This is a genomic window from Chlamydiales bacterium, assembly GCA_041395025.1.
Taxonomy (GTDB): domain Bacteria; phylum Chlamydiota; class Chlamydiia; order Chlamydiales; family JAAKFR01; genus JAJACP01.
Genome location: JAWLBH010000001.1, coordinates 576,713 through 634,383, shown reverse-complemented (window position 1 = coordinate 634,383; position 57,671 = coordinate 576,713). Strand labels below are relative to the sequence as shown.

The 57,671-nt window shown below is 35.9% G+C and carries 47 protein-coding genes, 1 tRNA gene and 1 pseudogene (2 of these 49 running past the window's edge); 24 read left to right on the top strand and 25 right to left on the bottom strand.

Translation table 11 applies throughout. From position 1 onward, the window contains the following. The 4 genes from R3E91_02900 to R3E91_02885 form a co-directional block, all read right to left on the bottom strand. Positions 1-1,870, bottom strand: the 5' portion of a protein-coding gene (locus tag R3E91_02900; protein ID MEZ5315144.1) for an ABC transporter substrate-binding protein. The gene continues 167 nt to the left of window position 1, outside the view; the window shows 1,870 of its 2,037 coding nt (coding positions 1-1,870); its start codon is at positions 1,868-1,870; its stop codon lies beyond the left edge, outside the window. A gap of 56 nt (positions 1,871-1,926) precedes the next feature. Beyond that, on the bottom strand, positions 1,927-3,333 hold the full coding sequence (gene sthA, locus R3E91_02895; GenBank protein MEZ5315143.1) for a Si-specific NAD(P)(+) transhydrogenase: 1,407 nt from the start codon (positions 3,331-3,333) through the stop codon (positions 1,927-1,929). Positions 3,334-3,605: 272 nt separating this feature from the next. Beyond that, positions 3,606-3,857, bottom strand: a complete 252-nt coding sequence (locus R3E91_02890; GenBank protein MEZ5315142.1) for a hypothetical protein — start codon at positions 3,855-3,857, stop codon at positions 3,606-3,608. 78 nt (positions 3,858-3,935) lie between these two features. Beyond that, positions 3,936-4,673 (bottom strand): transporter substrate-binding domain-containing protein, encoded by a 738-nt coding sequence (locus R3E91_02885; GenBank protein ID MEZ5315141.1) that lies wholly within the window; start codon positions 4,671-4,673, stop codon positions 3,936-3,938. Positions 4,674-4,702: 29 nt separating this feature from the next. On the opposite strand from R3E91_02885, the gene hemH reads away from it, so the two are divergent. From hemH to R3E91_02855, 6 genes are all read left to right on the top strand, one after another. Continuing rightward, positions 4,703-5,695, top strand: coding sequence for a ferrochelatase (gene hemH / locus R3E91_02880; protein ID MEZ5315140.1), 993 nt, complete (start codon positions 4,703-4,705; stop codon positions 5,693-5,695). 150 nt (positions 5,696-5,845) lie between these two features. Continuing rightward, complete coding sequence (carA, locus tag R3E91_02875) at positions 5,846-6,901, top strand: glutamine-hydrolyzing carbamoyl-phosphate synthase small subunit (GenBank protein MEZ5315139.1); 1,056 nt, start codon at positions 5,846-5,848, stop codon at positions 6,899-6,901. Continuing rightward, positions 6,880-10,053 carry a carbamoyl-phosphate synthase (glutamine-hydrolyzing) large subunit gene (gene carB / locus R3E91_02870; GenBank protein ID MEZ5315138.1) on the top strand — a complete coding sequence of 1,058 codons (3,174 nt, stop codon included), beginning with the start codon at positions 6,880-6,882 and terminating at the stop codon, positions 10,051-10,053. Before carA ends, carB begins: the two co-directional genes overlap by 22 nt. After that, complete coding sequence (gene pyrB, locus R3E91_02865; protein ID MEZ5315137.1) at positions 10,050-10,949, top strand: aspartate carbamoyltransferase; 900 nt, start codon at positions 10,050-10,052, stop codon at positions 10,947-10,949. The genes carB and pyrB overlap by 4 nt, the downstream gene beginning before the upstream one ends. Beyond that, positions 10,950-11,396 carry an aspartate carbamoyltransferase regulatory subunit gene (pyrI, locus tag R3E91_02860; GenBank protein MEZ5315136.1) on the top strand — a complete coding sequence of 149 codons (447 nt, stop codon included), beginning with the start codon at positions 10,950-10,952 and terminating at the stop codon, positions 11,394-11,396. After that, positions 11,383-12,540, top strand: a complete 1,158-nt coding sequence (locus R3E91_02855) for a dihydroorotase family protein (GenBank protein MEZ5315135.1) — start codon at positions 11,383-11,385, stop codon at positions 12,538-12,540. Before pyrI ends, R3E91_02855 begins: the two co-directional genes overlap by 14 nt. Here R3E91_02855 and R3E91_02850 read toward each other — a convergent pair. Next, positions 12,530-12,808, bottom strand: a complete 279-nt coding sequence (locus tag R3E91_02850; protein ID MEZ5315134.1) for a hypothetical protein — start codon at positions 12,806-12,808, stop codon at positions 12,530-12,532. The genes R3E91_02855 and R3E91_02850 overlap by 11 nt on opposite strands. A 5-nt stretch (positions 12,809-12,813) precedes the next feature. On the opposite strand from R3E91_02850, the gene R3E91_02845 reads away from it, so the two are divergent. From R3E91_02845 to R3E91_02825, 5 genes are all read left to right on the top strand, one after another. After that, the gene (locus tag R3E91_02845; GenBank protein ID MEZ5315133.1) at positions 12,814-13,908 is read left to right on the top strand and encodes a hypothetical protein; all 1,095 of its coding nucleotides are present in this window, start codon (positions 12,814-12,816) and stop codon (positions 13,906-13,908) included. Further along, positions 13,902-14,483, top strand: a complete 582-nt coding sequence (locus R3E91_02840) for an orotate phosphoribosyltransferase (GenBank protein MEZ5315132.1) — start codon at positions 13,902-13,904, stop codon at positions 14,481-14,483. Before R3E91_02845 ends, R3E91_02840 begins: the two co-directional genes overlap by 7 nt. Beyond that, entirely contained in the window at positions 14,477-15,244 is a 768-nt protein-coding gene (gene pyrF / locus R3E91_02835) for an orotidine-5'-phosphate decarboxylase (protein ID MEZ5315131.1), read from the top strand. Before R3E91_02840 ends, pyrF begins: the two co-directional genes overlap by 7 nt. Before the next feature lie 167 nt (positions 15,245-15,411). Continuing rightward, positions 15,412-16,701, top strand: coding sequence for a sugar phosphate nucleotidyltransferase (locus R3E91_02830; GenBank protein MEZ5315130.1), 1,290 nt, complete (start codon positions 15,412-15,414; stop codon positions 16,699-16,701). A 13-nt stretch (positions 16,702-16,714) separates the two neighbouring features. After that, positions 16,715-17,455 (top strand): metallophosphoesterase, encoded by a 741-nt coding sequence (locus tag R3E91_02825; protein ID MEZ5315129.1) that lies wholly within the window; start codon positions 16,715-16,717, stop codon positions 17,453-17,455. Positions 17,456-17,737: 282 nt separating this feature from the next. Here the strand turns inward: R3E91_02825 and R3E91_02820 are convergent, their stop codons facing one another. Beyond that, complete coding sequence (locus tag R3E91_02820) at positions 17,738-18,736, bottom strand: hypothetical protein (protein MEZ5315128.1); 999 nt, start codon at positions 18,734-18,736, stop codon at positions 17,738-17,740. 414 nt (positions 18,737-19,150) lie between these two features. Here R3E91_02820 and R3E91_02815 point away from each other — a divergent pair, with 414 nt between their 5' ends. Beyond that, positions 19,151-20,641 (top strand): sodium-dependent transporter, encoded by a 1,491-nt coding sequence (locus R3E91_02815; GenBank protein MEZ5315127.1) that lies wholly within the window; start codon positions 19,151-19,153, stop codon positions 20,639-20,641. 48 nt (positions 20,642-20,689) lie between these two features. On the opposite strand, the gene rsmD is transcribed toward R3E91_02815, so the two are convergent. From rsmD to R3E91_02785, 6 genes are all read right to left on the bottom strand, one after another. Then, positions 20,690-21,232 (bottom strand): 16S rRNA (guanine(966)-N(2))-methyltransferase RsmD, encoded by a 543-nt coding sequence (gene rsmD, locus R3E91_02810; protein ID MEZ5315126.1) that lies wholly within the window; start codon positions 21,230-21,232, stop codon positions 20,690-20,692. A 4-nt stretch (positions 21,233-21,236) separates the two neighbouring features. Beyond that, positions 21,237-25,067, bottom strand: a complete 3,831-nt coding sequence (locus tag R3E91_02805) for a hypothetical protein (GenBank protein ID MEZ5315125.1) — start codon at positions 25,065-25,067, stop codon at positions 21,237-21,239. A gap of 191 nt (positions 25,068-25,258) precedes the next feature. Continuing rightward, positions 25,259-26,272, bottom strand: a complete 1,014-nt coding sequence (locus R3E91_02800; protein MEZ5315124.1) for a hypothetical protein — start codon at positions 26,270-26,272, stop codon at positions 25,259-25,261. A gap of 95 nt (positions 26,273-26,367) precedes the next feature. Continuing rightward, complete coding sequence (locus tag R3E91_02795) at positions 26,368-27,975, bottom strand: hypothetical protein (GenBank protein MEZ5315123.1); 1,608 nt, start codon at positions 27,973-27,975, stop codon at positions 26,368-26,370. Continuing rightward, entirely contained in the window at positions 27,972-28,481 is a 510-nt protein-coding gene (locus R3E91_02790) for a SycD/LcrH family type III secretion system chaperone (protein MEZ5315122.1), read from the bottom strand. The genes R3E91_02795 and R3E91_02790 overlap by 4 nt, the downstream gene beginning before the upstream one ends. 84 nt (positions 28,482-28,565) lie before the next feature. Further along, positions 28,566-30,395 carry a DUF1347 family protein gene (locus R3E91_02785; GenBank protein MEZ5315121.1) on the bottom strand — a complete coding sequence of 610 codons (1,830 nt, stop codon included), beginning with the start codon at positions 30,393-30,395 and terminating at the stop codon, positions 28,566-28,568. Between the two features lie 246 nt (positions 30,396-30,641). On the opposite strand from R3E91_02785, the gene R3E91_02780 reads away from it, so the two are divergent. Then, complete coding sequence (locus R3E91_02780) at positions 30,642-31,349, top strand: response regulator transcription factor (protein ID MEZ5315120.1); 708 nt, start codon at positions 30,642-30,644, stop codon at positions 31,347-31,349. A 30-nt stretch (positions 31,350-31,379) separates the two neighbouring features. Here R3E91_02780 and R3E91_02775 read toward each other — a convergent pair whose 3' ends face one another. Then, positions 31,380-32,984 carry an AAA family ATPase gene (locus tag R3E91_02775; GenBank protein ID MEZ5315119.1) on the bottom strand — a complete coding sequence of 535 codons (1,605 nt, stop codon included), beginning with the start codon at positions 32,982-32,984 and terminating at the stop codon, positions 31,380-31,382. Between the two features lie 167 nt (positions 32,985-33,151). On the opposite strand from R3E91_02775, the gene R3E91_02770 reads away from it, so the two are divergent. Continuing rightward, a complete protein-coding gene (locus R3E91_02770; protein ID MEZ5315118.1) occupies positions 33,152-35,071 on the top strand; it encodes a hypothetical protein in 1,920 nt (639 codons plus the stop codon). Positions 35,072-35,196: 125 nt separating this feature from the next. On the opposite strand, the gene R3E91_02765 is transcribed toward R3E91_02770, so the two are convergent. From R3E91_02765 to R3E91_02750, 4 genes are all read right to left on the bottom strand, one after another. Beyond that, positions 35,197-38,598: a PEP/pyruvate-binding domain-containing protein gene (locus R3E91_02765; protein ID MEZ5315117.1), complete on the bottom strand. Its 3,402-nt coding sequence runs from the start codon at positions 38,596-38,598 to the stop codon at positions 35,197-35,199. Positions 38,599-38,643: 45 nt separating this feature from the next. Then, positions 38,644-38,826, bottom strand: a complete 183-nt coding sequence (locus tag R3E91_02760; protein ID MEZ5315116.1) for a hypothetical protein — start codon at positions 38,824-38,826, stop codon at positions 38,644-38,646. 283 nt (positions 38,827-39,109) lie between these two features. Then, positions 39,110-39,193 (bottom strand) — tRNA-Leu (locus tag R3E91_02755). Positions 39,194-39,228: 35 nt separating this feature from the next. Next, positions 39,229-40,044 (bottom strand): hypothetical protein, encoded by an 816-nt coding sequence (locus R3E91_02750; GenBank protein MEZ5315115.1) that lies wholly within the window; start codon positions 40,042-40,044, stop codon positions 39,229-39,231. On the opposite strand from R3E91_02750, the gene R3E91_02745 reads away from it, so the two are divergent. Next, entirely contained in the window at positions 40,039-40,332 is a 294-nt protein-coding gene (locus R3E91_02745) for an HAD hydrolase-like protein (GenBank protein ID MEZ5315114.1), read from the top strand. The two genes, R3E91_02750 and R3E91_02745, sit on opposite strands and share 6 nt — an antisense overlap. Then, positions 40,332-40,718 carry an HAD family hydrolase gene (locus tag R3E91_02740; protein MEZ5315113.1) on the top strand — a complete coding sequence of 129 codons (387 nt, stop codon included), beginning with the start codon at positions 40,332-40,334 and terminating at the stop codon, positions 40,716-40,718. The genes R3E91_02745 and R3E91_02740 overlap by 1 nt, the downstream gene beginning before the upstream one ends. On the opposite strand, the gene truA is transcribed toward R3E91_02740, so the two are convergent. From truA to R3E91_02720, 4 genes are all read right to left on the bottom strand, one after another. After that, a complete protein-coding gene (gene truA, locus R3E91_02735; GenBank protein MEZ5315112.1) occupies positions 40,715-41,464 on the bottom strand; it encodes a tRNA pseudouridine(38-40) synthase TruA in 750 nt (249 codons plus the stop codon). The genes R3E91_02740 and truA overlap by 4 nt on opposite strands. A gap of 72 nt (positions 41,465-41,536) precedes the next feature. Next, the gene (gene ispD / locus R3E91_02730; protein ID MEZ5315111.1) at positions 41,537-42,169 is read right to left on the bottom strand and encodes a 2-C-methyl-D-erythritol 4-phosphate cytidylyltransferase; all 633 of its coding nucleotides are present in this window, start codon (positions 42,167-42,169) and stop codon (positions 41,537-41,539) included. Positions 42,170-42,174: 5 nt separating this feature from the next. After that, positions 42,175-43,125 (bottom strand): UDP-2,3-diacylglucosamine diphosphatase LpxG, encoded by a 951-nt coding sequence (lpxG, locus tag R3E91_02725; GenBank protein ID MEZ5315110.1) that lies wholly within the window; start codon positions 43,123-43,125, stop codon positions 42,175-42,177. A 62-nt stretch (positions 43,126-43,187) separates the two neighbouring features. Next, positions 43,188-43,448: an SWIB/MDM2 domain-containing protein gene (locus R3E91_02720; protein MEZ5315109.1), complete on the bottom strand. Its 261-nt coding sequence runs from the start codon at positions 43,446-43,448 to the stop codon at positions 43,188-43,190. A 150-nt stretch (positions 43,449-43,598) separates the two neighbouring features. Between R3E91_02720 and R3E91_02715 the strand changes: the two genes are divergently transcribed. From R3E91_02715 to R3E91_02690, 6 genes are all read left to right on the top strand, one after another. Next, entirely contained in the window at positions 43,599-45,683 is a 2,085-nt protein-coding gene (locus tag R3E91_02715) for a UTP--glucose-1-phosphate uridylyltransferase (protein MEZ5315108.1), read from the top strand. Positions 45,684-45,839: 156 nt separating this feature from the next. Next, a protein-coding gene (prfB, locus tag R3E91_02710; protein ID MEZ5315107.1) for a peptide chain release factor 2 occupies positions 45,840-46,938 on the top strand; the annotation gives its coding sequence in 2 pieces (ribosomal slippage) (positions 45,840-45,904 and positions 45,903-46,938; 1,101 coding nt in all). A gap of 3 nt (positions 46,939-46,941) precedes the next feature. Further along, positions 46,942-47,457: a GNAT family N-acetyltransferase gene (locus tag R3E91_02705; GenBank protein MEZ5315106.1), complete on the top strand. Its 516-nt coding sequence runs from the start codon at positions 46,942-46,944 to the stop codon at positions 47,455-47,457. A gap of 212 nt (positions 47,458-47,669) precedes the next feature. After that, positions 47,670-48,386: a YebC/PmpR family DNA-binding transcriptional regulator gene (locus tag R3E91_02700; protein MEZ5315105.1), complete on the top strand. Its 717-nt coding sequence runs from the start codon at positions 47,670-47,672 to the stop codon at positions 48,384-48,386. After that, positions 48,358-49,632, top strand: coding sequence for an anthranilate synthase component I family protein (locus R3E91_02695; GenBank protein ID MEZ5315104.1), 1,275 nt, complete (start codon positions 48,358-48,360; stop codon positions 49,630-49,632). Before R3E91_02700 ends, R3E91_02695 begins: the two co-directional genes overlap by 29 nt. After that, positions 49,613-50,416 carry an aminotransferase class IV gene (locus R3E91_02690; protein MEZ5315103.1) on the top strand — a complete coding sequence of 268 codons (804 nt, stop codon included), beginning with the start codon at positions 49,613-49,615 and terminating at the stop codon, positions 50,414-50,416. The genes R3E91_02695 and R3E91_02690 overlap by 20 nt, the downstream gene beginning before the upstream one ends. Before the next feature lie 25 nt (positions 50,417-50,441). Here the strand turns inward: R3E91_02690 and R3E91_02685 are convergent, their stop codons facing one another. Then, positions 50,442-51,422, bottom strand: coding sequence for a hypothetical protein (locus tag R3E91_02685; GenBank protein ID MEZ5315102.1), 981 nt, complete (start codon positions 51,420-51,422; stop codon positions 50,442-50,444). Between the two features lie 124 nt (positions 51,423-51,546). On the opposite strand from R3E91_02685, the gene R3E91_02680 reads away from it, so the two are divergent. Continuing rightward, the gene (locus R3E91_02680; GenBank protein MEZ5315101.1) at positions 51,547-51,681 is read left to right on the top strand and encodes a hypothetical protein; all 135 of its coding nucleotides are present in this window, start codon (positions 51,547-51,549) and stop codon (positions 51,679-51,681) included. Here the strand turns inward: R3E91_02680 and gltX are convergent, their stop codons facing one another. Both gltX and R3E91_02670 read right to left on the bottom strand, forming a co-directional pair. After that, on the bottom strand, positions 51,682-53,178 hold the full coding sequence (gene gltX / locus R3E91_02675) for a glutamate--tRNA ligase (GenBank protein MEZ5315100.1): 1,497 nt from the start codon (positions 53,176-53,178) through the stop codon (positions 51,682-51,684). A 104-nt stretch (positions 53,179-53,282) separates the two neighbouring features. Then, entirely contained in the window at positions 53,283-55,196 is a 1,914-nt protein-coding gene (locus R3E91_02670; protein MEZ5315099.1) for a S41 family peptidase, read from the bottom strand. Positions 55,197-55,710: 514 nt separating this feature from the next. On the opposite strand from R3E91_02670, the pseudogene R3E91_02665 reads away from it, so the two are divergent. Beyond that, positions 55,711-56,139 (top strand): annotated as a pseudogene (locus tag R3E91_02665) (helix-turn-helix domain-containing protein). A gap of 100 nt (positions 56,140-56,239) precedes the next feature. Here the strand turns inward: R3E91_02665 and recJ are convergent. Then, positions 56,240-57,671 carry the 3' portion of a single-stranded-DNA-specific exonuclease RecJ gene (gene recJ / locus R3E91_02660; protein MEZ5315098.1) on the bottom strand. Its footprint extends 311 nt past the window's final position, so 1,432 of the gene's 1,743 nt are visible here — the last part of the coding sequence; the start codon falls outside the window, past its right edge; it ends in the stop codon at positions 56,240-56,242.

Below are 57,671 nucleotides of genomic sequence, written 5' to 3'. Positions count from 1 at the left end.
GATGAAATTTATGATAAAGAAGAAGGCGTTTTTCTATATCATACTCATAATTTAGCGACTCAATGATTGCATCGATCTCAGGAGAAGCAAAACCAATCGCATTTGGGGAACCTTTCTTTTTTGCTCCTGTGGAGTGCCAAATCGGACTCGGATCTTCTGGGGGAAATCCAATTTTCCATCCCATAAAAATCGCATCAAAACTTTTATCATGGAATTGACGTGAAAGATCAGCAAGATCGAGTCCAGCCAATTGACATTCAACTCCAACTTCACGTAAAGCTGAGCTAATATACTCAGCAATAATTTTTGATGAGAGGTTTTTGACAAAATAGAAAAGTTTGAATTGAAAGAGGACTTTTTGACCATCAATGAATTTTTCACGCACTCCATCTCCATCACTATCAATCCAATCTTCAGCATCCAAAAGTGCACAAGCTTCATCTGGATTAAAAGGAGGAAGAGGAATGGTTTCATCATATGAAGGAGAGTATCGAAAAAAGGGGCCATTGATATGTATGGCCATATCATTTAAATTTTGTTCAATAATGCGTTTTCTATCAATTGCTAAGGTCATTGCTTTACGTAACTTAGGGTTAGAAAAAAAAGGTTTAATTGTATTCCATCCTAAATAGTAAAAACTCAGATCTACGTAATCGATAAATTTAATTTCATCTCCCTGTGCTTTTTGTTGTGCATATTCTTCGCTCCCTAAAAATCTTTCAAGCTCTGGTAATTGATTAGAAGCCAGGTGACATAAATCCACTTTTCCTGTTTTGAAATCTTGCCATATTGCATCTGTGCTCTCTTTAAAACGATAGTAAATGCCTTCTACAAGTACCTTGTAAGGATTGTAATAATCTGGATTGCGTTTTAGCTGAATACCTTCATCATTCATTCCATCGAAAAGATATGGCCCACAGCTTACAATCACATTTTTGGCCCAATGTTGAGAAAAATTTTGTGCCCAAATTGAATTTTTCTGATAGACATCCTTATCACTACTATCTTCTATAATCTTGATTCCATCTGCAAAATATTGATAGACAAAGCAAGGAAGAGGCTGTAAACCAGCCATCAGATTTAGAGAAGTGTATTTTACCTTCATTTCATGATTTGGTGTTTCGTAGGGTTTCCATCTTATCACAAATGTATACTCATCAATCACTTTGAATTCTTCGATATCAACAAAATAAGTTCTAAGTGCAACAGCCTTACCTTCAGATACGTAAGGATTCATGACTGCATCGTAAGCAAATTTGAAATCATAAGATGTCACAGGGTGTTTCTCAAAGAAATGAGGATCAAGTTTCAAAGAACTAGGGAAGTGAGCTGGGTTAAGAGGATGCCAGTAAACATCTTCTCTTAAAAATACCCAGTACTCTTGGGTATCAGGAAGGTCATTACGAGGACGAGCTTCAATACGAAGAGCCATATCTGAAGCTAGTGTTTCATATTTGCCGAATGTATGATCTCCTAATCGCACTGTGCAGAGAGAGTATAGTTGAAAAACATTCCAGAATGGATTAAAGGGATGGAGATTATCAGGTTGGCTAATCATTGCTTCCTTCACCACACCTTTGGGTTCAAAATCTTCCCCAATTAGATTAGGGAGTATTTTTGCAAAATAAGGATCTTCTTGGAGGATATTGGAAAAGGTAGCATTTGTCTGAAAGGAATTTTTTTTAACTTCTGATAGTTTTGAAGAGTCTATCTTTTGTCCTAAACGCGAGAGATCGAATTTGAGTTGTTTCATTTCTAAACGCATAGCTTTTATATCTTCTTCAATTAAAATAGAAGACCAGTAAAGAAGAGCGAATAGAATAAGAAGTCCAACTTCGAAAAGGCTTTTTATGAGCGTCGATTTTTTCATATTTGCTGACCACAATAATCACAAGGCGATCAAAAGATCAACTGCTTTGAATCAATTTACTTGATCTTGTATCCTGACACATTTCCCAGACCATCATAAGCAGCATATTTATACAAATCGTGCAACGTAGGATGGTTGTAAACCTTACCTATGATGTCAAGAATAGTCCTTTTCCCTTCAATCAACCCGACACCGTGATGAATTAATTCTGTGGCTAAAGGACCAATAATATGCACACCTTGAACCACAAGGTCATCACGAGAAAAGATAAGTTTTAATAATCCCTTTTCTATACCCATAATTTTCCCGCGTGGCATATCTTTATGGTAAGCCACTCCAGTCGCATAAGCGAAGCCTTTCTGTTTAGCCTCTTCTTCAGAAATTCCTGCAGTTGAAATTTCAGGGATTGTATAAATTCCATAAGGGAAGATGCGAGCAATTTCTTCGATGTCCTTGGTGTGAAAAATATGTGCTACAGCAATACGTCCTTGATCCATGCCTGCACTAGCAAGAGCAGGGAAACCAATGACATCTCCAACTGCATAGATATTCGGTACTACTGTTTGATAATTTTCATTGATAGGAATTGTTTCTCTTGAGGTGACCGTAATTCCGATTCTATCGAGATGAAGAGCTTTTGTATTTCCATTACGTCCTGCAGCAAATAGAAACATATCTGTACTTAAAACACCACCCGATTTAAAGATCAATTTTACCTTCTCTTCAGGTTTAGAAGGGGGTTCAATTTTTGCAATTGATTGGTTGAAAAGTAGATCAATATGATCATTTTGCATTGATTCAATAAAATTTCTGACAATTTGCTGATCAATGAAAGGAAGAATATTTTCATTTCTATTAATTAAAGAGACTTTTGTTCCAGAAGTTGAAAAAATTGTTGCATATTCACATCCAATCACTCCAGCACCCAAGACAGCAAGAGAGAGAGGATAATGTGTGATGTTAAGAATCATATCGGAATCATGAATCCTTACTCCATCAAAAGGAATGGTCTTGGGATGAAAAGGATAGGATCCAGTTGCAATAATAATATAAGAGGCTTTTAAAAGGATCGTCTCTTCTTCTTTTGTGATTTTAATTGTATTAGCATCAAGAAAAGAGGCCTCTCCATGATAAATATCCACTCCATGGCGTATTAGGTTATTACGCACTGCATTTGATTCTGTTTCAATAATCCAATTCTTCCTATACATGAAAGTCTTAATCGACATCGCTTCTTCAATATTTCGGTCAATTCCATATAATCCTTGATCATACTTACCAGATAGATAGAGCGAGGTTTCTTTTAAAGTTTTTGAAGGCAGGGTGCCCGTATTCACTCCAGCTCCGCCATATCGGATGGCTTTTTCGATAATTGCAACTTTATAATGGAAATAAGCGGCTTTTACAGCCGCTTTTTCTCCAGCAGGTCCCGTTCCAATCACAATGAGATCATATTTATCCATCGATACTCCAGTAATTTTATTTACTATTAAATCTACGGTTTTAATAGATCAGACTTTTTTTTGTAAAAAATATCCAAACATTTCTGATTTAACTTAATTAACAAAGGATTCAAACATTAAATTTAATAGATATGGAGAAAAAGGAACTGATTGAGATAAGTGAAAAAATAAATGGAAGATTTCTTTTGATCGATCAATGTTTAGGATTTGAAGAAATCTTCCAGTTTAATCAGAATTAACTATGAGAAAAAATTGATAAATATATTGAACCCTCAAGCTTGTTTTTTTTCATCATCTTCAGATTCCTGCAAAACAAGTCTATTTGAAGCGAGTCTCAATTCTATGTATTTATTAGTAGGATCTTCATCATCTTCTCCAAAACAGTATGGAATGGATCTTTCTTCTTCGTCATCATTTTGAGAAAAATGTTCAATCCTATCTTTAGTTTCATCAGAATTAGAGAGGGTGTTTGCAAAAATGCAAGCAGAGGAAAAAATTAAAAGAATCGCAAAATATTTTTTCATTGGTGCTCCTTAAATTAATATACGGTTTCCTTGAAAGACACGAGCTTTGAATATCGTAACAATTTCTTCAATCAAAATTTACTTTCCAGTTAGACGAAATCGTCTTTGTAATGTACAATAATTGCCATTTTTTTGAAGCTTTTTCAAACCATGATTAAAATTTTTTATTAAATTCGGGTGTTGGTTTTTCAATGTGATTAAACGCAATCCCTGATCTGACAGAGGCGGAGTAGAAATTCTGAGCGTTTGATCATAAATTGTCCCAAGAAAAGATTGTGCCTCAAGATGAGGGATCAGAGCCCCTGCTAACCTTCCCTCTTTAACTGCTTGGAGAGCATTTAGTATTGATTGATAGGTTTCAATTAAGATTGAGGGATAGTTTTGTAGAATTAAGACAGAATTATCATACGCATAAGCTCCTACGGTAGTATTTTCCAAATCAGCTAGAGAATGGATATCTCCATCGATTGGGGTAACAAGAACCGGACCAGTTAATAGGAAAGGATCAGAAAAGGTATAGATCTCTTTGCTGATTGCATTGGGGTCAAGAGAGGTTAAAACAGCAGTATAGTTTTTTTTCTCTAGGCCTTGCAAAAGTTGATCCCAGCTCACATCTATAATTTGAAAATTTGTCTTTTCAAGTAAATTTAACTCTTGAATAAGAGCATTTGTAAATCCATTAATGTGAATCGTTTTTCGATCAAAATTTAAAGGGACCCAATTAGTATCCCGACCAATCAAACAGAAGTGAACCTTTGGTGTAGAAGGAGTGCATCCAATGAAAAAAAAGAGTAAACAGATAAGAATTCTTTTCATAATTTCAATCATACACTAAAAATTGTTTCATGACAGCCTATCTGATTGTAAATTTTGGAGGACCACGTTCATTAGCCGAAATTGAACCATTCTTATCGGCTCTTTTGACTGATCGAGATGTGGTGCGAACCTATTTTCCCCGATTCATCAATAATTATCTCTTTAGAAAAATTGCCAAAAAACGCGCATTAAGGATCACAGCTGATTACAAATTGATTGGAGGAAAATCTCCTATCTATGAAGACACTGAATATATTGCAGATGCATTAAGTCAAAAATTAAAGGCTCCAGTACTTACTTTCCACCGCTATCTGCCTTCAACTCATGAAGATTCTTTAAAAGCTATTGAGACTCTTCAAACCAAAGAGATTCGTGTTTTCCCCATGTTCCCGCAATTTACCTACGCAACAACTGGGAGTATTGCTCGCCTTTTCCAAAGTAAATTGTCTGTAAAAACACTTAATAAACTTAAGTGGGTTAAGTCTTACCCTTCACATCCAGCATTTATTAGGGCAATCCAAAATTTAATTATTAGCTTTTTAGAAGCTCATGATCTTAATGAGGAAGAGGTCTTTTTTTTCTTTTCAGCTCATGGGCTTCCAAAAGAGTTTATAGATCAAGGAGATCTCTATGCTTATGAATGTAATCTTTCTTTTGAAAATTTAATTTCTAAATTTCAGAAAGGAGAAGGATTATTAGCATACCAATCAAAATTTGGTCCAGGTGAGTGGCTGCGTCCTTATACTCAAGATATTTGTGAGCAAATTGAGAAGTATCACAAAGGACGCCACCATATTTTATTTGTTCCTATTAGCTTCACATCAGATCATATTGAGACTCTTTTTGAGATTGAACAGCAGTATTTACCGATTATTCGAGAACAGGGTCTCTTAGCTTATCGGCTTCCAGCTTTAAATCGTCAGCCTGAATGGATCGAAGCGATTACTGACATTTTAGATCCATTCACTCCCAATTCGAATGCTATGTTGATTCGCAACCAATCAAATTCAAAAATAAGGTAATTTGATGACTATCTATCCTTAAAAGTACAAATCTCTTGACGAGAAGATAGTTCCTAGATAGCCTTATTGGTAATGAAACCGCATTGTTGAGCGAAAGAATTAGGCTTTAATCAAACCATCCTAAATAGGATGGTTTTTTTTTACTTATTTATGAAAAAACACTATTTGCTTTTGCAAAATGGAAAAATTTTTGTAGGGACAGCTCCAGATTGGCAAGAAGGAAAGATATTTCATGGAGAAGTCGTCTTTACGACTGGAATGTGTGGATACTATGAAAATTTGACCGATCCTTCTTTTACGGGACAAATTCTTGTCTTTACCTACCCACTGATTGGAAACTATGGAGTGGCTGATCGGAAATATTGGGAATCTCAAAAGATTCATGTCGCAGGCGTTATTGTTAGTGAAAGCTGTGTCAAATGGAATCATCATCAAGGTTTGAGATCTCTTCAAGATTGGCTTGAAAAAGAGAGTATTCCTCTACTTAGTGAAGTGGATACACGAGAATTAGCCAAAGTTTTGCGCGTAGAAGGAACCCTTTTAGGAGCCATGGCTGATCAACAAAAAACTGTGACTTTCAAAGATCCTAATTTAGAAAATATGGTCGCTAAAGTCTCTATTCCGAATAAAATTTTTTATGGAAAAGGGAAAAAGCGCGTTATTGCAGTAGATTGTGGAATGAAAGATAGTATGATCTTTTATCTTCAAAAATTCCCTATTGAAATTATCCGAGTTCCCTACAATTATGATTACTCAGAAGAGACATTTGATGGCATCTTTCTTTCTAACGGACCAGGTGATCCTGCTAAATGTGTTGAGACGATTGCGATTCTTAAAAAAGTGATGGAGAGAAAGACACCAATTTTTGGCGTTTGTTTAGGTTCTCAACTACTTGCACTCGCAGCAGGAGCGAAGACTTATAAGCTCCCATTTGGTCATCGGGGTCAAAATCAGCCTTGTATCAATCTTGAAACAAGAAAATGTTATGTTACCAGTCAAAATCATGGCTTTGCAATCAATGAAAACACATTGCCAAAAGATTGGAAAATCATTTTTCGAAATTTAAATGATGGATCAGTGGAAGGATTTGGTCACGCTTTTCTTCCTTTTTACACAGTTCAGTTCCATCCAGAAGCATCTCCTGGGCCAACTGACACTCGTTGGTTTTTTGATAGGTTTTATGCATGTCTAGTAAAAGAATTATAGTCCTGGGTTCAGGAGGTTTGCGTATTGGTCAAGCTGGGGAATTTGATTACTCAGGTTCTCAAGCGATCAAAGCTCTTAAAGAAGAGGGTCATTACATTATTCTGGTTAACCCTAATATTGCCACTGTACAGACTGACCAAGGCATGGCTAATCAGGTATATCTATTGCCTCTGAATACAACAACAGTTGAAAAGATTATTGAGAAGGAAAAGCCTAATGCCATCCTCCTTAGCTTTGGTGGGCAGACAGCTCTTAATTTAGGTTTGGCACTCGATGCAAGTGGATTTTTAGCGCAATTTGGAGTTGAGGTATTAGGAACACCAGTCAGTACGATTCGTCTTACAGAAGATAGAAAACTTTTCAAAGAATCTCTTGATAGTATTGGAGTTAAAACAGCAGCTAGTCATATTGCAACGACAATTGAGGAAGCAAAATTGGGCGCAGAAAAAATTGGATATCCTCTTATGCTACGCTCTGGTTTTTCTTTGGGTGGTTTAGGATCAGGAAAAGCCAGGAATGAAGCAGAGCTTGTCTCTCTTGCTTCTGAGGCGTTGAGTAAAGCGCCACAAATTTTAATTGAAGAATACCTGGTTGGATGGAAGGAAATTGAATATGAAGTGATGCGTGATAGGGATAGTAACACGATTACCGTCTGTAATATGGAAAACTTTGATCCCATGGGAATTCATACAGGAGAAAGCATTGTGATTGCCCCTTCTCAGACATTGAATAATCAAGAATATCACATGCTTCGTGAGATCGCGATTAAAACAGTGAGTCATTTAGGTGTTATTGGAGAGTGCAATATTCAGTATGCTGTTCACCCAAACCGTATAGATTATCGAGTGATTGAGGTGAATGCCCGTCTTTCTCGATCGAGTGCACTTGCTTCAAAAGCAACAGGGTATCCGCTTGCTTTTGTCGCTGCAAAATTAGCACTTGGTTATAGACTCTATGAAATTAAAAATTCTGTAACTAAGGAGACCTCAGCTTTTTTTGAACCAGCTCTTGATTATGTTGTAGTAAAGATGCCCCGATGGGATACAAATAAACTACGTGCTGAGAGAACGATTGGATCTGAGATGAAGAGTGTGGGTGAGGTCATGGCAATTGGGCGCTCATTTCCTGAGGCACTTCAAAAAGCCATTCGCATGCTAAATATTGGATGTTGTTCTCTTTTTGATTATCCATATTCCATCCCAGATCCAAAGCAAGAGATTGAAATTGCGACTGATCGCCGTCTTTATGCAATTGCTGAGATGATGCGTCAAGGGATGGATGCTGACGAAATTCATGCTCTTTCACACATTGATCAATGGTTTTTGTATCAACTCATGGATTTAGTTAAGATGGAAGAGGAGATTCGAAAAACCCCGATTGAAAAGATGATCAGGCGTGCAAAGCGTTTTGGATTTTCTGATCGAGCTATTGCCCTTTTGAAAGATGAAAAAGAAGAAACAATTCGCTTCAAACGGTTAAGTTTAGGTGTAAAGCCTGTGATTAAACAGATTGATACTTTGGCTGGAGAGTTTGATGCTAAAACCAATTACTTATACTTGACCTATCACGGGATCTCAAATGATGTTTTACCGTTGACTCCTTCTCCAATGATTGTACTTGGTTCAGGACCCTATGCGATCGGCTCTTCAGTTGAATTTGACTGGTGCGCAGTCAACACAATACGTACATTAAGGCACCATCACGTGCCAACAATTATGATTAACTCTAATCCAGAGACAGTATCTACTGATTATGATGAGTCAGATCGTCTCTATTTCGAAGAGCTAACCCTTGAGCGAATCTTAGATATTGCAGATTTTGAATCTCCAGAAGGAATCATCGTTTCTGTCGGAGGACAGATTGCAAATAATCTAGCTCTTGCAATTGATGCTGCAGGTTATCGTATTATGGGTTCTTCTTCTTCTTCGATTGATATGGCTGAGAATCGTCAGAAATTTTCTTCCTTACTCAATGAACTCTCCATCGATCAACCTCTTTGGACTGAAGTGAGTTCTATAGAAAAAGCACGTTGTTTTGCAATGGATGTGGGTTATCCAATTTTAGTTCGTCCTTCCTATGTCCTTTCAGGAGCGGCAATGAATGTCATTTACAATGAAGATGAACTTGAGAAATATCTTGAGGAAGCAACCATTGTCTCTCGTCAACATCCGGTTGTCTTATCGCAGTTTATCCTAAATGCAAAAGAGCTGGAAATAGATGGTGTTGCAATCAGAGGAGAAGTAATCATCGAAGCTGTTTCAGAGCATATTGAAAATGCTGGTGTTCATTCAGGAGATGCAACACTTGTACTTCCTCCTCAAAAACTCTATCTCGAAACAATTCGGCAAACAAAGTCAATTACTCGTCGCATTATTCAGATACTAAATATTACGGGACCATTTAACATTCAATTTATCGCAAAAGATAATGCAATTAAAGTCATTGAGTTGAATATTCGTGCTTCACGTTCTTTTCCTTTTGTCTCTAAGGTGACAGGATATAATTTTATCCAGATTGCGACTGAAGCTATACTTGATGTTTATCTACCTCGTTCTTATAACACTTTAGATCTCAATTATGTAGGAATTAAAACTCCCCAATTTTCTTATCATCGTCTTAAGGGAGCTAATCCAGTTGCTCATGTGGAAATGGCTTCAACAGGAGAGGTGGCTTGTTTAGGAGACAATCTGATTGAAGCGTTTTTTCGCTCATGGGAGGCAACCGAACAAATGGTTAAAGGCAAAGACATTCTTGTCAGCGTCAACAGAGAACAAAGAGCAAAATTCCTTAATGCACTAAAAAAATTAGATAGTCAAGGATGGAAGATTCATACGACACCTGGTACGCATGATTTTCTATCCAGAGAGGGGTTAGCCACACGATGTGTATTTAAGATCAGTGAGGGGTATCATCCCAATATTTTCGAAACAATTACTAAACATCAAGTGAACTTAATTATTAATATCCCACATCATCTGCCCTCTTCGAAAAATGTAACAGATGGGTTTCAAATTCGTCGTCTTGCTATTGACTATCATATTCCATTAATTACTAATCTTCAAATTGCATTAGTTTTTTTACAATCTTTGGTCGATTTAGAAAAATTACCTGAAGTAAAATCTTGGCATGAATTTTTAGGAGGGAGACTGTGAAAGATTTAATCTCCATCAAAGATTTATCTAGAGAAGAGATCGAAGTTATTTTGAAGGCATCTCTAAAGATAAAAACTCATCCTCCTGGGCGAATTTTAGAAAAATATGTGATGGCAAACTGTTTTTTTGAACCCTCAACACGCACTCGCTTATCTTTTGAGGTCGCCATGAAGCAATTAGGAGGAGAAGTGATCGGCTTTGCCGATCATCTATCAACTGCCATACAAAAAGGGGAGTCTCTTTATGATTCTATCAAAATTATCGCTCTTTACTCCGATATGATGGTGATTCGTCATCCTCTTGAGGGATCAGCACGCTTGGCGGCTGAGGTGACAGATAAACCAGTGATTAATGCGGGTGATGGAGCCAATGAACATCCTTCACAGACTCTGGTCGATCTTTTTTCCATTCAAGAATCTCATCAAACAATCGATGGGCTTTGTATTCTATGTATAGGGGATTTGCTCTATAGCAGAGTCGTCCATTCTCTTATTTATGGATTGAAGCATTTTGATGTACGTCTTTATTTCGTCTCTCCACCAAGTTTATCGATTCCTAAATCTCTCTCTGAAGTACTCAAACAAGCTGGGATTCCTTTTTCCTTTCATCATACGATCAAAGAGGTGATTGAAAAAGCAGATATTGTTTATATGACTCGCCTGCAAAAAGAACGGTTTCCTTCTTTAGAAAATTATCATTCTCTTAAAGATCACTGTATTCTAAATAAAGAGATTTTGAATCAAGCAAAAGAGGGACTAAAAATTCTTCATCCACTTCCACGTCTCAATGAAATCGCTCGAGAGGTTGATGAAACAAAATATGCTTACTATTTTCCACAAGCTCAGAATGGAGTCTATGTTAGGCAAGCCTTGTTATGTAAACTTTTAGGTAAATAAATGAAAGAATTTCTTTCAGTTGCTGCCATTGAATATGGCACTGTTATTGATCATATTCCAGCAAAAACAGGGTTGCGTATCGCCCATTTATTAAAACTTGCTAGTTATCGCCATCAAGTCACTTTGGGTCTCAATCTTCCAAGCAAAACAATGGGATATAAAGATTTGCTGAAAGTTGAAGGAAGAGAGGTAAGTGAAAGTGAAGCTAGTCAAATTGCTATATTTGCGCCTAAGGCAACGATAAACATTATCCAAAATTTTGAGTTAGTGAAGAAATTTTCTGTCACTCTCCCTGAAAAAATTGAAGGAATTTTGCACTGTTCTAATGAGCATTGTGTCACTAACCATCAGGAGATATTGACGCGTTTTAAAGTCTCGGTATCTTCTCATTTAATTTCTCTAAAATGTTATTACTGTGATAAGCATTTTGCCTATGACACCTTTTAAAGACCATTTTTCCAATCTGACAGCTATTCCAGCTTTGATTGATCCGCATGTCCATTTCCGTGTTCCTGGAGAGGAATACAAGGAAGACTGGATTACAGGAGCCATTGCAGCTATCCATGGGGGCATTACGACTGTTTGTGATATGCCTAATAATTCGCCTCCTTGTACGACTATCGCAGCTTTAAAAGAGAAAAAAAAATTGATTGACAGGCAGCTTCAAAGTATCGATATACCTTTATCATACGGACTCTATTTTGGAGCAGATAAGGAACATTTTCATGAGGTGAGTGAAGCAAGTCATCATTGTGTTGCATTAAAAATCTTTATGGGGTGCAGTACAGGAGGACTTGTAATCGATACTGATCAAGCCTTAAACGAGGCATTCCGTACTGCAGCAAGTGTAGGGATGCTAGTTGCAGTCCATGCTGAAGACGAATCCTTGTTAGCAAGAAAAAGGGAAGAGTTTAAAAATGCTACTCATCCAGCTACTCATTCTCAGATGCGTCCCAAGGAAGCAGCCATTCTTGCAACCTCAAAAGCGATTCAACTGGCCCGTAAGTATGGTGTTTCACTCTATATTTTGCATATGAGTACTAAAGAAGAAGTAGAACTCGTGCGCAAAGCTAAAGCTGAAGGTCTTCCTATTTACTGTGAAGCTACGACTCATCATCTTTTTTTAAGTGAAGAAGATTATTTCAATTTTGGGACATTTGTGCAGGTCAATCCTCCCTTACGCTCAAAAGCTGATCAGGAAGCTCTTTGGGAGGGAATTTTAGATGGCACGATCGATACTATTGGAACAGATCATGCTCCCCATACGATTGCAGATAAACAACGCCCTTTTCCAATGGCTCCTTCTGGAATCCCTGGTCTAGAAACCCTCCTTCCCTTAATGCTCGATGCGGTCTATCATGGTAGATTAACCTTAGAAAAGATGATTGAGTTGACTCACACAAACCCAAGAAAGATTTTTAATTTACCCGTTAAAGACGATGTAGTTCTTGTCGATTTGAATAGAGAAATCACTGTCACAGATGAGCTGATTAAATCGAAATGCGGTTGGACTCCTTATCGAGAGAGAACTTTGCGTGGATGGCCTAAGTATGTCATGATCTCTGGGAAGAGATATTCTGTTAACCGATAAATAGTTGAGGGAAGAGGAGAATAGGAATATGATCAAATCGATGGTCAGGATAATATTCTTGCAAATTTATAAGAAACAAGTCGCGACATTCACGGATCTGATGCAAAGTAAGAGGCTGTGAGTTAAGGTAAATGCCAAGGTATTCTTTTTCTTCATATAGATAGGAAGAAAATATAGGAGGAATATCTCCTAATTGGAATTTCAAGTTCAGCGTGAGACGGATTCCAATGAAAATCTTAGTTTGCATATTTGTATGTATAAGAGTCATGGATCATGAACACATTTCCTATATGGTGGCCAGAAAAGCCTCCTATTTATGACATTAAAAAAAGTTATCTTGAAAACTTTAAACAAGGTCCTTTCTTTAAGGGGAAAATACCAGAACGCATATTTCCTCCTGAAGAAAAATGGATAAATTTTCTTGGATTTTCAATTGCTTCTCCTCTTGGTGTTCCGGCTGGGCCTTTACTCAATTCCTCTTGGGTAATTTTTGCTGCGACTATGGGCTTTGATATTGTCACATACAAAACTATTCGAAGTCAGCCTCACCCTGCCCATCCTTTGCCAAATATGATTTATATTGATACACAAGGAGTTCTCACCTACAAGCGCTGTCATGATTCTATTTATCAGAGTCCTACTCCTCCTTTAACTATGCATTCATTAGCAACAACCAATTCGTTTGGCATTCCCTCACAAGACCGGGGTTTTTTAGTGGAGGATATTGCTTGTGCAAATGCGGGGCTTTGTTCAGGGCAGGTAATGATTGTTTCGGTGGTTGGAACCCCACGTGATCAAAGAGATTTTTTTGAAGATTTTGTAACAGCAGCCTCTATTGCTATTCGAGGAGGAGCAAAAATTATTGAAGCCGATTTGTCTTGTCCAAATGTGTTAACCTGTGAGGGAAGTCTGTTTATGAATCCTCAAGCTGTTTTAGATATTTCCCAACGAATTAAGCAAGTCATTCAATCAGTTCCCCTAGTCATTAAGGTAGGTTTAATTGAAGATAAAGAAGTCATTCGGAGTGTAATGTGTGCCGCTGCTCAAGGAGGAGCGAGTGCGATTTGTGGAATTAACACTGTGAGTATGCAAATTATTACAAAAGACCAGAGACCAGCACTTGGTCAGGGTCGTTTACGTGCTGGAGTTTGTGGAGATCCCATTCGTCCACTCGCTTTAGATTTTATTGAGAAAGCAGTGGCTGTCAATGAAGAAGAACAGCTAGGAATGACGATTATGGGAACGGGAGGTGTGACTCTTCCTGACCACTTTGATGAATTTTTTAATAGAGGAGCTGATGTTGCAATGAGTGCAGTCGGCATGATGTGGGATCCTTACTTAGCAATGAGGTACTTACACAAATGTTAATTCAACAACTTTATGAAATTGGTGCAATTAATTTTGGAGAGTTCACTTTAAAAAGTGGAATGCTATCTCCTATTTATGTTGATCTGCGTCTTATCATTTCTTATCCAACACTTCTTCAGGAAATTGCTGAAAAAATGTGGGAAAAAGTAGAACATAAGCTTTTTCAAAGAGTGTGCGGAGTTCCTTATACTGCATTGCCTATTGCAACAGCTCTCTCTTTACAACAAAATCTTCCCATGGTCATGCGTCGCAAAGAGGTAAAAAATTATGGAATGAAAAAAATCATTGAAGGTGCTTTTGAATATGGACAAAACTGCCTTGTCATTGAAGATCTGATCACGAGTGGCTTAAGCATATTTGAAACGATCGAACCTCTTGAGAAAGTCGGACTAAAAGTGACAGATATTATCGTTCTATTGGATCGTGAACAAGGGGGTAAGCAGTTCATTGAGGATAAAGGATATCATCTTCACTCTCTTTTTACGATGACCGATTTTCTACATGCATTAAAAAATCAGATGAGTCCAAAAGATCTAGAATTCATAGAAAGATTCATCAAAGAAAATCAATGTTAACGTATTCTCAACGTAGCCACTATTCATCCAATCCGATAGGTAGAAATTTACTTAAGTTAATGGACAAAAAACAGACTAATCTTGGCATTGCAGCTGATGTAACCAGACAAGCAGCACTCCTTGATATTGCTGAAAATCTCGGTTCTGAGATCTGTCTTTTAAAAACTCACATCGATATTATTGAGGATTTTACCCCAGAACTTCCTAAAAAACTCTCTTCTCTCGCTGAAAAACATCATTTTTTGATTTTTGAAGATAGAAAATTCGCAGATATTGGCAATACTGTGAAGCAGCAATATGGACAAGGAATCTATCGTATTTGTGAATGGGCTCATATCATAAATGCGCATCTTGTTCCAGGACCGGGGATTATTCAGGGACTAAAAGAGGTAGGTCTTAAAAAAGGTCGAGGATTACTTTTGTTAGCAGAAATGAGCTCAAAAGAAAATCTGGCAAAAGGGCTTTATACACAACACGCTATACAATGGGCAGAAGCACACACAGATTTCGTTATAGGATTTATCTGCACTCATCAATTAACCAATCATCCTGGTTTTATTCATATGACTCCTGGTGTCAAATTTTTAGATCAAGAAGATTCGCTTGGTCAGCAATATCACACTCCTCAAAAAGTTATTAAAGAGAGAAAGAGTGATCTCATCATTGTTGGACGTGGAATCTATGATGCCAAAAATCCTCGTTTAGAAGCAGAAAAATACCGCAAAGCGGGATGGAATGCTTATCAAGAACTTCTTTTTTAATTTCATATAATAGATAAAAAAATTACTTGACTATATTATAATTTATAACTATTAATAGTTATAGATGATGTTTTTAAACAAATAGACTAATGTTAGTAAATCCTTTTTCTAATATTAATTTCGATCCAATTCAATATAAATCACTCATTGCTCCTTCCCAGATTTCGATGGACCGTATTGCCGTGATTATCCTTGGTGGAGGTCAAGGGAAACGCCTTGATCCTCTTACAAAAACTAAATGTAAACCTGCGATATCTTTTGGAGGTAGATACTGCTTAATTGATGTCCCTATTGCAAATTCTCTTTCATCAGGTTTATCAAAAATTTTTGTAATTGGGCAGTATCTTTCTGATACCCTACAGAGACATCTTTTGCAAACGTATCTCTATCAAGATATCTCTAAGAATCAAATTCAACTACTTGTACCTAAAGAAAAAGATGGTAAATACGATGAATACAAAGGTACTGCTGATGCAGTACGCCAAAATCTGGATTATTTTGCTCAAATCTCAGCTGACTATTTCTTGATTTTATCGGGAGATCAAATTTACAACATTGATTTTCAAAAGATGGTGAATTTTGCTGTTGATGTGAAGGCAGATATGGTGATTGCCTCACAAGCTGTGAATAAAAAAGAGGCAAAAAGGATGGGAGTAATTAAAATTCATCAAAGAGGGACAGAGATTATTGATTTTTATGAAAAGCCAAAAGAGGAAAAGATTCTCAAAAAATATTACACCGATGCGCTTACACTTCATAAAATTGGTTATCCTGTTGAAAAAGGAAAGAATTATATTGGATCAATGGGAATTTATCTTTTTAAGCGTCAAGTACTTTTTGATCTTCTTATTCAAGATCCTCGTGAAGATTTCGGGGAACATCTGATCAAATCTCAACTTAAAAAAGGAGATAATCATGTTTTTTTTTATAAGGGTTATTGGGAAGATGTTGGAACAATAGAATCCTACTATCATGCGAACCTTGCTTTGACTAACCCATCAAATAGTCAACAACTTGGTTTAGATACTTATGATGTTAGCCATGAATTTATGACAAAACTCTATAATTTACCTGGAGCTCAGATTTTGAACTGTTCAATTAAAGAATCTCTCATCTGTGAAGGAAGTATTGTTGAAGGGAAGGCTGTTGTTCATAGTTTACTTGGAGTTGGAATAATATTAGGAAAAGGCAGTACTATTCGTGATTCAGTTGTCATTGGAAATGATTACAATGCTGATTTAGTCCATCATAATCCATTAAGGCAACCTACCATTGGGAAAAATTGCCAGATTGATCGAACAATTATCGATCAAAATGTGAAAATTGGAGATAATGTGACTCTTGTCAATCGAGATAGATATCAAAATTATGACTCTCCCGATGGACGAATTATCCTACGAGATGGAATTATGGTGATTCCACGAGGAACAGAAATACCCAATAATTACGTTTTTTAGTAGATTTACTTTGATGACAATTTGGGCAATTGCAGATCTGCATTTATCCTTCGGTGTTCCTAAAAAAACTATGGAAGTCTTTGGCGAAGATTGGGTGAATCATACAGAGAAGCTCAAATCGAATTGGGTAGATCTTGTAAAACCAGATGACCTTGTCCTTATTGCTGGAGATATTTCATGGGCGACTTCTTTAGCAGAAGCGAAAGTCGATCTTGATTGGATTGATGCTTTAAAAGGGACTAAAGTGATGATCAAGGGGAATCATGATTCTTGGTGGAGTTCTTTATCTAAAGTACAATCGATTTTACCTCCATCGATTCATCTTATTCAGAATAATGTCTTTGATTGGGCAGAATATTCGATTGGTGGTGCTCGTCTATGGGATACAGAGGAATATCGATTTGATTCTTATATCAATTTTCGTGAAAATCCAGTTCTTCTATCAAAAGAAAAAAAAATCAACCAAGAAAAAATCTTTGAGCGAGAACTTGTTCGTTTAGAGTTGAGTTTAAAAGCATTGAATCCGAGGGCATTGAAACGTTTAGTGATGACTCATTATCCTCCGATTAGCACTGAATTGCTTCCTTCTAGATCGACTGCGCTTCTTGAAAAATACCATGTAGATGTCTGTGTATTTGGTCATTTGCATAGTCTAAAAAGAGAGCTCCCTCTTTTTGGTTTATATAATGGAATCGAATATCATCTCACCTCTTCTGATTATTTATCTTACAAGCCACTTCTTATCAGTCAATAAACGCTGCTAGAAAGTAGTCAAATTATGCGATAATGGGTATTAGGCCCACAAGTGGTTCACCCAGAAATCAGAGGATTAAAAACGTAGAGGGGGATAACTAATCATAGACAATGCTATGCAAAAACCCATTCTAAACTTGTGAGATGCAAGATCAAGAAATGGATGAAATGAGCAAAACTTCTCTAAGGAGAAAAAGACGGTGTAGAATCGTTGCCTGGTTCTTTTCTTTTTAAGCAATTATGGATAAAAAGAAAAAACTATAAGACATTATAGCCAGTCAACCTATTCTCCTTCATTTTTTTCATTAAGGATTGCACTTACTTTAATTAAATCAGGATCTGCCTTTGTGAGAGATCGATTCAATGGATTTGACTTGCGACGATGAAAAATATCAGACAATACCCGCCTAACTTCTTTCGCATCAAGATGATCATAGTAAATATAACAAATCTCTAGCAGCTCACGAAAATCTTCTTCAATTTTTATTAAATCAAACATTTTCTTAGCTAAAGGATAGAAAAGAGGATGGTTTGCTGAGCCAGCAAGAAAATAAAGGATTTCTTCTACAAGAGGAATCTCTGTTTTTTCATCAACTTGAGTGATCAGTTTCTTGAGTAGATTATCAGCTAATTCGGGCTTATGAGTATAAGCAAGACGGGAATTTAAATAATCAAACCACATCTTTTTTTTGATGTAAGGATGAAAATTCTCAAAAAGATGAGAGGCATAGTCCAAATGGTTCTCTTCAATTTGAGATAGAATATAATCAAAAAGAAAACTTTCAATATCATTTGCACAATAGGTTTGAAATGTTTGAAGGACATCCACTGGATGAAATCCTTTGTCTACATTATCTTTAAGAATTTGAAGAAAGTATTCTATGGTATCCTTAATCTGACTTTCGTGCCCTAAATCATAATGAGTCATTTGATAATCGACTTCATCACAGAAAATAGATAGAGTCCGTTTCTCTGGAAAATAACGTCGCCATAATTCAAAGATTAAGAGAAAGATTTGATCCTGTTCAAGAGGTTCACGTTTTTTCGCAAGGGAATCAGCCATTTCTTCAGGGTTTTCGAATCTATCAGCATAAGTTAGAAAATTTGCTTCATTGAAGGAGATATCGAGTTCATTCAATCGATCAAATAAGGTATCTGTTGATTCCTGACGATAGTTTTTTATTTGCCATGATTGCAGGTCAGTAATTTTTAATTCTCCTGAATTGATTCTTGGCAAGTTAATTTGTAGTAAATTATAAAGCGCTTTGCGTTGTAAGAACATATTCGTGATCTTAGGGATTCTAACGATTTAATAAAAGGGAATTACTCGAGAAAAAAGCAGGTGAAAATTTATTCTAGAAAATAGGTTGACTCAGTGCTCTTTAAAAGGAAAGCTATTGTTCTTGATCTACTGTTTTCTCAATTAATTAAGTTTTTTGATATCAACATTTATCTCAATGGAAGGCTCGAATCCTTTTCATTATTCTATAGATAGACAAAAAAGATAGCAAATTTTGTAAATGAGATAGGATTGTCTAAAATTCCTTGCTATGATGAAAACCCCCTGAGTATTAAAGTAAGGAAAAATTTTAATCAAAACATGATAAAAGTATTCACATTAAAGATTTAATTATCATCTCTAAAAAATCTGAAAATTTGCTATAATCTCTTGTTTTTTGCTTTATAAGGTATACAAATGAATCGGGTTAAGCAACGCCAAACCTGGAATAAAGAAAAGGGCTATATCTGGTCGATGATCGGATCAGCTGTTGGTTTTGCAAATATTTTGAGTTTCAGCGCGCTTTGTTATAGAAATGGTGGAGGGGCTTTTCTAATTCCTTATGTTATTGCCCATCTAATTATTGGATTGCCTCTTTTGTTTCTTGAAGGAATTGTTGGTCAGCGTACCCAACTTCCTCTTGTTTCAGCTATGGGAAGTGTGGCTGGTATAAAAGGGAAAATGGTGGGGTGGTTATCGATACTTACGTGTGCTACGATTGGCGGTTTCTACATGGTATTAACCGGATTTTCAGTTGCTTATACCTATTTTTCTGCTACTCACTCTTTAGGACTCGACACAGAGGTTTTTTTTAAAGAAGTATTTCTATGTGATTCGGGGAGTATAGAGAAAATAGGAGGAATGGCCTTTCATGTATTGATTCCCACCTTGTTTGTTGCAGTGTTTACTTGGATGGTTTTAACACGTAATGTGCGTTCTGGGATTGAAAAGATATGCTCTTTATTTTTACCCATTTTAGCATTTTTAGTTACTGGATTAGCTTGTGCCGCGCTTTTTTTACCAGGTGCAGTACAAGGACTTAAATACTACTTGGTTCCTAATTTTTCTCGATTACTTGATTGGATTCTTTGGAGAGATGTATTTGGACAAGTATTTTTCAGTCTATCACTTGGTTTAGGTATTGTGACAGGTTATTCACGCCATAATCCTGAAAATTTTAGCATTCCACGTACAATGGTGAAAGTGATTATTGGAGATTTTCTGATTTCTTTTGTCTCGGGAGTCGCAATTTTTGCTTGTATTGGATTTATGAGTTTTAAAGAACAGCGCCCATTTTCCGATCTACTCTCTTCAGCATCAGCATTTGAAATTGGATTTGTGATTTTTCCAACGATTCTCCAACAATTTGGGAATATAATTTCTCGTATTATTGGCCCTCTCTTCTTTTTCTGTGTTTTTATTGCAGGAGTAACTGGTCTCTTTTCAATTATAGAAAGTATCGCAGGTAATGTTGAAATTGAGTTAAATAAAAATCGTAAGGTAGCTGTACGTATTGCGATGGGTTTTGTGACTATCCTATCAATTCCATTTTGTTTAGGTAATGGTCAACATATTATTGGAGCAATTGCCCCAATGGTACTTGGAAATGTCATGTTAGTGGGAGGAATTGCTGAAATTATTCTTTTTTTAATGATGTCTAGAGTGATTGGAAATGAACCCATTTGGTTTTCAGCTAAAGGACGCACTTATCGCTACTATTCTTTAAAGTTTATCGTACTGCCTTTATTAGCTATTAGTTTAATTGGATCTTTATATCAAGAATTGACAACTGATTTTGGAATTAACAGCTGGATTCGTTGGATTTGGCTTGCTCTGGCTCTAATCGGAGGAGGAATGGTTGCATTAAAAAAGAAACCCGAACTAGTAGATCATCCAACTATTTTTTGAGCTTGCGTAGATGAGTTTTTAAAGTTGGAGAGAATGATTTTCAAAAATTCACTTCTTTTGTTGAACATATTGAACTAGGAGTGTCGCTCCGACTTTATATGTTTTTTTCAGAATAAGAGTATTGAGATGAGGAGTCTTAAAGGCCGAATCTTCAATAAAGACCATTCCTCCATCAATTAGTAATTGATATTTATCAATCTGATGAAGGACTTCATCTCCCATCTCTTTTCCATAGGGAGGATCAGCATAGATTACATCAAAAGATGAAGGTAGGGTTGGAATAAGGTTGAATACATTGCCTCGAAGAATGGTCGTTTGATTCTCTTCATCAAGAAGCTGAACATTACGTTTAATCGCTATCAGGGCTAAAGCACTTTTCTCTACAAATGTGGTATGGATGGCACCACGACTCAGGGCCTCTAAACCCATTGCACCAGAGCCTGCAAATAGATCAAGAAATCGAGCACCTACGATCTCTTGTTGACAGATGTTAAATACTGTTTCTCTTAGTTTTGAAGAAGTAGGACGGATCAAAGAGGTTTGGGGAACAAATAGTTTTCTTTTTTTATGCTTCCCACCGATGATCTGCATGAAATTAATCTATCCATAGAGTAGAGATATTCATTGGATGCAAGATTTGTTTGGCTGCTTCTAAATGTTTAAGATTCCCATCCTGAAGATATCTAGCATAGTATTCATGAGTGAGAAGCTGTATCCATTTTTTCTCTAAAGGGAAAGCACTCATTTTAGCCTGTTCAAAGGAAATAGTTTTTTTGATCTCAAAATTTTCTTCAGAGGATTTTCCTTGTAAAAAGAGAATAAAATCACTCAGTCGATTAATAGAGCCATAAATTACAAATGGGGAATGGTGATACAAATTTGGCAGGTAACCTGTTTTAGGCTGGAGAAGAATTGAGATTTGTTTATCAGAGGTGACAGGTGTTGCGACCATATCCTGACCAATTGGACAGTCAATAGTGTGCAGGAGATGATTCAACATAGGAGAGATATCATTTTTGTTTGGGGAATAAACTAAATGTCCTTGATTAAATGAGCTGAGTAAATCGAGAAGGGGAAGATGATTTCTTTTCCCTGAAGCGATATTATAAATACAGACTTTCCCTTGATTATGAACCATCCATTTCCTGAGAATTTGTCTTTGCATTTCTCTTGAAAGATAAGTTTCACCATCAGAGAACAAAATGGCTGTATGAATTTGATCTTTTCGAAGATCTTGAGGGATAATTTTTTCTAGAGAGGCATAGAGTTCAGTTCTTCCAAAATAATTTCCATGTTTTTCCCTATCAAGAAAAAGTCTTGCTTCTGCGATATTTTTTTGATTCCAAGGAATAGGTTGTGGGGCAAATTTTGCAATGTGATTATCAAAGAAAGTAATATTAAACATATCACCTTCTCTAAGATGATTTAGTGCTTCAGAAACAGCTTTTTTATTTGAGTTGTAGTGGATACGATGAGTCGAATAAGATCGATCAATAAGGAAAGAAATATTTTGTTGAATATGGTGAAAAGTTGCTTCAGAGCGTGGATAGAAAATGACTTTAAAGACATACCCAGGACGATACCGTTTTGGAATATACTCTACTATAATCTCAAAATCATCAGAACAAGGTATTCTAAATGAGGGTTCTTTAATACCTAAATAGGTTAAAGGAATCATTTCAATTGGATCAATAGTCGGAATCTTAAAAAGACGAGGATACTGAATCGTTAGAATAGGTTGAAAAGGATAGAGTGGCCAATCAATTTCAAAATTCAATGTTTGAGTCATTGGGTCAGAGATGGGGATTGTTTCTAAGAAAGAGCAGTTTAAGGGAATAGGTTCAGGAGATAGTTGACATAATAAAGATTCAGATCGATTTTCTATCTCATAGGTTGTTTGTAGAAAATCTGCAATGGTTGAGTGATCCAATAGAGGGCTTAGCTGGGAATCCTCTTCTTCTTGTTTAGAAACAGAAAGCTTCATAAGATGTTTTTTATCTTTTTTATGATGGAGATCTCTTTCTATTTTCACCTGCAGCTTATCAATGTAGAGATCTAAATAACGCATATAACTTCGATAGATATCTTCTTGTCGAGGTGATAGTTGAAGGGTTTGATCACTATCTTTAGTAGACTGTCTAATTGCAAATTCTTCTTTAATCTCAAGCAGCGCATCTAAAAAACACTTCATCTGCGTTTTTTTAGGAGATAGAGCAGCAAGAAATTCAGCACGTTTCAAAGCAGCTTCAAGATGAATAGGTTCAGTAGCAGGTGCTTTATTACGAATTAAATATTGTAGTTTATTCAAACTTTTTTCAGGCTTATTTGGGAAATATACTTCAGCAAGTGATAAGGTCGCTTGATAAGCAGTTTTGGGATTGGGATCGTTTTCTAAATGACAAAAAATCTCTATGGCTTTCTCTTCTTTTCCTAATCCTAACAATATTTGTGCCATGACTAATTGAGCCTCTCCTTTCATTTTATCCCCTAAGAAGATGATTTTTTCAGCTAAAAGCCAAGCCTTTTGCCACTCTCCTTTTTTTTGATAAAACCGCGCTAACATGATCCCTTCTTCATCAAATTTTTTCCAATTTTCTTCAGTCTCTAAAATTGATTCTAGTAAATCAACAAAACGCAGATCTCCTATTAAAGCAAAATAATGGGCTAGCCAGAGCCGATTTTCTAGAGTCACAGGATAAATCTGAATGACAGCATTAAGATGTCTTGCTGCTTGTTCTATTAGGTATTTCTCAGGAGTTTCTTTTGCAAGCTCAAGATAGGTATTAAAAAGATGAAGATGTAGGTAGTCGTGATCGGGATGCTGCTCAAGAGCTTTTTCTCCAAAAAAAAGAATCTGCTGCTTTACACCTTCTTTAATATAACATTGGGTAAGAAGAAGGGGATCAGGATCATCTATCTCATTTAGAAGGGTTAAGGCTATGGGAATGTGATTGAGCTGAATATGAGCTTGTATCAACAACAATTTTTTTTGAGAGAGCTCTTTTTCATCAAAAATCTCAGCCACAAACGCTTGTTCAAGATATTGTATCAGTTGGGGATAGAAGCGATTTCCAGATTCTTGAATCTGGGATTGAGTGAATTGAATCGCTAAGCAGAGGAGCTCTTTTTTTCTTTTTGATTGAGGGTAATCACTAAGAAATTTTTTAATATTTTCATGCACAAGATCCCATTTTTTTTCTGCAGCTAAGAGATGGATTTTTTCTATTTTGGCTTTTTCTAAGAGGCTATCTATTGAGCATATTCGAATGAAATGTTCGAAAAGCTCCATAGCTTTCGTGATCTTGCCTGCTCTTTTGTAGGCTAATGCTTGTATATATTTTGTTTCGATTTCTTTCTCAGGATAGCAAGCATTGAGAAGAGCATAAATAGAATCACATAATTCAAGATCTGTCAATTCTGCGCCACTGATGAAAAGAGCTTTTAGAGCTAGTTGGTGATTCTCTTTGGATAAATTGTAATTGAGAGCTGCTTTTAAATCCGGGATTGCTTGGAAATAATTCCTCTGTTTGAAAGCTACCATTCCTAGATAAAAATGAAGATGAGGATGGTCTTTTTTTTCAATTTTTGAAAACCAGAGTTCTCGTTGCAATTGAACTTTGTCTAGCTCTCCTCTTTTTATGAGTATTTCTAGCCATTGGAGAGCTGCTTCCCCTGCGATAGAGGAGTTTGTAGATATGATACGTTCAAATACATCAGCTGCAAATTTTTCTTCATTATCCATTAAAAGAATTGCTGCCTGAAAAAGCCATTCTTCGTGATTCTGCTCTGATTCTGCAATATCTAAATAAAGATCAGCTGCCACTTTAGATTGACCTAGATGATGATAAATTTCAGCGATAGCAAGTTTTGCATAAGTTCCAAAAGTTTTGCTAGATGCTAATCGTGAATAAACAAGTAAAGCCTCTTGATAGAGCAATTTTGCTTCTTGCTCTCCCTCTTTAAAATCCATAAGATGTAATGCTTCATGAAAAGTCGCTTCAGCCAAATAGAACAACCCTTCTTCATCCATTTTTTGGAAGGAGATCGGAGTGGTTTTTTGATAAAGTTGAGCATAAAATTCAAGATGATAGAGAGCTTTCCATTCCTTTTTTAAAACTTGAAGATTTCGATCGGATTGATTAGAAATACAGTGATAATAATCCAGAGCGGCTTGATAAGCTTTTGTATTCATAGCTATATCCCCTAGTATCTCATATAGATAATCAGTAAATAAACCATTTGGATAGGTATTCATGTAGGTTTGAATTTGACTTTTGACAAAAGGATAGTCTTGATGGTGGCAAAAATAAGCAATTCTGCGGATAAGAAGCTCTTCAGCTTGAGGGTATATATTAGGAAGAGAATCAGCAAAAATTGTCTGTTGTAAAAGGAGGAAGAGAAGAGATATTTTTTTTACAGAGAACATTTTTTTTAACTGTAAGACTCTTTGAATATTCCTTATCTATTAAGAAATAAGCACAAGATGCCAATGACTTAAAAACTCTTCTCTTTTAAGAGAAAAAGTAGGTACAAGACGGGTTGGCAATTTGTAGATATAACTTTAAAAAGGTAACATTTTTAATAAAAGAATTGAATCAAAAATCGATCAAAAAGGAGTTAATCTTCGTAGGAACCGTAAAATTTGATTAAACTTTCGGCTTTTTTATAGTTAGTATGCTTAAGCATTTCATAAATATTCAAGCCATTAGCATTCATTCCTTGTTGAAAATAGAGCATACCGAGTTTAAAAAGGGTGTCCGTATCTTTAGGACGGAGTTTAAGGACAATTTCATATTCTTCGATTTCTTCTTTTGGCATCTGAAGATCGTGGTAAGAATAGGCTAATTGAATATGCACCCAAGGATCATTAGGTGCGTATTCATGAAGAATTTTAAATTCTTCAATCGCTCGTTGCGCAGTTGCACGAAATTTTGCTTGCATCTCTTCAGAATAGCGTTGAGGGGGGATCCATTTGTCTTCATCATAATCGTGAAACTTACGTGGGTCTGCATAGATACTCGAAAGCACGACATAGGCATTAGCAAGAGCAGCGTGTACCTCAAGATTCGTTGGTTCGCATTTCACAACTTTTAAATGCTCTTCGACTGAGGTAGAGAGGAGGAGTTCTTTCAAGCGATGAAGATCTTTCCAATAGCAAAAGCAACTAAATTTCTCAAGAGTGGGAAGAAGTGATTCCAAAAATGAGGGAGGTGAAAACAAAAGGTATTCTTTTTCATAAAGAGCAGCAGCAAATTTATGCGCAGACTTTGCAAGAGAAATATGATGTTCAGGAATACCTTCTTGATAACTCATCATCTCTTTACAGCGTTGCAGATATTCCTCGCATAAGTCTAAAAGTTGCTCAGGACGTTTTGCTTGGATATAAATCCTCAGGACAAAGTAAGAGAAAATTGTAAGAAAAAAAATCGCCAGCGTAAACCCAAGTAGAGTGGATTGGGAAAAAATGGCAAAAAATGAAAAAAATAATGTGATTTCAGTTAAAGCAAGAAAGAAAAAAAGCAAATTGAAGAAAAATGACATCCGCAATAGGCGAGTAAAACGTCGTAAAGTAGCCATCCATAGCGAAGCTTGAGAATGATATTGATGCTTATTGAGACTGATTTGAGCCATCATCATGCTGTTGTTTGATACATGTTTAAGAAAAAGGATTCAATAGATTATCGCTAGTTAAATGAAATCATGATTTGTTGAGCCGATCAAATGTCTTATAGCTGTTCTCTGAGATGGTTCCCAATAATCACAGCACCTTCATGCCCATCTTTTAGAAATGTTTCCACTATACTCTTATTGATTTCAGGATAGGCAGGTGTAATAGAATTTAAGATTCCTTTGCATAATCCTTCAATTTTATACCATTGAGATATTTTTCTTATGTTTAATTTTTCTAAAGCTTGGGTATGAATTTTAGATTCGATTTGATGAATTTTTTGCCAATAATCTCTGAATTCTTGAAATTTTTTTTTCGCTTCAAACTGGATTTTATCTAGCTTTTCTTTTTCTTTTCGAAGCATACCCTCTCTTTTTATATCATGATTTTTCACATTTTCAATGGTACGCTTTAAGTTGTTAATAGTACGACTATTATGTCCTTCGTAAATAAGACTTAAACCATACATGAACATTGGGATAATCGTCATGATCGTTAAAGAGCCAAAAAGATAAATACTAGACACACCATGCAACCAAAAAGAAGTTGCAACACCTGCAAGTAAACAGATAGCTAATCCAACAATGATTAAAGCAAAAGAACCGGGGTTTTCTTTAATGAATATTTTGATATTTTGTAAAAGTAAATGGAAACATTTGCCAATAGATTGTGCTTTTTTCACATTTTCTTCTGCTATTAACTCAAAATCCCCGGAATCACCACTTGAGATGGTTTCCGAATTAACAGTAAGCAATGGGATTTCTGGTAATTCTTCTGGTAATTCAGGAAAAGATAATTCTGTTGGACAATCTTGCAAAGATTTTGAGAGCTTTTTTAGGACTTTTTTTATGCTATTTTTTGTGTTGGGTGAATGGTCCGGTAGTAAATCCTCAAGTGTTTTTTGGTAATGTTTGATTTTATCAAGAGTCTTGTTGGCTTTCTGGTATTCTTGTCGTAGCTTTTCATGTGCTAGCCTTGTTTTTTGTCTGATGTTTAGAGAAGCAGTATGAGTATTCTCAATTTTTTTATTGAGATATTTGAATTTCTTAACAATTTTTTTCTTGTTCAAGTAGTAATTTTCAATAATTTTAGTTGTAAAATCTCCTCTTAGATCAATTTTTTTTTGGATAGAGTGAATTTGTTGCTCAAGGTTATCTTTAACTATTACTCGTCGACACATATTTATCAGATAAACACCATAGTAAAGTGTCATAAATGCCATTCCAATACCTAACTCGGGACTTGCCTTGAAAATATAAATTGTTTTATGGCCAAATGCAGCACTAATCGCTAGGTAAGTTGTAATGATAAATAGCAGGACTGCGATGGCGATTCCAGTCATTAGCCAGGGGTGCTTTTTGGTAAATTGTATTAAAGAGTTAAATTTTTCACCCATGCGCTGGATGAGGGACATTTGTTTTTTTGTGGGATTTTGGTGATTTAAAACTAGGGTTTCAGGAAGAGATAATTGATAATTGATTTGTCGATAGGGAGAATAAGGAGAGGGAGAAAAAGAACCATCCTCAAAATTAACAAAAGGTTGTTCAAAACGAGTATAGGCTTTTTTAATACTCTCTTTTTCTTCATGCGATAATGTCTCTTCTTTCGTTTGTGCCCAAATGATACTCTCGTTTAGTAAATTGATTTTAGTTAGACCTTCGCTCATATTTTACTCATTTTTTTAGTTAAATATTCGAGAATAACTTGAGCTTTTTTGAGTACTTCAAGATACTCAGATTTATCATTTGCTATTTCAATAGCAAATTTCAAATGTCTAATTGCCTGCTCATTAAGTTCAAGTGCATAGTAACATTGGGATAAATTTAAATGAGGAATTGGATTATTAGGTTCAATGGCTTCAGCTGCTGTATAACTTGTTAAAGCTTCTGCATACAATTGTTGATTTTGTTTTGCAATTCCTAATCCCATCCAATAGGTATACTGATAGGGATTCAATATCGTTAAATACGAAAATGCCGCTGCTGCCTCTTTATATTGAGCATGATGTAGAAGTTCATAAGCTTTTTTATACTGGACTTCCATCAGATCTGTATCATACCCAAGTAAGTTTTGCCAAGTCCCCCCCTTCCCAAAATATTCCACTAAATCGTCTTCATATTTTTTTATATTATTTGGATTAAATAATTCTTTAGTTTCAATTTTTTTATTCATAGTATAACCTAATGTATATTATAAATATTTTTTTATTAAAAATAAAGATAAATAAGAGAGTTAGAGATGAAATCCTTACTCAGACTATTCACTTGCATCAAATGGATCAATTTGACAGAGAGACTGTTCTTGAGACGCAAATACTTGACTAAGAATCAGAATCTTAAGTACATCATCATCTGGATGCTCTAATTTTGTCAATGCAGATAGGGCAACAGAGTATTCTCCAAGATAGAATGCGGATAAACCTATAAGTCTTTGAGCTAGTTGATTTTCTGGATCTAGCTTTAAGACCCACATGGCATGTGCTTTGCTTAAGCCATAATTATGAGCATGATAAAGATAATCCGCATCTGCAAGATGGTTAGCAAGTTTACTGGGATTGGTAAGTTCTTGTGTATTGAGTTGAAAATGATCCATTGCATCAAAAATAATTAAGAGTCTATCGATCGAATTACTTCCTTCTGCGAATTTATAAAGTTCAGATAAACAGGATCCAATTTTTTTTTCGATTTGTAATTTATCTACCGATAATTCAAGAGCAAGATCCATGAGTTGTTTACCCTTGTGCTCTTGATTTTCCTGTTGCCATAGTAATATAGCTTGAGTGATCAAGTGAGAGGCAAGTTCTTCTCTTTCTATTTCGCCCCTATCTAACCTTTTCCAAAACTCAAGATAGGTACGCGTATGCTCGAGATGTTTATTATCTTGTCTAATCGCATCTAAGATCGTTGTAACCGCAATGATTGCCATTTCTTTAGTTAAAGATCTTGATAGGGAAGAAAGATTTTCAACCATTGAAAAAACATCACCAAGATGGTCTCCTCTCTCTTTTAAAGTCAAGATGACTCCATTTAATAGGTTTTGTGTAAGGTGGCTATGAAATCCAGTCCCAGCAAATTTTTGATGGATCAACTTGCAGATGAGAACTTCATTCCCAAGTTCTTGAGAGAGAAGTTTTTTAGATAACGTTTCTGCAGTTGATGCAATATTTTTCTCACTTTTCCAATCAATCAGAGTATCAATAAAATTCAATCCCCATGTTTGTTTTTCTTGATCAAGATTTACTGCTACCAGCTCTTCAATTTCTTTCTCGACATCATTTGCAATCAGTTGTTTCTCTCTTTCACAAATTGTGGCTATTCCTGATTTCTGAAAATAAAATTGGGCAAGTGTGTAATAAGATTCTCTCTCATCCAAAGGAATCTTTCTTGCTTCTTTTAAATAACTAAAACCCAAAAAGAGGGTGGCTAATGAAGCTAAATCCTGATTTTTGATCTCGGCATGCTCTTGCTCTAAAATTTCTCTCCCAGAGAGTACATATCCCTCTTCAATCAGGCAGTGAGCAGTATGGAGACGTCTCCAATGAGGAGGAAATAATTTTTCGATCATTGTTCCCATCCAACTTTTCTCTTCATTTTGTGAGATGGTTTCAAAAGAATTCCAGTGATCCAAAGCATCTCTATAATGCTTTTGTAAATAATGGCTCAGTCCTAGAAAAAAGAAGAGATGTGAATGGTGGGGAATAAGATGATAAGCAGAATCGACTAAGGAATAAATTTCTTGGTCACGTTGTTCAAAAAAGGCATTGGTAGCAGAGGCAAGAAGAATTTCAACAGAGATCTCCTTTTTCCATTTTTTAGATGGATGTTTTAGAAGGGATTTAAGATAAAGGTCACTTTCTAAGTAACGTCCGCGTGCTTGCTCTAGATAGCCTTTATAGAGATTGAGAGGATAGGTTGTTTGTTGATTAGAAAGCTTACGTAGAATTTTTTCTGCACTAGCAAATTGATTTTCGTTGAGTTTAACAAGAGCTAGTTTTGCTTGGGACTTTGGATTTGGCTTAAAAATATAATAAGAACCAGTTGCACATCCAACAAATAAAACTAGGATGATGATTAAGCGTTTTTTCAATTTTTCCTCTTTTTTGATGAAAAATAGTATAAATTAAGAGAGTTTACTGCAAAGTTATTATGTTTAAGATTACATTAAGGTTCTTGTTTTTTGTCATGCAAACAAAAAATATTATCATTAATGTGAAATTTTTGTTAAAATCTAGTTAATATCGTTTTAATCTCTGAAAGATTTTGTTCTTTAAACAAATGAAACGATAGGTCGATGTATTCTCAATTTTGAAAAAATCTATGGGATTTTTGTAGGATGACTCAAAAGAAAAATATTTTACTTATCGAAGATGAGGAAGACATTGCGGCTCTTATCAAATTACAGGCTGATATTTCTGGGTATAAATTACATGTGGAGACTGATGGAATTAATGGATACAGAGCCATTGAAAGAGAAAAACCAGATCTTGTGATTTTAGACATCATGCTTCCGGGTCAAAATGGTCTTGATATTTGCCGTAAATTGAAACATAGTCCTGACTTGAAGAATATTCCTGTGGTGATTATTTCTGCAAAAAGTGAAGAGCTCGATGTAGTCCTAGGCTTGGAGCTAGGTGCTGACGATTATCTTGCCAAACCCTTTTCACCGAAAATTCTTTTTTCCCGAATTAAGGCAGTTTTACGACGGGGACGTGAACCTTTAAAGCTTACGAAAACTCTGACATTTGGAGATTTTACTCTTGAGGTTGAGCGTTATTTATTGCGTAAGGGAGATAAATATATTCCTATTACTCTATCAGAGTTTGGGATTCTCCGTCGTTTTCTAGCGAATCGTGGAAAAGTGTTAACCCGTAATCAGCTTTTGGATGATGTACAAAATGATGATGCTTTTATTATGGATAGAAATATCGATGTACACATTGCTGCACTCAGGAAAAAACTCGGCCCTAACTTTCATTGGATAGAGACTGTGCGAGGTGTGGGTTATCGGTTTAAAGAAGAAGAGAATGCCTTTGTAGGATAGAAGACGGTCCTTTTTTAAGATTTCAATGTTTTATTCCATCTCCCAATTAAGATGCCAAGAATCATTTTTTTTCACATAAGATAAATCTAAAATACTACCTTCTGGAATTCCTTCTTGAATAATTGCATAAGCAAGAAAAGAAATAATTTTTTGTTCAATCATTCGTTTCAGTGCTCTTACTCCTAACTTAGGATGATGGCCTTTCTCAATAAGGTATTTATAGACTGAATCATCGATAACTAATGTAAGGTGTTGACGATCTTGGAATTGTTGAATGACCTGATCCAGTTTTTGTTTGACTAACCGTTCCATTAGGTTATGAGAGATTGGCCTAAATAAAAAAGTTGTCATTCGATTGTATAACTCTGGGGATAAATGAGCCATGAGCTCAGGTTCAATAATTTCAATAATTTTTTCAGAGGAATATCCCTGATGAAATAAATCCGCAATTTTTTGCGAGCATAGATTGGCTGTCATGATGAAAATTATTTTATTACAAGGAATAAATGTATTCTTTTTATCAATAATATAGCCTTCATCAAAAACAGGAATAAACACTTTTTGAATATGAGGATGGGCTTTTTCTATCTCATCAAGTAGTACAATAGATTGTGGATAAGCTTTTAATGCTTCAGTGAATTGTCCGCCTTCTTCATGATTCACATATCCCGGAGGTGAACCAATCAATCGAGTCACATCAGAGCTTGAGATAAATTGAGACATATCAAACCGTAGGAGACAATTGGAATTGTGATAGAGTACCTTTGCGAGGGTTTTTGCTAATTCTGTTTTTCCTACTCCAGTAGGTCCTATAAATAAGAAGACCCCAATCGGTAAATCAGGATTTTTAAGTCCAATCGCATAATTCAAAAGTAAGGCAGAAAGAGTGTGTATGACTTCGTTTTGTCCTAAAACATAATTATTTAGCGATTCTTCAAGATGAAAAATGCTTTTCACATCTCCCTTTTTTTCATTTCCAATCAGTTGCCAAGGCTCTGTTTGATTTCTCGTCAAGTTCCAAAGAACATGCTCCTCTTTAGACGGAGAATGAAAAACAAAAATCCTATCACGTACTTTCCAATTTACTCGTGGACCTTTAAAAACCAGTCCATTGTTTAAGACAAGAGTCGATTCATCATTAGATGTAAATACAGAATTTAGTAACTTAAGAATACAAAGGCAAGATGTAGTTGTAGAGATATGCTCATTGATGCCCCAAGCACAATCCCCATGATCTATATTTTCAAATTGGATTTTATTTGAATATCCAATCTGATAGGTGAGTTTCAAAGAGTTTTGCGGTTGCCAATTTTCCACAATCTCTCGATCCCACCATCTTATTAACCAGATAGAGTCATCTTCTAGAGTAAGATATTTTCCAGATTCACTGATTTTTTTTATTTTATATAAAAATGCATCGTCGCTAGATGAATACTCCTGTTTTAAAGAAGCAAAGAGTTGGTACCTCTCCTCTGTTCTTATCAATGATTCATCAATAAAATGATGATTTACATAAAAATTATTTTGATGATCAGGTAGTATTTCTATAGGGATTTCTTGACTTGATAGATAGAGAGGAGTTAATTGAAAGATAAAAAAAAGAATAAGCCCCCTTCTACTACTTTTCCTTATCATTTTTATCCTCTTTATTTAAAGTTTAGGAAGAAATTCTAACCATTTGAGGTTTTTTTTAAATCATTTTACTTAAGATTTTTGCATTAGAATGCTATAATTAATAATTTATCTGATTCGATCCGATAGCTATATAAATAAAAATTTTAATTAATCTCTTTATTTAAGAAATGACGCATATTTCCTCTTTGCAGAGCTCTTCTGGATCAAATTTTACCTTTCAATCTAAAGTTGGGGTAACTGTTACTGCCGTTGTTGGGGTGACGATGGTAGCCATTGGGATACTCGCCATCATCGATGTGATACCAGGGATGCATAATGCAATATCTGGGTGTTTTATTACATCAGGCTGCTTATCTCTGATTTTCACAATAAGGTGTTGTTATAATTGTAAATCAGTCCGCCCTCCGATTCTTGCCAAAAACCCATCTCCAAATGCTCTTGATTCGGCTAGAAAATATTCTAACAGCAATTCATCTTCAGAGATTGTTCCCTCTCCTTCTTGGGAAAAACAGACAGAGATTCGGAAGTTAACGACAGACCAGAAAGCTAAGCTCAAAGAGTTAAGTTTACAGAATAAAATAAATCCTGACCCTGATTCATACCGGTTGGCTCAAGAATGTTTAAATAAACTTGCTCTTTTAGTGGAAAATAAAATGAGTAAATATTTTAAAAGTAGAATTTTACAGCCTTCAGAAGATCTGATAGTAGAAGAACGAAAAGAAGAGGAGGTATATCAAGAAGTCGCGCATACATTTCTCAACAACCTCTTGTTGCTTAAGAATTTCCTCCATATTGAAACAGAGAGTATGCTTATAAAATCGTCGCCAGAATTTATAGAAGAAGCAGGCAACAGGTTTAAGTTGGTAAAGCGACAAATCAGAATGATTTTACTTTTTCTTATCTCTTATGAGCCTGAGAGATGCAATCATTTAAAATCTTACTCGTTAATAGGCTTGACATCGGGCAGTCAGTTCTGTCAACAGATAAGCAATGCATTCTATTATTTCGAAAAATTAAATGCCTTGCAAAGAGAAAAAAAAGATGAACTGCGAGGATTTCTTTTTAATTTTTCTATCTATCGTAGACACGCTCTTTTCCGTTTATTTCCTGAAAAAATTCATAAACGCTCTAAATGTAATGATCAAAAATTGAACACCCTTCTTTCTACGACTTGGTTTCATGGAACAGGAGCTATCACTTCTTTAAGTGAGACCGATTTCACTCTGATTCCTACGGGATGGTTGAATGAAATTGGCGTGACTCCATTTTTTGGAGAAGCTGAGATAGGTTGTCAACCAAAGGGTATCAATGCCAATACTTTATCAGGAACTTATCTAGATAGAATTGACTGGGCACAGTCTTATGCAACTAAATTTCTATTTAAAATTCAAAAAGAGACTAATACCATTGACGAGTTTTTGAAACCTTTTTCTGAATATGCCTTGCGTCAAGATATTTCAACAGTAGTCAGTCAGGCAAGATATCTACCAAGGGTAGGAATGGCAATTAGAAGATTGGCCTTATGGGATCCAGAGCAATTTGATCAAAAAAAATCGTTAATTTTAAAGAAATTAATGGAGTTTGATGAGATTTTTAAAGGGATAGAAGATAGAAAACCAAAAGAGATTTTTGATTGGCACGATTGTTATTATTCTGGTCCATATGAGAGTCTACGCGAATCTGTCAAAAGGCTTAGAAATTTTTTAAATGAGCCTCTTCCTTCACCATTGACAGAAGGACAAAAGCATAATATCAAAGAAGGCTTTCCTGCAGTCTTAGGATCCTTAACACTTCTCTCTCGACCAGCAAGTTATAATAGTAGTTCTGGTGAATATGTCGTATCGAATACAGCTAAACTTGGTGAAGATTTGCAGCTATTATGTGTTAAAAAAGAGGATTTAAAGAAGGCTGAGACATGGTTGGAGTCTTATGGTCTGGAGGAAAAAATGCAAATTTTTTCTTTTGAAGAATTAACAGAGGCACAAAAAGTCAATAAGCAAATCCTTCCATATTTGATAGATATCTTGTCAGTAAAAAAAATGCGATCAATCATAGCTCCACCTCCTGCTCAGATTTTAGAAAGATAAAAGAGATCCTCTTTATGAATTCATTCTATTTTTTTGTATCTTCGATAATCTAAAAAAAGTGACGATATGCAGGACAACGGTGAGTCATAGTTCAGGCAAGGATAGGTAAGAGAGCCTTCCCTTTCTTAGCTAGTAATAGGTCTAACCTGAAGTAAATAAAACACTAGCTTGTCTTCACCATCTTTCTTGATGGCAAATTCAACATCAACTGGAAATTTAAATATTTCTTCTAACTTATGAATCAATAGACCAATTTTTCTTATTTGTTCTAAATGAAGTAATGAGGATCTTGTTTCCGTAACGGTTTGGAGAATCATCTGTTTTTCTGCATCCACTATAATTTCGTCAGGTTCTTCTTTCCCATCAACGCCTCCACCTACTCCTCTTATTAACTGTATTTTGACTTGATTATTTTGCGAGAAAGCAACCCCTGAGAGATCAGCATCTCCAACGTATTCCTGTAAAATGACCGCCATATCAAAAGGAGAATAATCCGTAATATTTCGTAATTTAACATAATCTATTATCTCTTTTGAAAATGAAGACAACAACACCTCTTTAATTGCTTTTTCTACCGATTTAATAGAAGTAAGATTTGGAATTGAGGTAAACATTCCTGCAAATGAACTGGTACCATCCTCAACAAGAGCAGAAGATCTGGCTATAAGGGGCTTCATGTTGAATGGTTCAATATATTTTTTAAGATCAAACGGAAGTGAAGTTTCGTCAATCCTGCTTTGTATAAGTGATATGGTTTTATCACAAAAATCTCGACTGATTGGCTCACGAGAACATTGGTTATAATATGATGAAATCTCAGATTTGAGAGCAGTAATGCCATACCTCTTTGTTTCATAGAAATCAGCAATTTCTTTGTCTGCCCTTAATACAACAAAAGGAGGAAATGTGCACTCAATCCCCTCAATTTGTGGTAGCAAATCAAAAGAGGAACTAAGTTGGATTAAATGTTTTCCTTTCCCTCCTGCACTATTTCGAATGATTTGAGGATCTCGCATTATAGGTTGTTTGGGAATGTCAGCTAAAGATTGGAGTGCAGGAGAAGAGGCAAGTTCGAGCTTATTGCCAGACTTATTGATTGTCAGGCATACGGGTTTTCTGTCTAAATGTTTAAAACGAGTTAGCGCTTTTTTTGCTCCTGTCACCATGGGAATACGAAGCTCTTTTGCAATAGAAACAGCATGGCTCAAAGGGCCTCCTTCTTCTACAATAATGCCAGCAGCCTGATGTAAAGAAACCAGAGAATGAGGTAGAGTTTTAAGTATGAGAATTCTCTTCTCGATGGCCCAAATGGTGAAGTTACCCTTCTCATCTTGGTTAGGGTTGATTGCTAAGGTACCATAAAACTTTCCTTCTGTTTCTGCTCTGCCTCCTACATCATCTTTTGAAGAAATAGTAAACTGAAGAGAGTGTAATTGATTTAAGATAGAGAAAAAGTGGTTATTGAGACTAGAAATCGTCTTTTGATATATCCCCTCAACATTTTGATTTGTCTTTAATATCTGCTTCATAGCAATTTCTGAATTATAGAGTTGCTGACGTAAATTTTGATAGCCTGCTAAAGATTGGTTGGAGAAGCGTATTAGGAAATTTTCTATTGATTCATTAGGTTGCAAGATCTTTTTCTTGTAAGCGATCTTTTCAATTATCGATACTCCTTTTTCTTTTAAATCATTGTTCTGCTCTATCTCTTCAAGTATTCTCCATGCTGCCTGCTCTTCTAGAGAGTTTAATACAGGGTATTGTTTTTTGATTTCATCTCGAATATCTTGTGGGACAGAATCTTCTTTTGTTTCTAAAAAAGTTCTTAAATTTTCCACTGCTTTAAAAATACATTCCGGTTGATATAAGGGATCGATGTTTTCTTTAACTGTCCTTTCTTCTTCAACAGGGTAATCGTATAGGGTGTAATATTCTGTTTTTATAACGGCACGTTCTAACTCCTCGATTAGTGAGACAAAGTTAGTCTCTAAGAATTGCTCATTTAATTTTTTAAAAACTTTAAAGATCTTGGAGTAGTCGAGTCCGAGTGACTCTTGTAACTTGGTTAAGATCTCAGGTATATCACCTTTATTAAGAAACCGAATTTCATTCTTACTGCTTTCCGTTAGGTTCGAAGGTTCTATAATCGCTGCTACAGATAGAGAAAATGTAGGTAAGTTGCGATAAACTACGTAATAATGCTTATTGAACTCTTTTGCTACAGACTCAAAATCCTCATAAGTCTTTGCATTTGTGACTTGTTCTCTCATGTTTTCTAAATGTTGAGTAGCAGCTTCAAATTTGTAGCTTGGTGCTATCTTATTCTTATTCCAATCCCCAGAGGGATATTGGTCCAAAACAGATTGCAGTGTTTCTTGATCTAAATATTTTGACCGGCGTTGATAGTAATCCTTACGCCCTTCTTTTAGAGCATCGAGAATATAGAGCATCAATGTACGACGTTGATTTCGACTGTTATCATAATATTCATCATAGTTTTGCTTAATTGCATTTTTTATTTTTTGTTTCTCATCAGGGGATAGTTCCATCTCATTTACTAATTCTTCAATTGCTCGGCGACGTTCGGGGAGTGAGGTTGATGAGTTATTTTCTTGTAATTTTGTGAGTTTCACTTTGATCTTATGATGAAAGTCTGATTTGCTGATGTTTTTATTAATATTGAAGTTAAGTACGCTCACTCGGTTAGCTTCATCGTCAATCGTTTTAGAGCTAAAAATAAAATTTCTTTTACCACTCATAAATTCACGAATGTGTGCATTTAACAATGCCTGAGTACGAGGTCCTGATCCTGATCGTTGGTGAATAGCGATACGTAAACCATGATTGCCAGACTCATAACCTTCAATCTCTTCACTTGCACGTATTGCGAGTTTTTTTGAGTTTTCCATTGGAGAATATATTCGGTAATAGCTGTTTATATTTTCACGTGAATAGAAATGGATATTTTGTTCAATTTTGATCTTTTCAGGATGTTTATATGGATTTTGAGAAACGAGCAACTGGTTGAGGGGGTAGCTCCATGCTAAAGGTAGAGAGCCATCTTCAAGATAAGCTTCGATCCTGGTGACTAATGTATGTTCTTGAATAGAGTAGTCCCATAACTCAATCATTGCAGAGAACAGAGCCAGCTTTGAGGCATAAAGAGTGATATTTTTATCGTTTCTCGAAATACTTGCCATCTCTCGAAGAGTTGCCTCTAGTTCGTGTTCGAAGATTATTCGATCTTTTAATTTTTCAATAGGGTCGACATATTTCTCATAGGGATGCACTTTATCAGATTTTTTAGGAAAATAAACGGGCATATCCATTTGAGATGCAGACAAACGATTCATAGGGACAGAGGAGTCTTCCTCAGCTACGATTGGATCATTTTTTCTAACCGGATTTTGTGAGGATTCTGCATTACTAAAGCTATTTTGCATCAGTAAATTTGTATTCGGAAGAGGAATAGGAAGCGTTTTTTTCTTATACTGACATTGATAAAAGAGAATAGTTGATACTGCCACTATCCCTCCTCCTGTAGTAAGAGCAATACTGCCAGGTAATCCAATCTATCTGAGGATTAAATAGGGTAGGTGATTTGGAAAACTGGCAATGATCGCCAAACTACCAGTAATGAGCATTCCGATTGCCACTAAAGCAAGAGTGACAATAATAATATGTTTCTTTGAGATTCCTCTTTGGGTTTGAGTTAATTGAGAATTTGTAGATACATTAGTAATTTTAGTATTCATGTGATTTTAAAAAAAATTAAAGTCATTTTACTATAGGTTTTTAAAAAATTACAATTCTTTTATATAAAAAATTGTTTAGCTATTTTAGGAAATTTTGAAAAAATAGAGAACTTAAGTACCCTAGATCAGACCAATTTATCCTCTTAGAGATTGAAAAATCAAGGTCTAGGTGAGGAAGAATGGGCAAAATATGCCAGCAAAAAATGATAATAAAAATTTGGGAAACTAGGCCATTTCTTCGATATGCCAAACGTTATCAAATTTGATAATCTGTCTAGGTGTATGCCGATGGTCGGACTCGAACCGACACCCCATGACTGGAAGTAGATTTTGAGTCTACCGCGTCTACCAATTCCACCACATCGGCATAATCATTGGTTGTCAAACTATATAGGTGAGTCACTAATGTCGCAAATAATTTTCTGCTTGTTCTTGAGAAAAGGTGACTCGGGTGTGATCTTCTTCATAGTAACGCATTTGAATGCTGATATAGGGATAAGGATGTTGATTATCAAAATCACGACCTTCATGAGCTAGATAATATTTAATGAAAATTTCCTTGTTATACCAAGAAGGAGTAGAGACATTCAATTTTTCGCAACTATAACGAGCAAATTCTTCTTTCGGATCTTTTTCTTGATAGTAGCGCATAATAAGAGCAATAACTTTCTGAGCGTTTTCCTCCATCCCCTCAACATAAAAATCCACTTCAGCTCCAATCATATGCTTTGAATCCCAGTTGTAAGAAGATTGATCACAATAGATGTTATGTGTAGGACATCTATGACCCGTTGTGATCACCACTCTTTTTTCAGTTTTTTCTTGAATATAGTTCAACAATTTAATCAGGCAAGGATAGATAAATTCTTGTCCTTTTTTTAGAGGTAAACCATGACGTTTCCCTCCTTTGCAATCACGATAATAAAGAGGGTCTTTCCCCTCTCTTTTTTTTACTACAACAGGGTTAAGTGGATTTCCCTTACAGCTAAAAAATTCTTTTGTAATGCGTGGGAATCCTCCGATAGATTTATTTTCCCAAGGATATCTTTCACGAGTGAGTGGTTGAGGTGGATAGGGAATGAAAAAATATTCATTATGGTGACGTGTGAGAAATTCTCCTCGTAAGTTTTGTTGTCGTATTTTTTTTTCTTGATTTGTACAGTTAGCAAGAAAAAGTAGAAGAAATAAAACTAGATATTTAAAATCCCACCTATGCATTGGATTTATGATTATCAGCTTTTCCTATTTGATTTCGATGGAATTCTTGTTGATACTGAGAAGATCCATTACTTAGCTTATCAGCAAATGTGTGCTAATCGTGGATTTTCATTGAATTGGGAGATGAAAACTTATATGCAACATGCCCTTTATGGCGCAGATAGTCTTCAAAAGGGAATTTACAAAGAATTTCCTCGTTTAAAAAGCCAAGAACCTTGTTGGAACATCCTTTACAAAGAAAAAAAAAAGCCTATGTCGAACTTCTCATCACCCAACAAGTTCAATTGATGCCAGGTGTAGAAGTCCTACTCCAAGCACTAGAAAAAGCGAGAATTAAACGATGTGTTGTGACGAATTCCAATAGGTACGAGGTAGAATTATTGCGAGACTCTCACCCTATTCTCCAGTCGATTCCTTATTGGATTGTGAGAGAAGATTATGATCAGCCTAAGCCTTCCCCTGAGTGTTATGAAAAGGCGATTCAGAAATTTGGGAAAGAGGGAGATCAAATTGTGGGGTTTGAGGATTCTCCTAGAGGCTTAGAAGCGCTTTTAGGGACATCTGCAAAAGGGATTTTTGTGACAGAGTGCTTTTCTAAAAAGGAGATAAAGGCTCTTGCTCACCAGTTAGGGAAAGAATTCGACCATGTCTCAAATTTTCTTGCTCTTGATTAATGATAAATTACCCGCATTAAAAAGAGACCATGAGCAGGAGCTGTGAAACCAGCCATTTGTCGATTTTTTATTTTTAATAAATGTTCTATCTCTTTAAGACTTTTTTTTCTTCTCACTGTTTCAATTAATGTTCCGACAATATTGCGTACCATCTTATATAAAAACCCATTCCCTTCAAATTCTAGACGTACTCCTCCCTCTTCTTCTATGACATCTAGCCTGTGAATTGTACGCACTCGTCTTTTGATTCCGCTCCCATGATTGGTAAAGGTTGAGAAGTCATGAGTTCCTACAAAGAGTTGGGCGGCTTGATGGAGATAACCAATATTTGAAAGATCACGAACATGATATCGGTAAAGACGAAGAAAAGGAGAGAGCGTTTTTTCAAGCCAAAGGTGATAGTGATATTCCTTGCCGATGGCTGAATATTGAGCATGAAAGGTATTAGGGACTAATACGAGCGCTAAGATACGGATATCATAGGGAAGGATTCCATTTAAAGATCTAAGAGTTTGTTGACAGTTAAGATCCTGTTCAAGAGAAAAATGAGCGACTTGCCCCATCGCATGGACGCCTGCATCAGTCCTTCCTGCACCATAGATCCGGATAGGGCTACCGATTACAATCATTAATGCCTTCTCAATGAGGCCTTGAATAGAAGTTCCATTCGATTGGATTTGCCATCCTACATAATTAGTTCCATCATAGGATAGAGTTAATTTGTAGGTGTGAGATCTGCTCTCCATATCTTTAGAAATGGGATCCTTCTTTTTTAAACTTTGGTTTAATGGATAGATTTTTCAATAAAAGCACAACGTTTATTTTATCTTGAAACATAGATCTTCAGGAGTAGTAATTTTGATATTTTTTTGAGAACCTAAAACCAGCTTCACAGGATGATCGATTAACTCAGCTAGTGAGACATCGTCACTCACAGTGATATTGTGACGATCAGCAAAGGCAAATCCTTTGATTAAGATATGTTTTTTTACCAATTGAGGAGTTTGGATTTCCCAAATAGATTCACGATTCAGAGTTCTTAAGACAAATCCTGTTGAATCACATTCTTTTATCGTATTTTTGATGGGAATACCAAGTGTGACCGCACTATGATTTTTTCCCTCTTGAATCAATCGATCGATGAGTTTATGAGTCAGGTATGGTCGAGCTGCATCATGAGTACATATCCAATTGTATTTAGCTAATTTAAGACCATTGAATAGAGAATCTTGCCGTCTTTCACCTGGATCTGCAAACTCTACATGATACTCAGAGAATAAGGTTCGGTATTCAGGTGCGCATACCACAATGATTTGATGCATTTCAGGGTGATTAAGGAAAATTTCTAAGCTATGACAAGCAATAGGTTTTTTCTTGAGAAGAAGATATTGCTTAGGGAGAGGGGCGTTCATCCTTTGACCTTGTCCACCAGCAAGTATAATTCCTGTCATTTGCATCATTTTGTTCGAATTAAAGTGATTTCAGGAATAGAGCAAAAACGAAAAGGTTTATAGGAGCCAAGGCCTCGCGAAACATACATTTTTTTATCCTTAATTTGAAACAAACCACGAGAATACTCAGGATGCTCTAAACGTGACAGTTTTTGTGAGATCTTATTTAACCATTTTGGCCAAAAAAAATGAATTTGTTCCCCATGAGTATGACCAGATAAAATCCAATCCCCTGGATAGTCGATGAGAAGAGGAAAAGAATCAGGATTATGAGATAAAATAATTCCTGGGTAATTTTGATTATATCCTTTAAAAGCTTCGCTTGGTTTGCACCTGCCTAAAGCCATATCACCGAGTCCTGTAATATTTAAGCCAATGGGTAAATTGACAGTTGTATTTTCTAAAAATTGAAAAGAGGTTTCATGAAGAAGATGGCAAAGTTCTCGATGGAGGGGAATGGATTGGACATTTTGGGTGCATTGATACTGTATTTTCTTAGGATTAAATAGTGTTTTAATTCCTTGTAATAATCCCTCAATAGGAGTGATTGGGGACAATACATCATAAATACCTTTATCATTTAATGAGACGTATTGATTGTAGTCATGATTTCCGAATATGCAATAACAACCTAAAGAGGCTTTTAGTTTTTGAAGAAAGTTTTTTAATCGAGCTTTTTCTTCAAGATAAGAGTAACAGAGGAAATCTCCAGTAAACAAGATAAGATCAGGGTTGTGATAGGAAATTTTGTGAATCACTTTATTTAAAAAATTTTGAGAAGTTTTTTTATGAAAATGTAGATCACTAATATGCACGAGGGTGAGGTTCTTTAAATGCATCTGAGTAGTATCTAGATGCCAAAGATGTTCAGTAACAGAGAGCATTTTTGGCTCAATATAGCGCGGCCAAATTCCAATTAATGAGGCAATACTTAGAAAATCAATGAGATAAGACATAAATTAAAGCAGCAACAATACTGCTGCTGCTTTGGATAATAAAGAGGTGATAACAAAAAAGGCTACTTAATATGCTTTGAAATTTTTTTTGTCATTTGAAACATGTCAATTGAATTTTTTGAGCCGAATAATTTTGCAAGTTTTTCATCAGGTAAAATGTTCCGCTTGTTTACTTGATCTTGGCAACCATGTTTTTTGATATAGACCCACAGCTTTTTAATAATCTCAGTACGTGGTAAGGGACCCGCTCCCACTACAGCTTTTAGATCATCACTAATCTCTACCGGCTGCATGAACGCACTGTTTTTTTTCTTTGTTGCCATTTTTAACTCCTTAACGAAAAAAGTTTACTCTTCATTCCAATTGTTTTATCTTTCGTACGGGTTTCTCGTCAAAACAAATTAAAGAGCCAATTCTGCGCTTAATTTTTAAGTTTTTGATTTTTAGTAATTTAATGAATATCTTTTCATGCCATGGATTTTAATGAAGAAATCAAAATATTAACTCCTTTGGTTTGTTCTTTAAAAGAAACCAAAGATTTAAGCAAAAAGCAAGCATTCCTGCTATCTCACCCACGAATCAAGCAAACACATTGGAAACATATCCTTCCATCAACCTATACTTACGATCCTTTATGTAAAATTGTTTTGTTATCTTTGATTGTCATTCGTCAGGAGCAACGTCTTTTTTTCTACCCACAAAAAAATCCACCAAAAGACAAGCTATCTTCTTTGCTTGGCACTTTAATTGAAATAGATCAATTTTATCAGAATATTGGAGGCTTAGTTGGTTATCAACTCAATGTATTACAACGTCTTGAACAAAAAAAAGAAGAAATACATTCTTGCTGTACTTGCCCCTCTGTAATAGATCTTACCGATGCTTCAAAAGAGGTGAACGCTATTGTAGCAGCTGGGATAGAAGCCATTCCTGAGATGGGAGAAATCTATCCAGTGGGTGGACTTGGATCCCGTTTAAATTTAATGACAAAAGAAGGAGCTCCTTTACCTGTAGCTTCCCTAAAATTTTTAGGAAGGACATTATTACATGGTCTGCTACGTGATGTACAAGCGCGCGAATTTCTTTACTATCGCTTGTTTGGAAAACAGGTCACTGTGCCTATTGCAATGATGACTTCGAGAGAGAAAAAAAATGCCCTTATCATTCGAGAAATGTGTGAGAAAAATCAATGGTTTGGTCGACCCAAAGAGAGTTTTTTTCTTTTTTCTCAGCTATCAGTGCCTGTGGTTGATGTAGAGGGAAATTGGGTCATGCATCGTCCACTTGAACCCATCTTACAACCAGGAGGGCATGGTGCGCTTTGGCAAACAGCAGACAAAGCGGGAGTGTTTGATTGGTTTCTTCAGCAGAAGAAGCATCGATTAATCATTCGTCAAATTAATAATCCAATCGGTGGGGTTGATTATGGGTTATTGGCCTTATTAGGTGTAGGCAAACAAGAAAAAAAAAAATTTGGGATAGCGACTTGTCAAAGACAACCAGAGACTGCTGAGGGGGTGTTGGTATTAAAAGAAAATGAAGAAAGAGTCTCTCTCTCTCATATTGAGTATACCGATTTCAATAAATATGGATTAAAAAACTTACCGGAAAAAGAGAAATTTTCCTTGTATCCAGCGAATACTAATCTCTTATATGCAGATATTAAAAAACTTCGTCGGACAATTAAGAAATTTCCTTTACCAGGATTGATTTTAAATATCAAAAATACACCCCTTTCTGATGATGCAGATCAGAGGAATAAAAAGATCCTAGGAGGACGTCTGGAAAGCATGATGCAGAATATTAGTGAAGCTCTATCAGTAAAAAAAGGAGAAGCTTTATCGACTTTCTTAACTTATAATACTCGTAGGCGTACCATTTCTACTACCAAAAGAAGTTTTATCAAAGGGGAAAAACTCATAGAGACACCCGAAGGTGCCTTTTATGATATGCTTTTTAATGGACATGCTCTTTTAAGAGCACATTGTAATGTAGATATTTCGGATTTTTGTTCTGCTGAAGACTATCTTGCTGGAGGACCCTCTCATCTCTTTCTCTACCATCCTGCTTTAGGACCTCTGTATTCATTGATTGCACAAAAAATTCAAGGAGGAAAGCTATTTGAAGGGGCTGAATTGCAGCTTGAGATTGCTGATTTAAAAATAGAAGATCTTGAATTACAAGGAAGTTTGTTAATTCAAGCACAAAATTTGTTAGGATATTCTTCACAAGGTATTCTTCATTATGGTCATCAAACAGGGAAATGTGTGATAAAGCAGGTCCATGTTAAAAATGCGGGGATCTGTCGCACTGATACACATTCCTATTGGCAAAATCAGATTAAACGTCAAGAAGCTCTAAAGATTATCTTAGAAGGCCATTCAGAGTTTTATGCCGAAAATATCCTATTTGAAGGCAATCAGACGATTGTAGTACCTGAGGGTGAAAGATGGATTGCAAAGACACAAAATACTTTTTTAAAAGAAAAAGTCAGCTGGGATATGGAATATACAATGAACCACCATCAGTTGTTAGTTGCGGAGCATGGTTTTTCTTAAGTTTTTGATGAAACTTATCTACTTTTGATCAGGAGAATTTTTATTTATATGACTTAATTGACTGGTCTTGACATAAAAAATATATTCATGACTAAAATTGACTTTTTGAAGATAAAAGTATAAACTCACTTGTAGAAATAAAGAAAGATAGAAATTATGCAAGAAGCAATTCAAGAACGCCTCACTGATATCAAAGAAAGGCTTATGCATATGTGGAGGTATCTTTGACCTTCCAGCTAAACATAACCGTCTAAAAGTATTAGAAAGAAAGATAGAAGATCCTGATTTTTGGGATGATAATATTAGAGCTCAAAAATTAATTAACGAAGTCAATACTCTTAAAGGATGGGTTGTTCCTTATCAGACAATTGAGGAGCAATTTAAAAATGTGGAAAGCCTTTTGCCTGAGGCATATGAGATTGGAGATGAAGAGCTGATCACTGAGCTCAGTTTAGAGCTTGCCAGAGTGGACAAGGAGCTTGAATCACTCGAAGTCCGTCGTATGCTGTCAGGGGAAATGGATAATAAATCATGTTTTTTAAGTATTAATGCAGGGGCTGGTGGTACGGAAGCATGTGACTGGGTTGTCATCCTCTCAAGAATGTATCGTCGATGGGCTGAACGGCGAGGATGGACAGTAGAAATTGTTGACTCAGTCGAGGGAGAGGTTGCGGGGATTAAAAATATTACGATGAAGCTTGTAGGAGCTTTTTCATATGGATATGCAAAGGCAGAAAAAGGGGTCCATCGTCTTGTACGGATCTCTCCTTTTGATAGTGGTAAACGTCGCCACACCAGCTTTGCTTCAGTGGATGTCACTCCAGAAATTACTGATGATATTCAGATCCAAATTGCTGCAAGTGACATTCGAGTAGATACTTTTCGTGCTTCAGGAGCAGGAGGACAGCATGTGAATGTGACTGATTCAGCTGTTCGGATGACTCACATTTCCAGTGGAATTGTAGTGACATGTCAAAGCCAACGAAGTCAAATACAAAATCGTGAAACATGTATGAAACTCCTGCGTTCTAAAATCTATGAGAAAGAACGCATGGAAAGGGAAGATAGGATTGAATCAATGAGTGGAGAAAAAAAAGAGATTGCGTGGGGTTCACAAATCCGAAACTATATATTTCAGCCTTATATGTTGATTAAAGATACGCGTACTAACTATGAATCTGGAAATGTTCAGGCGATGATGAATGGAGAGTTGCTGGATGATTTTATTATTGCTTATTTGAAAGAGTTTGGGTGAAAAATGGATGAAAAGAAGCAAAAAACTAAATCAGAAGTTGAAATTCGCTATACAAATCTTGACGATAGTTCCTATCTGAAAAAATGGTTAGAAGACCCTGAGGTGTTAAAGATAGGGTTTACAATGTCAGAACCAGCTGAAATTGAGGATGCGGTTAAACATTGGATTGGATTTTCCAATTATAAAAGCAGTTTAACTGCAACAATTGAAGGCAAGCCAGTTGGGATTGCAACTCTTTGTTTAATGCCCTATCGAAAATTGATTCACCATTGCTTACTGTCAATCATTGTATCAAAAGATTTATGCGGGCAGGGTATTGGAACATTATTAATGAACAATATCATTCATTTAGCGAAGAATTATTTTGGCATAGAAGTGCTTTACCTAGAAGTCTACGAAAACAATCCTGCTATTAGGCTATATGAGCGGTTTGGGTTTCGTGAAATAGGATTTCAAAAACATTTTATGAAAGATAATGACAAATATATCGGTAAAGTTATTATGGAGCGTGTCTTATAGTGTATCATTTTAGTGAATGATAAGGAATCACTTGGGATAAAGGTTTGTATAATAAAAGACTGTTTGATTGCTATACAATTTTAAATCAAAAAAACCCAATCTTCCATGGTTGGTACAATAAGTTTTTTCATTCTCTTCTAAAACTTTTCATCTAGAATAGTTTAAGGTAAGCTCATCTATTTAATAGAAAATAGGCTGTTTAAGGGTGGTTAATGGCTGGTCATAGTAAGTGGGCAAATATTAAGCATAAAAAGGAACGCGCTGACAGAGCCAAAGGAAAAGTTTTTTCCAATCTTATCAAAGAAATCATCAGTGCTGTTAAATTGGGAGGCCCCGATCCCAAAAGTAATTCTCGGCTGCGTTTTGCAGTTCAAAAAGCTAAAGAAGCTAATATGCCCAGTGAAAATATTGAAAGAAACATCAAAAAAGCTTCTGAAAAAGATTCATCTAACTACGAATGCATTATATATGAAATGTATGGATATGGGGGAATTGGGCTTATGATTGAAGCAATTACAGATAATAAAAATCGCACTGCTTCAGATATGAGGATTGCAACTAATAAAAAAGGAGGGAATATGGCTCAACCTGGGAGTGTTGCCTTTAGCTTTTCTCGCAAAGGTGTGATCCAGATTAAAAAAGAAAAGGAAGATGAGGAGAGGATTTTAAATCTTGCAATTGAATCTGGAGCTGAGAATTTTGAAATAAGTGAGGATAGGTATATAATTATTACTGATCCTGCTGAACTCTATGCAGTGAGAGAAAAGCTGGAGGGGATAAGTACTATAATTACTGAAGTCAATATTGAGATGATTCCAAAAATGCGGATTCGTTGCCAACCTGAAGATCAGAGAGCCAATCTTAGCTTGATCCAATGGCTTGAAGAAATAGAGGAAGTTCATGCGGTTTATCACAACATGGACCTTTAATCCAAATGATCCTATCTCCTTTGCAAGGTATTTTGCAAAGGTTGAGGGGACTGTGCTCCTCTATTCTGGGGGAAAACTTGATTCAGCATGTCATTCTTATCTTTGTCTTTTCCCTGAAGAGAAAATACAGGTAAAAGCTAAAAAAGGGTGTTGGGATGAACTTAAGGAGTATTTAGGAACTTTTGATTCCCCATCATCTATACTGAAGTGGGTAGGGTTTATTGGGTATGAAATGGGAGCTTTTGCTGATCTAGATATTGAAATTCCTTGTTTTTCTTCAGAGATCCCAGATGCTTTGTTCTATCGTCCAACTGTTGTTATCCATTTTGATCATAAAACTCGCCAAGCGACTCTTTATGGAGATAAAGAGATTTCCTTAAAACAGCCCCCTCCTCTCTCTTATGGATCAGAGGTAAAACTTAGATTTCGTTCTGATTCATTAGAGAGTTATCTAGCTAAAATTAGAGAGATCAAGAATTGGATTTTAGAAGGGAAACTCTACCAACTTAATCTTTCTCAAGAATTTCTTTTTGAAGGGAAAAGTGATCCTTTTGATATCTTTCAGAAAATTTGCTCTTTGAATCCCACGGCTTTTTCTGCCTATATGCAATGTGGAGATTTTACCATTGTCTCTTCCTCTCCTGAGCGTTTTTTATCTAGAAAAGGTAGTAGATTGGAAACACGGCCAATTAAAGGAACAATACCAAGAGGTCAAACTGCTTTAGAAGAGAGATTGAACCGCAACAGGCTCTTAAATTCTGAAAAAGAGAGAGCTGAATTACTGATGATCACCGATTTGATGCGCAATGATTTAGGAAAAGTCTCCTTTCCAGGTTCAGTGAATACAAAGGAAATTTGGCGATGTGAGGCTTATACGAATGTTTTCCATCTTCTTTCAATTATTGAAGGGCGTTGCGACGCAGAGCCAGTTCCTTTGATACGCCAGCTATTTCCAGGCGGATCAATTACAGGGTGTCCAAAACTATCAGCAATGGAAGCGATTACCTTATTAGAGCAACGCCCTCGAGGAGTCTATACAGGCTCAATTGGGTATTTTTCTGCTCATGGAGATTTTGATTTCAATATTGCAATTCGCACATTGGTTATCAATTCAGCCTCTATTCGGCTCGCTCTTGGTGGGGCCATTATCATCGATTCCGATCCAATGAAAGAGTTTGAAGAGACGTTACATAAAGGACAATCACTATTTCAAGTATTAGGTGCAAATGAACTTTGTCTATTATGAAGGGAGGTTTTTACCTGAAAAAGAGGCACATATTCCGCTCACTGACCGAGGATTATTATTTGGTGATGGAGTATATGCGACGATTCAAGTGCGTGACAGTATTCCCTTATTTTTAGAGACACACTTGGAAAGGCTGTCTGAGCAATGTCAGGCAATTCACCTAGCTCTCCCTTTTTTTGAACAAGCAGATATTTTCAAATTAATTGAGCGGAATCAAGCTCAAAAAGGCATTTGGAAATTAAAGATTATCATTACAGGAGGAGATGAGCCCGCTCTTTACCTTCCTAAGCGAAAAGGGAGAATATTCATGACACTCCATCCATTTCATGGGGTCTCACAATCTTTAAAACTTGGCCTCTTTTCTCATCCATTCTATCTTTGTCATGCATCGTATAAGAGTCTCGCTCACCTTAATCGCTTATATGTGATGCAAGAGGCACGCGATCAAGGAGTCGATGATTGTATTACATTAACTCAAGCAGGGGTGGTACTAGAAACTGCTTTTGGAAATCTTTGTTGGGTGATTGATAAGAAATTCTACACACCCCACCGAAAGCTCCCTCTTTATTTTGGTGTGACGATTACAAAAGTCATTGCATTCGCAAAAACGCGTGGATATGAGATTGAGGAAGTCGAAGTGCAATTCAAAGATTTACCCAAAGAAGCGATCTATTTTCGCACTAATTCAATGGGAGGAGTCTGTCCAATTGTATCGATCGCAGGGGAAAAAAAGAGAAGTGCGGAGCACCCTCTTTTTCCCATTTTTGAAAGTTCATTCTCATAAAATCAGTTGATGTGAAATCCAGCCCCTATATCAGAGAAGAGCTTTGAGGCGGTGGATAGGGGAATGCCTGTTTTGTCTCTAGCTTATTATCTGGTTGTTTTTTGCAAAGCTCTGATACATGTTTTTTTGTCGAGTCTTCCCATTCAATACGTCTTCCTTGATGTGGATCTTCACAAAGAAATTTACCAAAAATGTCTCTCTTATCCCGAAGATGACCACTATAAATCCGCGTATGTTCCCATTCTGGACTAATCACAGCGATACGCATGCTTTCTAATACTTTGTCTTTGAGTTTTTTATCAGATGTTTTATCTGGAAATAACTGGTGGATAATTTTGTCCGCTTCTACTCCCATTCCTTTTTGCATATCTTCATATTGCGAACCATAAATATACATCATTTTGGAAAATTCACTTCCTTTAACTACTTCTCCCGTACGCGAATTTGAGAGTTTTATTGAGATAGCTTTCTCAAAGTTCCCTCCAGGAATAAATAAGAAAGCCGATCTTTGCGGATGTTTATTTTCAGGAAGATAATAGTTACCACAATCATCTTTAATCAGTTTTGCACGAATGTCATCTCGCTTTAAATACTGAATAATACTCTTGCGATCTATTGGATCATACCCAAATTCTTTTTCTAGATCTGATTGTTTATCTGCCTCCTGAAAGGAGGATATATCGTCTACTTTTTTTCTTCGTTCTGTTAATATGTCATCTCCACCTTCAAGGTATTTCACCTCTTGATATCCTTTGGTAGCAACTCCCCATGTTTTTTCACGAAATTTTGAGGAAATATTGGCAGGAAATGCAAGAATACCAAGGGCAGCCCTACCAAGGCGTTGCAATTTTCCTGCTGGTTGGTTGGGATCTCGATCAGTCAAATGGACTTCTCGATAAGCTCTTCCATCACGTACAACAGTTTGTTCTGAGTCGTAAGTCTTATATCTAAAACCTTGTTTGTATAAAGAAGAGGTGGATTGAATATTTTCTGTTTTTTTTACCATAGAATTCTCAAACTATAAAAATAATTAATAGATAAATTTTAACATGTATAATAATTATTTTCAATATATAATATTTTTTATATTATTATTGTTACTATTTTTATTTTTTATTTAAAATAAAAGCATGAAGAATATTTTTTTAATCCTTCTTTTTGGAATCTTAATAAAAGGATGCTGTTACTCTCCTCTTCCTTATCAACCTACTTATATTATCGCGGAAAAGAAACTTCCTCTCGAACTAGAAGAGGGACATAGTTAATCATGGTTCTATGAGAGAAAAGCAAGTCCCTGCTTGCCAAAGTTCTTTAAGACGAGAGAGCTTTTTATTAGAAAGACCTCCTAAAAAAGAGATTGCTTCCAATAGACGTCCACGTGTTCGATCTTTGCCTAAAATTTCTACAGAATCGAAAAGAGGAGGGCCATGTCGTTTTCCCATAATGGCTACAAACAAAAGCGGCATGATAATTTTTTTATGATTCACTCTAAAAGCCTCAGCAACTTCCCAAGAGGTTTTTTCCATCGCTTCGCGAAGAGAATTTTCTGGATTTTCAATTGACCAGAGAATTGTTTGAAGGATAGAGGCAGCTTGTTCTGGTGTGAGACCTTGTGGAGTCAAGAGTTCTTGGGTATAAGAGAGATGGTTGATGAAAAAGAAATGGCATAATTCCATGAAATCTCCAAAAGTTTTAATACGAGTATGGACAAGAGGCATGAGCTTTTGCATAAAAGTCTCAGAAAATCCCCAATTCTTGATCCGTCCCCATAGCTCCTCTTGTCGAATCTCATTGATGAGATAGTGTTGATTCATCCAATCGAGTTTTTTATGATCAAAAATTGCACCAGAGAGCCCAATACGTTTTATATCAAAGTGTTTGATGATCTCTTCTAGGGAGTATATCTCTTGGTCTTTGGCCATGCTATATCCCATGAGGGTGAGAAAATTTAACAATGCCTCAGGAAGATAACCAGAGTCTCTATAGAAGAAGATAGAAGTGGGATTACGTCGTTTAGAGAGTTTTTTTCCATCAGTGCCAAGAAGTAAGGGCATATGGATAAATTTAGGGGGTTCCCATTCAAACATCTTATAAAGAAGAAGATGTTTCGGAGTGGAGCTGGTCCATTCATCACCACGGATCACATGAGTGATGCCCATTAAATGATCATCTACTATATTTGCTAAGTGATAAGTGGGAAGACCATCTGACTTAAGAAGAATCTGATCATCGATATCCGCCCAAGAGAAATGGATTGACCCTCTGACCTCATCTTGAAAAAAACTTTCACCTTTCAGAGGAACTTTAAGACGAATCACAAAGGACCTACCTGCTTTCTCATAATCCCTCAATTCTTTAGGACTAAGATTACGATAACGGCGGTCATAGCCTTTCGATATTTCTCGCATTTCTGCCAATTCTTCAGGTGTAGCAAAACATTTATAAGCTTTACCTTCTTCCAGAAGGCGATAAGCATATTTTTTGTAAATTTCACTTCTTTCTGATTGGCGATAAGGAGCAAAAGGACCTCCGACATCAGGACCTTCATCCCATTGGATGCCAAACCAGTGAAGAGCATCATAGATATTTTTTTCATATTGAATTTGACTACGTTGACGGTCCGTATCTTCAATACGGAGAATAAATGTTCCTCCATAGTGACGAGCAAAAATGAGATTAAAAAGAGCCATATAGGCAGTCCCAACATGAGGATCTCCTGTAGGAGAGGGAGCAATACGCACACGAACAGATTTATCCATGATTTATCCTATTTAATTTTACTCTCAATAGTTTGCATCTTAAATGATTAGCCGTGAAAATACTCTTTATTTTTCGAATAAGATGATCGACAAAGATTTTAAATAAACTAGTTGTATTTTAACAAGACGATGAGATCTTGCATGATGTGAATGGCCTCATTTAGCTGAGGATCTCCTTCGTTATATATATCAAATTTTTCTGGATAATTCTCCATATTTTCGAGAGAAGTTAAGAAGCTTTGATAGAATTTATTTTGAGCAATCCGCGCTTCTGAATTTTTTCTGAGCTGTGGCAAAAGGCGTGTGTAAGTTTTGATACGAGGTTGTAAACTAAAACGATAGAGCCAACTGAGCTGGTCGCGCTCAACAACAGGGATATCGGATAGATCATCTTGAAAATTTTCTGAGATCGCATCATTATCAAGAGGGTATTTTGCATGCATTTCTCCTATCTCAGATTTTGAGTAAAAACCTGGGACCACAATGTCAGGTTCTACACCAACTAATTGCGGACTTTTGCCAGATACAGTATAATATCGTCCACGCGTGACTTTAAATTCTCCTTTAGGACTAATTTTACCATGATTAGATCCATCGAGTGTAAAAGTTTGAAACGTCCCTTTCCCATAAGTATGCTTATCACCAATAATAATTGCACGTCCGTAATCTTGAAGAGTTTGGGAAACAATTTCTGCTGCTGAAGCACTGATTTTACTCGTTAGAATAATTAAGGGACCATCGTATAACATTTTTCCACTAATATCCCGTAGATGATCGATCACTCCACGGTTATCTTTAATAGAGACAATAATTCCCTTAGTGATAAAGAGGCCAGCTACACTCACTGCTTGTGGCAAAACGCCTCCTGAGTTCAGACGCAGATCAAGCACTATCCCTTTAATTTTATGATCAGAACGTATTTTTTCAATTTCCTCATAGATATCAGCTGCAGAGGAATGAAGAGGGTCTTGATAAAAAGCATGGAGTGAGATATGTGCAATCACTCCATCTCCAAAAGGAATTTTTGAGGATTCAATTCGTGCTTCTTTAATCAACACCTCTCCACGGATAATTTCGATGTCTAGCGTTTGTTGATCATTCCGCAAGACAGTTAAAATCACTGGTGTGCCTTCTTCTCCTCGTATTAATTCAACAGCTTCAGTAATCTCAAGTCCTACAACAGACTCGGAGTTAATCGCGATGATTCTGTCATGTATTTTTAAACGATTGCCTTGAATAGCTGGTCCGCCTTCAATCAATTTAACCACTGTAAACCCATTAAGATCATCACGTAGCTGCACCCCAATTCCAAAGAGTCGTTGTTGGACCTGAATCATGAATTGAGAAGCTTCATTTGGGGTAAAGTAAACGGTATGGGCATCAAGTGAACTAGCAAAAGCTTTAAGAATATGAGCACGGATAAAACGTGCTCTGTCTTCAGAATCTTTTGGAGCAATTTCTTCTTCTCTTGCAATTCTCCTTTTATTGATTCTTTGAATCGCTCGATCACGTGAATCAGTATCACCAAGTCTTTCAGCAGCATGCATCTGAAGCGCTTTCATTCTTAATAAACGTGTCAATAATTCTTCTTCTGTTTTTGCCCATCTAAGGTTTTTGAATTCATTTACCGAGGTATTCTGAGGAAGGTCGAGCCCTTCTAATTGCTTTTCTAACTCTTCTCGCTCTTTGATCGCCTCTATCATTAGATTATGAATGGACCTAAAAGTTGTAAAAGTCCCGTTTTGTATCTCATCCAATACTGTTTGAAGAGTTTCTTCAGAAGGATCAATCCATTTTTCAATTTTTTCTTCTAATAAATAGGTTTTTATTGGATCAAGTTCTTCTAAATACCCCTCTAAAGTACGACCGATCAAAGGAGGAGAAAACTCTTTATAAGACGCATGTGCCTCCATCATTTGATTCAGTATCTTTATCACATCTGAATCGGAGATTTCAGGAGGTTTGACTCCAAAAAGCTCTTGGCATAAGCACAGAAGGAGAAATAAAATCATTCGAATCATAATTTCCTAATCATCCTTTAAGAAGAGATTTATTGTACAGATAATTAAGATTTTATAAAGATTAAAACAAGGTTTTCATCAACGTATTCAATTACAAATTCATAAAAATCTATAAATAGAAACACTTTTTATTAAGAAAAGATCAGGAATCAATAAAAAATCAAGAAAACGATTGATTTAAATCGAATTCTTAATCAAAATATTGCATAAAATTAGGTTTTTTACAGAGAGAAAGATGATTTTAATCATCAAATTAAAGGGCTAAGGTATTTGCAATTTACTAAAAAAACCTTGATTCTTAAATTACATTTAAGAGATAATAAAGAGCTCAAAAGATTAAATTATAATAACTTAAAATAATTTAACAGAGAAATGATATCGGGGTGTCGGTAGTTATTCATTATGGAAGAAACGACTAAGAAAGGATGCTCCATATGGCTAAGAACAAGTTATTGTGAAAAACTAAAAAAACCTTAGGGAGTGAAAAATGGAATTAAAGAAAGAGATGCATAACATGCATTCTCTGGATCCCGAGGCCTCTTCTGAGAATATGGAAGACAGAAAGGTCGTTTCGATCACAGAGGCTGCAAAAATCAATCAGGTAACTAGGCAAGCTATTTACGTTGCAATTAAGCAGCAAAAGCTAAGAGCCATCAAAAAGACCCGTTGGGAAATCGATTTAAGAGATTTAGAAGACTATCGTAACAATAAGTATTCTCGATCTAAATCTATGTACGATGGGGAATTGCTTTTTGATAATGAAAGAGGATATTATTCGATCAACCAAGTTGCTCGGATGCTAGATGTTCCTGTTCAAAAAATTTACTATGCAACCCGTGCAGGGATGATCAATGGGTCTCGTAAGGGATCTGCTTGGGTCATTCATAAAGACGAGGTGCTTCGTTATAAAAATGATTACTTAGATAAGAAAGTATCTAAACAGAAGCAAGTTGGTTAAATAAATTTTTACTTAAAAAACATCCATATCATCTCTTTTATGGATGTTTTTTAAAATTTTCTAGTTAACTGATTTTTTTAGTCATCTATTGACTCTCTGTTTCTATGATTCGAAAATCTCGAATGAGCAGTTGAATACTGCTTTTATTGTGAAAGCGGTTAATTTGAGGAGTATAGGCTATTTGAATAGTGAGTTCTTTTTTTCTTAATTGATTACGTCTTTCGGCCATCCCAAAGGCAATTCCCTCCAACATACGATCTCCTTGTTCTAGGTAAAGTTTTAAGTGCATTCCTCCAATAATTTTTGGTGGCCAAGCTTGTCGTGCCTGGCAATAGAGAATAGGTGGAGGATTTTCATTACCATACGGTTCTAAGAGCTCAAGTGAAGCTAAGAGATCGTAAGTTAAATCTTTAAAATCTGCATAAGCATCGAGGAAGATCTTTGGAATAATATCCTGTTCTTCTAAAAAAGAGTTTGCTTCATCAAGAAATCGTTGTTTAAATCGACTAATATTTTCTTCCTTAATCATTAAACCTGCAGCATAATCATGTCCTCCATAATTCAGGAAAAGATCGCTACATTTTTTTAAAACCCGGAGAAGAGGAAATTCACGAATTGTTCGAATTGAACCCTTACCGATTTTTTTATCAATGACAATAATCACAGTTGGTCTGTTATAGAGTTTTGCAATTCGAGCCGCGATGATAGGAATGACACCAGGATGCCAATTTTTTGAACTGAGAATAATGGCTTTGTTTTTAAGAATATCAGGGTTTTCTTGTAACATTTTTTCCACATTTTCAGAGACGATTTGTTCTATTTTTTGTCTTTCCGTATTAAAAAGATCAAGCTCTTTTGCCAATTGAGTAGCTCTTTTTTCATCTCTTACAAGGAGTAGCTCTACTCCTTTAGTGGGATCAGCTACTCGTCCTAAGCTATTCATTCGTGGTGCAATTTTTGGAGCAATATCGAAGGCACTTAAATCATTGCGTTCAAGGCCACAAACCTGAAATAATTTGATGAGTCCAATACGTTTTGTTTTTTGTAGTTGTTTCATCCCATAACGGACCAAAATGCGATTTTCATCTAGTAAAACCCCCATATCAGCAATTGTTCCAAGTGCAACAAGATCAAGAAAGATTTTTAGATCAATTTTTTTTTTGCAGAGTTCGCCTTGCGAAGCAAAATAATTCATGATGGCATGAGTTAATTTGAATGCGACACCAACACCTGTGAGCTCACGGTTAGGATAGATTTGATTAACCAGTTTAGGGTTAAGAGTGGCAATGCAATTAGGAATTTTATCTGTAGGCTCGTGATGATCAGTAATAATGACATCAATCTTTTCATGAATAATTTTTCGAATTTCTTTTGAAGCTGTGATCCCACAGTCCACAGTGATCATTAACTTACAGTGATGCTTTTTAGCAAAGTGAATAGCATCTAAGAAAACCCCCTCTCTTTGAGTAAGAGGATTGGGGATATAATAAAAAACTCTACCTCCAATTTTATTTAAA

What these genes read in the sequence shown, in the direction of transcription:
- sthA (MEZ5315143.1), bottom strand. Translation starts at nt 3,333, where the DNA reads ATGGATAAATATGATCTCATTGTGATTGGAACGGGACCTGCTGGAGAA.
- R3E91_02890 (MEZ5315142.1), bottom strand. Translation starts at nt 3,857, where the DNA reads ATGAAAAAATATTTTGCGATTCTTTTAATTTTTTCCTCTGCTTGCATT.
- R3E91_02885 (MEZ5315141.1), bottom strand. Translation starts at nt 4,673, where the DNA reads ATGAAAAGAATTCTTATCTGTTTACTCTTTTTTTTCATTGGATGCACT.
- hemH (MEZ5315140.1), top strand. Translation starts at nt 4,703, where the DNA reads ATGACAGCCTATCTGATTGTAAATTTTGGAGGACCACGTTCATTAGCC.
- carA (MEZ5315139.1), top strand. Translation starts at nt 5,846, where the DNA reads ATGAAAAAACACTATTTGCTTTTGCAAAATGGAAAAATTTTTGTAGGG.
- carB (MEZ5315138.1), top strand. Translation starts at nt 6,880, where the DNA reads ATGTCTAGTAAAAGAATTATAGTCCTGGGTTCAGGAGGTTTGCGTATT.
- pyrI (MEZ5315136.1), top strand. Translation starts at nt 10,950, where the DNA reads ATGAAAGAATTTCTTTCAGTTGCTGCCATTGAATATGGCACTGTTATT.
- R3E91_02855 (MEZ5315135.1), top strand. Translation starts at nt 11,383, where the DNA reads ATGACACCTTTTAAAGACCATTTTTCCAATCTGACAGCTATTCCAGCT.
- R3E91_02850 (MEZ5315134.1), bottom strand. Translation starts at nt 12,808, where the DNA reads ATGACTCTTATACATACAAATATGCAAACTAAGATTTTCATTGGAATC.
- R3E91_02845 (MEZ5315133.1), top strand. Translation starts at nt 12,814, where the DNA reads ATGAACACATTTCCTATATGGTGGCCAGAAAAGCCTCCTATTTATGAC.
- R3E91_02840 (MEZ5315132.1), top strand. Translation starts at nt 13,902, where the DNA reads ATGTTAATTCAACAACTTTATGAAATTGGTGCAATTAATTTTGGAGAG.
- pyrF (MEZ5315131.1), top strand. Translation starts at nt 14,477, where the DNA reads ATGTTAACGTATTCTCAACGTAGCCACTATTCATCCAATCCGATAGGT.
- R3E91_02830 (MEZ5315130.1), top strand. Translation starts at nt 15,412, where the DNA reads ATGGACCGTATTGCCGTGATTATCCTTGGTGGAGGTCAAGGGAAACGC.
- R3E91_02825 (MEZ5315129.1), top strand. Translation starts at nt 16,715, where the DNA reads ATGACAATTTGGGCAATTGCAGATCTGCATTTATCCTTCGGTGTTCCT.
- R3E91_02820 (MEZ5315128.1), bottom strand. Translation starts at nt 18,736, where the DNA reads ATGTTCTTACAACGCAAAGCGCTTTATAATTTACTACAAATTAACTTG.
- R3E91_02815 (MEZ5315127.1), top strand. Translation starts at nt 19,151, where the DNA reads ATGAATCGGGTTAAGCAACGCCAAACCTGGAATAAAGAAAAGGGCTAT.
- rsmD (MEZ5315126.1), bottom strand. Translation starts at nt 21,232, where the DNA reads ATGCAGATCATCGGTGGGAAGCATAAAAAAAGAAAACTATTTGTTCCC.
- R3E91_02805 (MEZ5315125.1), bottom strand. Translation starts at nt 25,067, where the DNA reads ATGTTCTCTGTAAAAAAAATATCTCTTCTCTTCCTCCTTTTACAACAG.
- R3E91_02800 (MEZ5315124.1), bottom strand. Translation starts at nt 26,272, where the DNA reads ATGGCTCAAATCAGTCTCAATAAGCATCAATATCATTCTCAAGCTTCG.
- R3E91_02795 (MEZ5315123.1), bottom strand. Translation starts at nt 27,975, where the DNA reads ATGAGCGAAGGTCTAACTAAAATCAATTTACTAAACGAGAGTATCATT.
- R3E91_02790 (MEZ5315122.1), bottom strand. Translation starts at nt 28,481, where the DNA reads ATGAATAAAAAAATTGAAACTAAAGAATTATTTAATCCAAATAATATA.
- R3E91_02780 (MEZ5315120.1), top strand. Translation starts at nt 30,642, where the DNA reads ATGACTCAAAAGAAAAATATTTTACTTATCGAAGATGAGGAAGACATT.
- R3E91_02775 (MEZ5315119.1), bottom strand. Translation starts at nt 32,984, where the DNA reads ATGATAAGGAAAAGTAGTAGAAGGGGGCTTATTCTTTTTTTTATCTTT.
- R3E91_02770 (MEZ5315118.1), top strand. Translation starts at nt 33,152, where the DNA reads ATGACGCATATTTCCTCTTTGCAGAGCTCTTCTGGATCAAATTTTACC.
- R3E91_02760 (MEZ5315116.1), bottom strand. Translation starts at nt 38,826, where the DNA reads ATGAATACTAAAATTACTAATGTATCTACAAATTCTCAATTAACTCAA.
- R3E91_02745 (MEZ5315114.1), top strand. Translation starts at nt 40,039, where the DNA reads ATGCATTGGATTTATGATTATCAGCTTTTCCTATTTGATTTCGATGGA.
- R3E91_02750 (MEZ5315115.1), bottom strand. Translation starts at nt 40,044, where the DNA reads ATGCATAGGTGGGATTTTAAATATCTAGTTTTATTTCTTCTACTTTTT.
- R3E91_02740 (MEZ5315113.1), top strand. Translation starts at nt 40,332, where the DNA reads ATGCCAGGTGTAGAAGTCCTACTCCAAGCACTAGAAAAAGCGAGAATT.
- truA (MEZ5315112.1), bottom strand. Translation starts at nt 41,464, where the DNA reads ATGGAGAGCAGATCTCACACCTACAAATTAACTCTATCCTATGATGGA.
- ispD (MEZ5315111.1), bottom strand. Translation starts at nt 42,169, where the DNA reads ATGACAGGAATTATACTTGCTGGTGGACAAGGTCAAAGGATGAACGCC.
- lpxG (MEZ5315110.1), bottom strand. Translation starts at nt 43,125, where the DNA reads ATGTCTTATCTCATTGATTTTCTAAGTATTGCCTCATTAATTGGAATT.
- R3E91_02720 (MEZ5315109.1), bottom strand. Translation starts at nt 43,448, where the DNA reads ATGGCAACAAAGAAAAAAAACAGTGCGTTCATGCAGCCGGTAGAGATT.
- R3E91_02715 (MEZ5315108.1), top strand. Translation starts at nt 43,599, where the DNA reads ATGGATTTTAATGAAGAAATCAAAATATTAACTCCTTTGGTTTGTTCT.
- R3E91_02705 (MEZ5315106.1), top strand. Translation starts at nt 46,942, where the DNA reads ATGGATGAAAAGAAGCAAAAAACTAAATCAGAAGTTGAAATTCGCTAT.
- R3E91_02700 (MEZ5315105.1), top strand. Translation starts at nt 47,670, where the DNA reads ATGGCTGGTCATAGTAAGTGGGCAAATATTAAGCATAAAAAGGAACGC.
- R3E91_02695 (MEZ5315104.1), top strand. Translation starts at nt 48,358, where the DNA reads ATGCGGTTTATCACAACATGGACCTTTAATCCAAATGATCCTATCTCC.
- R3E91_02690 (MEZ5315103.1), top strand. Translation starts at nt 49,613, where the DNA reads ATGAACTTTGTCTATTATGAAGGGAGGTTTTTACCTGAAAAAGAGGCA.
- R3E91_02685 (MEZ5315102.1), bottom strand. Translation starts at nt 51,422, where the DNA reads ATGGTAAAAAAAACAGAAAATATTCAATCCACCTCTTCTTTATACAAA.
- R3E91_02680 (MEZ5315101.1), top strand. Translation starts at nt 51,547, where the DNA reads ATGAAGAATATTTTTTTAATCCTTCTTTTTGGAATCTTAATAAAAGGA.
- R3E91_02670 (MEZ5315099.1), bottom strand. Translation starts at nt 55,196, where the DNA reads ATGATTCGAATGATTTTATTTCTCCTTCTGTGCTTATGCCAAGAGCTT.